Origin of the sequence: Sphingobium sp. (assembly GCF_032153725.1) — a bacterium.
GTDB lineage: Bacteria > Pseudomonadota > Alphaproteobacteria > Sphingomonadales > Sphingomonadaceae > Sphingobium.
The window spans coordinates 1-47,396 of record NZ_JALDYQ010000035.1; the positions used below are offsets into that span (position 1 = coordinate 1).

General features: G+C 62.7%; 39 protein-coding genes, 2 tRNA genes and 1 pseudogene. 24 read left to right on the plus strand and 18 right to left on the minus strand.

Annotated elements, in window-relative coordinates:
• Positions 1-56 precede the first annotated feature (56 nt).
• The 4 genes from pth to RUH75_RS12725 all read right to left on the minus strand — a co-directional run bounded on the left by pth (position 57) and on the right by RUH75_RS12725 (position 3,254).
• Complete coding sequence (gene pth, locus RUH75_RS12710; RefSeq protein WP_313806449.1) at positions 57-626, minus strand: aminoacyl-tRNA hydrolase; 570 nt, start codon at positions 624-626, stop codon at positions 57-59.
• An 89-nt stretch (positions 627-715) separates the two neighbouring features.
• A complete protein-coding gene (locus RUH75_RS12715; RefSeq protein WP_313806451.1) occupies positions 716-1,327 on the minus strand; it encodes a 50S ribosomal protein L25/general stress protein Ctc in 612 nt (203 codons plus the stop codon).
• A 126-nt stretch (positions 1,328-1,453) separates the two neighbouring features.
• The gene (locus RUH75_RS12720; RefSeq protein ID WP_313806453.1) at positions 1,454-2,338 is read right to left on the minus strand and encodes a TraB/GumN family protein; all 885 of its coding nucleotides are present in this window, start codon (positions 2,336-2,338) and stop codon (positions 1,454-1,456) included.
• A 1-nt stretch (position 2,339) separates the two neighbouring features.
• The gene (locus tag RUH75_RS12725; protein ID WP_313806455.1) at positions 2,340-3,254 is read right to left on the minus strand and encodes a TraB/GumN family protein; all 915 of its coding nucleotides are present in this window, start codon (positions 3,252-3,254) and stop codon (positions 2,340-2,342) included.
• A gap of 176 nt (positions 3,255-3,430) precedes the next feature.
• Between RUH75_RS12725 and RUH75_RS12730 the strand changes: the two genes are divergently transcribed.
• The 3 genes from RUH75_RS12730 (at position 3,431) to ppdK (ending at position 9,338) form a co-directional block, all read left to right on the plus strand.
• Positions 3,431-4,303 (plus strand): glycine--tRNA ligase subunit alpha, encoded by an 873-nt coding sequence (locus RUH75_RS12730; RefSeq protein WP_313806457.1) that lies wholly within the window; start codon positions 3,431-3,433, stop codon positions 4,301-4,303.
• 109 nt (positions 4,304-4,412) lie between these two features.
• Positions 4,413-6,491, plus strand: a complete 2,079-nt coding sequence (gene glyS / locus RUH75_RS12735) for a glycine--tRNA ligase subunit beta (RefSeq protein ID WP_313806459.1) — start codon at positions 4,413-4,415, stop codon at positions 6,489-6,491.
• A 144-nt stretch (positions 6,492-6,635) separates the two neighbouring features.
• Positions 6,636-9,338, plus strand: coding sequence for a pyruvate, phosphate dikinase (gene ppdK, locus RUH75_RS12740; RefSeq protein ID WP_313806462.1), 2,703 nt, complete (start codon positions 6,636-6,638; stop codon positions 9,336-9,338).
• A gap of 39 nt (positions 9,339-9,377) precedes the next feature.
• Here the strand turns inward: ppdK and RUH75_RS12745 are convergent, their stop codons facing one another.
• Positions 9,378-9,878 (minus strand): hypothetical protein, encoded by a 501-nt coding sequence (locus tag RUH75_RS12745; RefSeq protein WP_313806463.1) that lies wholly within the window; start codon positions 9,876-9,878, stop codon positions 9,378-9,380.
• A gap of 139 nt (positions 9,879-10,017) precedes the next feature.
• Between RUH75_RS12745 and RUH75_RS12750 the strand changes: the two genes are divergently transcribed.
• Positions 10,018-10,094, plus strand: a tRNA-Arg gene (locus RUH75_RS12750).
• A gap of 153 nt (positions 10,095-10,247) precedes the next feature.
• Positions 10,248-10,324, plus strand: a tRNA-Arg gene (locus RUH75_RS12755).
• A 15-nt stretch (positions 10,325-10,339) separates the two neighbouring features.
• Here the strand turns inward: RUH75_RS12755 and RUH75_RS12760 are convergent.
• Entirely contained in the window at positions 10,340-11,251 is a 912-nt protein-coding gene (locus RUH75_RS12760; protein ID WP_313806464.1) for an endo alpha-1,4 polygalactosaminidase, read from the minus strand.
• A gap of 569 nt (positions 11,252-11,820) precedes the next feature.
• On the opposite strand from RUH75_RS12760, the gene RUH75_RS12765 reads away from it, so the two are divergent.
• Genes RUH75_RS12765 through pelF form a run of 8 tightly spaced genes read left to right on the plus strand, consistent with a single transcriptional unit; the run spans position 11,821 to position 24,943 of the window.
• Positions 11,821-16,116, plus strand: a complete 4,296-nt coding sequence (locus tag RUH75_RS12765; RefSeq protein WP_313806466.1) for a cadherin domain-containing protein — start codon at positions 11,821-11,823, stop codon at positions 16,114-16,116.
• Positions 16,117-16,132: 16 nt separating this feature from the next.
• Positions 16,133-17,542 (plus strand): exopolysaccharide Pel transporter PelG, encoded by a 1,410-nt coding sequence (gene pelG, locus RUH75_RS12770; protein ID WP_313806468.1) that lies wholly within the window; start codon positions 16,133-16,135, stop codon positions 17,540-17,542.
• A complete protein-coding gene (locus RUH75_RS12775; RefSeq protein WP_313806470.1) occupies positions 17,539-18,402 on the plus strand; it encodes an endo alpha-1,4 polygalactosaminidase in 864 nt (287 codons plus the stop codon). Before pelG ends, RUH75_RS12775 begins: the two co-directional genes overlap by 4 nt.
• Complete coding sequence (locus RUH75_RS12780; protein WP_313806472.1) at positions 18,399-20,129, plus strand: hypothetical protein; 1,731 nt, start codon at positions 18,399-18,401, stop codon at positions 20,127-20,129. The genes RUH75_RS12775 and RUH75_RS12780 overlap by 4 nt, the downstream gene beginning before the upstream one ends.
• On the plus strand, positions 20,126-21,646 hold the full coding sequence (locus RUH75_RS12785) for a hypothetical protein (RefSeq protein WP_313806474.1): 1,521 nt from the start codon (positions 20,126-20,128) through the stop codon (positions 21,644-21,646). Before RUH75_RS12780 ends, RUH75_RS12785 begins: the two co-directional genes overlap by 4 nt.
• On the plus strand, positions 21,646-22,593 hold the full coding sequence (locus RUH75_RS12790) for a hypothetical protein (protein ID WP_313806476.1): 948 nt from the start codon (positions 21,646-21,648) through the stop codon (positions 22,591-22,593). The genes RUH75_RS12785 and RUH75_RS12790 overlap by 1 nt, the downstream gene beginning before the upstream one ends.
• Positions 22,590-23,453, plus strand: a complete 864-nt coding sequence (locus tag RUH75_RS12795; protein WP_313806478.1) for a hypothetical protein — start codon at positions 22,590-22,592, stop codon at positions 23,451-23,453. The genes RUH75_RS12790 and RUH75_RS12795 overlap by 4 nt, the downstream gene beginning before the upstream one ends.
• Positions 23,453-24,943 carry a GT4 family glycosyltransferase PelF gene (pelF, locus tag RUH75_RS12800; protein WP_313806480.1) on the plus strand — a complete coding sequence of 497 codons (1,491 nt, stop codon included), beginning with the start codon at positions 23,453-23,455 and terminating at the stop codon, positions 24,941-24,943. Before RUH75_RS12795 ends, pelF begins: the two co-directional genes overlap by 1 nt.
• 40 nt (positions 24,944-24,983) lie before the next feature.
• On the opposite strand, the gene RUH75_RS12805 is transcribed toward pelF, so the two are convergent.
• From RUH75_RS12805 to RUH75_RS12845, 9 genes are all read right to left on the minus strand, one after another.
• Complete coding sequence (locus tag RUH75_RS12805) at positions 24,984-26,366, minus strand: HlyD family type I secretion periplasmic adaptor subunit (protein WP_313806482.1); 1,383 nt, start codon at positions 26,364-26,366, stop codon at positions 24,984-24,986.
• 6 nt (positions 26,367-26,372) lie between these two features.
• Complete coding sequence (locus tag RUH75_RS12810) at positions 26,373-28,085, minus strand: type I secretion system permease/ATPase (protein WP_313806484.1); 1,713 nt, start codon at positions 28,083-28,085, stop codon at positions 26,373-26,375.
• Between the two features lie 159 nt (positions 28,086-28,244).
• Complete coding sequence (locus tag RUH75_RS12815) at positions 28,245-29,714, minus strand: cobyric acid synthase (protein ID WP_313806485.1); 1,470 nt, start codon at positions 29,712-29,714, stop codon at positions 28,245-28,247.
• A gap of 119 nt (positions 29,715-29,833) precedes the next feature.
• The gene (locus RUH75_RS12820; RefSeq protein ID WP_313806486.1) at positions 29,834-30,052 is read right to left on the minus strand and encodes a hypothetical protein; all 219 of its coding nucleotides are present in this window, start codon (positions 30,050-30,052) and stop codon (positions 29,834-29,836) included.
• A 25-nt stretch (positions 30,053-30,077) separates the two neighbouring features.
• Positions 30,078-31,337 carry an N-succinylarginine dihydrolase gene (locus RUH75_RS12825; RefSeq protein WP_313806488.1) on the minus strand — a complete coding sequence of 420 codons (1,260 nt, stop codon included), beginning with the start codon at positions 31,335-31,337 and terminating at the stop codon, positions 30,078-30,080.
• Positions 31,334-32,353: an arginine N-succinyltransferase gene (locus RUH75_RS12830; protein ID WP_313806490.1), complete on the minus strand. Its 1,020-nt coding sequence runs from the start codon at positions 32,351-32,353 to the stop codon at positions 31,334-31,336. The genes RUH75_RS12825 and RUH75_RS12830 overlap by 4 nt, the downstream gene beginning before the upstream one ends.
• Positions 32,350-33,573 (minus strand): hydrolase, encoded by a 1,224-nt coding sequence (locus RUH75_RS12835; protein WP_313806492.1) that lies wholly within the window; start codon positions 33,571-33,573, stop codon positions 32,350-32,352. Before RUH75_RS12835 ends, RUH75_RS12830 begins: the two co-directional genes overlap by 4 nt.
• 45 nt (positions 33,574-33,618) lie before the next feature.
• Complete coding sequence (locus tag RUH75_RS12840; RefSeq protein ID WP_313806494.1) at positions 33,619-34,518, minus strand: DUF481 domain-containing protein; 900 nt, start codon at positions 34,516-34,518, stop codon at positions 33,619-33,621.
• Between the two features lie 43 nt (positions 34,519-34,561).
• Complete coding sequence (locus RUH75_RS12845; protein ID WP_313806496.1) at positions 34,562-35,047, minus strand: RNA pyrophosphohydrolase; 486 nt, start codon at positions 35,045-35,047, stop codon at positions 34,562-34,564.
• Between the two features lie 214 nt (positions 35,048-35,261).
• On the opposite strand from RUH75_RS12845, the gene RUH75_RS12850 reads away from it, so the two are divergent.
• Positions 35,262-35,504, plus strand: a complete 243-nt coding sequence (locus tag RUH75_RS12850; RefSeq protein ID WP_313806498.1) for a hypothetical protein — start codon at positions 35,262-35,264, stop codon at positions 35,502-35,504.
• A gap of 35 nt (positions 35,505-35,539) precedes the next feature.
• On the plus strand, positions 35,540-36,805 hold the full coding sequence (locus RUH75_RS12855) for a cyclopropane-fatty-acyl-phospholipid synthase family protein (RefSeq protein ID WP_313806500.1): 1,266 nt from the start codon (positions 35,540-35,542) through the stop codon (positions 36,803-36,805).
• Here RUH75_RS12855 and RUH75_RS12860 read toward each other — a convergent pair.
• Together RUH75_RS12860 and purF are read right to left on the minus strand one after the other, a co-directional pair.
• On the minus strand, positions 36,802-37,512 hold the full coding sequence (locus RUH75_RS12860; protein ID WP_313806503.1) for an SDR family NAD(P)-dependent oxidoreductase: 711 nt from the start codon (positions 37,510-37,512) through the stop codon (positions 36,802-36,804). The genes RUH75_RS12855 and RUH75_RS12860 overlap by 4 nt on opposite strands.
• Positions 37,513-37,598: 86 nt before the next feature.
• Positions 37,599-39,059: an amidophosphoribosyltransferase gene (gene purF / locus RUH75_RS12865; RefSeq protein ID WP_313806506.1), complete on the minus strand. Its 1,461-nt coding sequence runs from the start codon at positions 39,057-39,059 to the stop codon at positions 37,599-37,601.
• A gap of 191 nt (positions 39,060-39,250) precedes the next feature.
• Here purF and ccmC point away from each other — a divergent pair, with 191 nt between their 5' ends.
• The 8 genes from ccmC (at position 39,251) to RUH75_RS12905 (ending at position 46,177) form a co-directional block, all read left to right on the plus strand.
• Complete coding sequence (gene ccmC, locus RUH75_RS12870) at positions 39,251-39,985, plus strand: heme ABC transporter permease CcmC (RefSeq protein WP_409592352.1); 735 nt, start codon at positions 39,251-39,253, stop codon at positions 39,983-39,985.
• Between the two features lie 19 nt (positions 39,986-40,004).
• Complete coding sequence (locus RUH75_RS12875; protein ID WP_313806510.1) at positions 40,005-40,136, plus strand: hypothetical protein; 132 nt, start codon at positions 40,005-40,007, stop codon at positions 40,134-40,136.
• 10 nt (positions 40,137-40,146) lie between these two features.
• Positions 40,147-40,593, plus strand: coding sequence for a cytochrome c maturation protein CcmE (ccmE, locus tag RUH75_RS12880; RefSeq protein ID WP_313806512.1), 447 nt, complete (start codon positions 40,147-40,149; stop codon positions 40,591-40,593).
• Positions 40,594-40,606: 13 nt separating this feature from the next.
• A complete protein-coding gene (locus RUH75_RS12885) occupies positions 40,607-42,544 on the plus strand; it encodes a heme lyase CcmF/NrfE family subunit (protein WP_313806514.1) in 1,938 nt (645 codons plus the stop codon).
• Positions 42,541-43,068 (plus strand): DsbE family thiol:disulfide interchange protein, encoded by a 528-nt coding sequence (locus tag RUH75_RS12890; RefSeq protein WP_313806516.1) that lies wholly within the window; start codon positions 42,541-42,543, stop codon positions 43,066-43,068. The genes RUH75_RS12885 and RUH75_RS12890 overlap by 4 nt, the downstream gene beginning before the upstream one ends.
• Complete coding sequence (locus RUH75_RS12895) at positions 43,065-43,472, plus strand: cytochrome c-type biogenesis protein (protein WP_313806518.1); 408 nt, start codon at positions 43,065-43,067, stop codon at positions 43,470-43,472. Before RUH75_RS12890 ends, RUH75_RS12895 begins: the two co-directional genes overlap by 4 nt.
• On the plus strand, positions 43,469-44,104 hold the full coding sequence (locus tag RUH75_RS12900) for a cytochrome C biosynthesis protein (protein ID WP_313806520.1): 636 nt from the start codon (positions 43,469-43,471) through the stop codon (positions 44,102-44,104). The genes RUH75_RS12895 and RUH75_RS12900 overlap by 4 nt, the downstream gene beginning before the upstream one ends.
• A 144-nt stretch (positions 44,105-44,248) precedes the next feature.
• Entirely contained in the window at positions 44,249-46,177 is a 1,929-nt protein-coding gene (locus RUH75_RS12905; RefSeq protein WP_313806522.1) for a potassium transporter Kup, read from the plus strand.
• A gap of 57 nt (positions 46,178-46,234) precedes the next feature.
• On the opposite strand, the gene RUH75_RS12910 is transcribed toward RUH75_RS12905, so the two are convergent.
• Positions 46,235-46,696: an Hsp20 family protein gene (locus RUH75_RS12910; protein ID WP_313806524.1), complete on the minus strand. Its 462-nt coding sequence runs from the start codon at positions 46,694-46,696 to the stop codon at positions 46,235-46,237.
• Positions 46,697-47,076: 380 nt separating this feature from the next.
• Here RUH75_RS12910 and RUH75_RS12915 point away from each other — a divergent pair.
• Positions 47,077-47,396 (plus strand): annotated as a pseudogene (locus RUH75_RS12915) (hypothetical protein); the annotation flags it as partial.

Here is a 47,396-nt window from a genome sequence, read left to right on the forward strand (position 1 = left end):
ATGACTAAAGTTGACGGTGTGCTTTATTACGCCAATGATGTGTCGCAACCAGACACCTAATCCGCCAGCCGCAGCGCCACCTCGTTCATGAAGCGCGCATCATCCCCCCTGGCGAGCCACTCCGCCTCGGCTCCGATCGCGCCCAGCATGTCGGACAGCGCGTCCATCTCGCTCTTGTGGTAATTGCCCAGCACATAGCCATGCACCCGGTCCCTGTGCCCCGGATGGCCGATGCCGATCCGCACCCGGCGAAATTCCGCCCCGATATGCGCATCGGTCGACCGCAGGCCGTTGTGCCCCGCATTGCCGCCGCCGCGCTTCACCTTCACCTTCATCGGCGTCAGGTCGAGTTCGTCGTGAAAAACGGTCACATCCTGCGGTGTCAGCTTGTAGAAACGCATCGCTTCGCCGACGGACCGCCCGCTCTCGTTCATGAAGGTGGCGGGCTTGATCAGGATGATTTTCTCCGGCCCGATCCGGCCTTCCTGCACCCAGCCTTGAAACTGTTTCTTCGGTGGAGAAAAACGATGGATGTCCGCGATCACATCGGCCGCCATGAAGCCGACATTATGCCGGTTCATCGCATATTGGGTTCCGGGATTGCCCAGGCCCACCCAGATCTGCATCGCTTGTCCACTCCAAAGAAAAATCCCGCTTGCCGACTAGGCAAGCGGGATCGGAATTTCCAGTCCCGAAGGACTTGCCCGTTAAAGGCTCAGGCGCCTTCAGCCGGGGTTTCGTTGTCGCCTTCGGCACTCTTAAGGGCCGAGGGGGCAACGATGGTCGCAACGGTGAAGTCGCTCTCGCCATGGGCCTTGGCGCCCTTGGGCAGCTTCACGGCGCCGATGTGGATCGTTTCGCCAACGTCCAGCCCGCTCAGATCGACGACGACGTCGTCGGGAATCTCGGCCGCGTCGACGATCAGTTCGACTTCATGGGCGACGATGTTAAGCACGCCACCCTTCTTCAGGCCCGGCGAAGCGTCTTCATTTTCGAAGCGCACCGGCACGTTGACGTGGACGGTGGCATGTTCCGAAACGCGCAGGAAGTCGGCGTGCAGCGGACGGTCGGTCACGGGATGGAAGGCGACATCCTTGGGCAGGGTGCGCACGGCCTTGCCGTTCACCTCGACCATGACGACCGAATTGAAGAAGTGACCGGTGCCGAGCAGCTTGCTGAGAAGCTTTTCCTCGACGTGGATCGACTGCGGTTCTTCATTGTTACCATAGATGACGGCGGGTACGCGGCCCTCACGGCGGAGAGCGCGGGAGGCTCCCTTGCCTGCCCGATCGCGTGCCTCTGCCGACAGCGTAAGCTGCTCGCTCATTGCGTGTCTCCAAAAGCAAATTGATATAAGCGCCCGCCACGCCTCCAGGGATGACCATGCCGGGACGGGTGGCCCAATAACAGAAAAGGGCGGGAAAGCAAGAGAACAGAAAATCGGGCTTTGGCGTTACTGCACCCGCGTAACCTTATAACCCCCGGCTTGCAGCAGTTCGACCAGATTGCCCTTGCCCGCCAGATGCCCCGCGCCCACGGCGATGAATGGGCGCCCTGCAAGCGCTTCGACCGACTTCACCCAGTCGCGGTTGCGGTCGATCAGCACCGCCTGCTCCACCACCGGATCGGGCTTCCCGCTCAGTTGATCCTCCCGCGAGAGGGTGGCGATGTCGCCCCTGATCCACGCCTTGAGTATGCGGTCGTAGAGCATCCGCATATTCTTCGCCTCATGCACCGTATCGGCCAGCAACCGCTGCTGCACGGCTTCGGGCAGCGTGTCGAAGGCGCGGAACTGCCGCTCCACCGTCTCCAACCCGCCGATCGGCTTCCCCGCGTCGCTGAACGCGGCGATCAGCGCCGGTTCCACGCCATTATCCTTGCTGACATGCAGCGCCTGCTGCGCCGCCGCCGAGAGCAGCATGGCCGCCGCCCAGCTCTCATATCCGGACAGGGCCCGCGCACTGGTGCCCCCATCGCTGGCGATCTCCTCCAGTGCCGTCCTGTCCTCAACCGGCAAGCGGACCTCCAGTGGTGGCAGCCCCGGACTGCGCCCCATTTTCTCGAACAGCGCCAGCGTCCGGACCTGATCCTGAATTTCCGCCGATTCCAGCACCAGTCGATCGGCCCGCGCCAGGGCGTCCTTGATCGGCGCGGTCTGCCATTGCACGTTACCCGGCAACACATGGATGGTGCCGAACAGCCAGCCATTGATCCCCTTGCCCTCGACGCGCCAGAGGGCCGGCCCGCCGCCGGGCGGCGGGGCAGGGGGCTCACTTCCGCACGCGGCGACCAGAAAGAGGACCGCCAGTCCCAGCCAGCGCGCCAGCAGACGCATCATTCTACCGCTTCACCCGCTCCGAAGAGATGCCTAGCGCCTTCAACTGATCCTGCACGCTGTCCTTGCCCGCCAGATGCCCTGCGCCCACGGCAATGAACACGATCCCCGGTCGGCCGAGCCGCTGCCTGATCCACTTCGCCCAATTGGCGTTGCGCTGGATCAGCAGGACCTGCGCCAGTTGCGGCGTCGCTTCCAGCGATTCGTTCATCTCGACCGCCAGCTTTTCAGGCTCGCCGCCCTGCCAATGCGCAACCAGGCTGGCAAATTCCCTGTCCATGTCGGGCAACCCCTCGATGGTGGCGGTCAGGAACCTGACCTGCTGCTCCATCGGCAACCCGGCAAAATAGCCAAGCTGCTGCTCCACCGTCTCCAGAGCGCCGACCTTCTTGCCCGAAGCCCTGGCCGCCGCCGTCAGTATCTTCTCGGCGCCCAGGTCGGACTTGTAGCCCAGCTTCTCCAGCGGCTGCACCGACAAAGCCATGCCGGCCATCCAGGGATTGAACATTTCGAACGCCTGCCAGGGCAGGCCGTTGGCGGTCATCGCCGTCTGATATCTGGTCCGCTCTTCCGCGCCCAGCCGGTCCGACAGTTTCACGCCGTCCCGCGCCAGAGCCGTCCCCGCCACGGTCGAGGCCAGCGCATTGGGATCGTCCGGCTCCACGATTTCAAGAACCAGTTCGTCCGACTGCCCGAAGGCCGATTTGACCCCGCCCCTGAACCAGTCCACCCCCGGTTTCATCACATGGACCGTGCCGAACAGATAGATGGTGGTATCGGCATCCTTCACCGTCCACAGCGCCGGCGTCACATAGGCCGAGCGCGCCGCCGCATCCCGAGCGGAAGCGGGCTGTTCCAGCGCGCATCCGCCGAGCAGCAACATGGCAGGCGCGAGCCAATGGAAAAAGGGCCATTTCATGCGGTTTTCATGTTCCTGTGATCGATCTTGCCCCATCCATGCGTCCCGCCATGCAACAGAGCAAGCGGATTTACCTTCCTTCCCACCCTCTTTCCCTTGACCCTGCGCCCTCGCTGCGCCAAGGGCCGCCGCAATTAAACCGTCATTTTCAGGCCGTGATTTTCTGGGGACGATCCGTGGCGACAAGTAAAGCGCTCTCCTTTCAGGATCTGATCCTGACCCTCCATGCCTATTGGGGGAAGCAGGGCTGCGTGATCCTGCAACCCTATGACATGGAGGTGGGCGCGGGCACCTTCCACCCGGCGACCACGCTGCGCAGCCTGGGTCCAAATTCCTGGAACGCCGCCTATGTCCAGCCCAGCCGCCGCCCGACCGACGGCCGCTACGGCGAAAATCCGAACCGGCTCCAACATTATTACCAATATCAGGTGATCATGAAGCCGAGCCCGGCGAACCTTCAGGAGCTGTACCTGGGGTCGCTGGTGGAGATCGGCATCGACCCGCTGGTCCATGACATCCGCTTTGTCGAAGACGATTGGGAAAGCCCGACCTTGGGCGCCTGGGGTCTTGGCTGGGAAGTCTGGTGCGACGGCATGGAAGTCACCCAGTTCACCTATTTCCAGCAGATGGGTGGCTTTGACTGCAAGCCGGTCGCGGGTGAACTGACCTACGGCCTCGAACGCCTCGCCATGTATATTCAAGGCGTCAACAGCGTTTACGACCTGAAGTTCAACGACGCCGGCGTCACCTATGGCGACGTGTTCCTCGAAAATGAGCGGCAGATGTCGAAATGGAATTTCGAGATAGCCGACACCGAAAAGCTGTTCCGCTGGTTCAAGGATGCCGAGGCCGAATGCAAGGCATCGCTGGAAGCAGGCGTTCCGCTCGCCGCCTATGATCAGGCGATCAAGGCGAGCCATGTCTTCAACCTGCTCCAGGCGCGCGGCGTCATCTCGGTGCAGGAACGCGCCAGCTATATCGGCCGCGTGCGCGATCTTGCCAAGGGCGCCTGCGAAAAGTGGATGGAAGTGAACGGGTGGGCCGCATGATGCGTAAGAACAATTCCGTCATCCCAGCGAAAGCTGGGATCTCGTGCCTCAGGCCGAACGCGATCCGGCACAAGGCCCCAGCCTTCGCTGGGGCTGCGGAGGAAATCGCATGAGCGACTTCCTCCTTGAGCTGCGCTGCGAGGAAATCCCGGCGCGCATGCAATTGAAGGCGTCGGACGACCTCGTCCGCCTTTTCACCGAGGAACTGGCCAGGGCTGGCCTGAAGCCGGAGGGCGTCGACAGCTTCGTTACGCCCCGCCGTCTGGCGTTGATCGCGCGCAACCTGCCGCTGGAAACCGCTGCCGTCAGCGAGGAGTTCAAGGGGCCGCGCACCTCCGCGCCCGCGCAGGCGCTGGAGGGCTTCCTGCGCAAGACCGGCCTCCGTCAAGACCAGCTCGAAGACCGCGACGGAATCTGGTTCGCCGTTGTCAACAAGCCTGGCCGCGCCACCGTCGAAGTGCTCGCGCAAGCCGTCCCCACGGTCATCCGCGCCTTCCCCTGGCCCAAGTCCATGCGCTGGGGCGCTTCCTCGCACACCACCGAAAGCCTCCGCTGGGTCCGCCCGCTGCAAGGCATCGTCGCGATCCTTGGCGATGATCTGGTCGAGATCGAGATCGAAGGCGTCAAGTCGGGCTACGCCACGTTAGGCCACCGCTTCCACCATCCCGGCGAGATCACCATCGGCAGCGCCCACGATTATGTCGAAAAGCTGCGCGCCTGCCATGTGATCGTCAGCCATCAGGAGCGCCAGTCGATCATCGAGGCGAAGGCGAACGACGCCGCTGCCGCACAGGGTTATACTGTGATCGAGGACAAGGGCCTCATCGCGGAAAATGCGGGCCTCACCGAATGGCCGGTGCCACTGCTGGGCGATTTCGACCCGGCCTTTCTTGAGGTTCCGCCTGAAGTCATTCAGCTAACCCTGCGCATCAACCAGAAATATTTCGTTCTGCGCGATGCGAGCGGCAAGCTGGCACCGGCCTTCATCTGCACCGCCAATATCGAGGCGAAGGATGGCGGCGCGGCGATCATCGCCGGCAATCGCAAGGTCCTCGCCGCCCGCCTGTCGGACGCCCGCTTCTTTTGGGAGCAGGACCGCAAGACGAAGCTTGAGGACCACGCGAAGAAGCTGGAGCGCATCACCTTCCACGAAAAGCTTGGGACCGTGAAACGGAAGGTCGAGCGGGTAGCGACAATTGCGGCTGACCGTATTCCCGAATTGATCGGATGGTCGGAAGAAAAGGCGCGAAAATTTCAGCCTCTTTTGAGACAGGCCGCTGAATTGGCCAAAGCTGATCTTGTTACGGAAATGGTTGGCGAGTTCCCTGAATTGCAGGGGACTATGGGGGGCTATTACGCTGATGCGGAAGGGCTTCCCGTCTCGGCAGCCATTCGCGATCATTACAAACCGATTGGGCAGAGCGATGATCTCCCGTCTGATGAATTGGGAACGGTTGTTTCGTTGGCCGATAAGGTCGACACCCTTTATTCGTTCTTCCTGATCGACCAGAAACCAACCGGTTCAAAAGACCCTTTTGCGTTGCGTCGCGCGGCGCTCGGGTTGATCAGGCTCATCATCGACAACAACCTGCGGGTGTCGCTGAGTTCTCTCTACAGCGCTTGCGATGGGGAACGTTTATATCATTCGGATGGCGTGAATTACGCTGATCCTACAGATGATCTCGTCTCGTTCACTATTGACCGTCTCAAGGTCCAGCAAAAGGAAGCGGGCGTCCGCCACGACCTGATCGACGCTGTGTTCGCGCTCGGTGGCGAGGACGTCCTTGTCCGCCTGCTCGCCCGCGTGAAGGCGCTCCAGTCCTTCGTGGCGACGGACGACGGCGCTAACCTGCTGGCCGGTTACAAACGCGCCGCCAACATCCTGAAGAAGGAAGGCGTCGAAACCGCCGAAGCCGTCGCGCTGAGTTACACGCCCGAACAGGCCGAAGCTGATCTCATAGCAGCGCTCGACTCCGCCGAACCCCGCGCAGCCGTAGCGGTCACTGCGGAGGATTTCGAAGGCGCCATGGCCGCACTTGCAACATTGCGCGCCCCGATCGACGCCTTTTTCGAAAGCGTCACCGTCAACGACGCCCATCCGGCCAAGCGCTCTGCTCGCCTCGCGCTGCTTGCCCGTGTGCGGGAAGCTGTCCATGCAGTGGCGGATTTCTCGAAAATTACAGGCTGATAGAGAAAGATACCCGGACAACCGGGAAAATCAGTGAAGTGAGAGGACAAATATCGTAAAAGCAGGTGCGTTTATCGCACTCCTGTTCTAAAGAATTGTTGCATCGCACAAAGACACGGCAATCAGTGCAGGAGAGCCGCGATTATGTTGACAATGGAAGAGGCCAGCATGAGCACGACCGCAACCCGTTATGTTTATCGTTTCGGCGGTGGCGTCGATGACGGTGGCAAGGGTGACAAGAACCTTCTGGGCGGCAAGGGCGCCAATCTGGACGGCATGGCCGCCATTGGCCTGCCGGTGCCTCCGGGCTTCACCATCACGACCGAGATGTGCACGCGCTATTACACCGATGGCGGCGTTTATCCCGAGAGCCTGAAGGCGGAAGTCGCGAACGGCATCGCCCATATCGAAGGTGTCACGGGCAAGAAGTTCGGTGACAAGGCCGACCCGCTGCTGGTTTCCGTCCGCTCCGGCGCGCGCATTTCGATGCCCGGCATGATGGACACGGTGCTGAACCTCGGCCTCAACGACGAAACCGTCATTGGCCTCGCCAGTGCGTCGGGTGATGAGCGTTTCGCCTGGGACAGCTATCGCCGCTTCATCCAGATGTATTCCGACGTGGTGCTGGAACTCGACCATGGCGCCTTCGAGGAAGCCCTTGAAATCGCCAAGGAAGATCAGGGTTACACGCTCGACACGGAAATGACCGCCGACGACTGGAAGGCGCTTGTCACCGAATATAAGGCCCTTGTTTCAAAGTTGTGGAACAAGCCCTTCCCGCAGGATGTGAACGACCAGCTGTGGGGCGCGATCAGCGCCGTCTTTGGCTCGTGGCAGGCTGACCGCGCCAAGGTCTATCGCCGCCTGAACTCGATCCCGCATGATTGGGGTACCGCCGTCAATGTGCAGGCGATGGTGTTCGGCAATATGGGCGATACCTCGGCAACGGGTGTTGCCTTCACCCGTGATCCCGCGACCGGCGAGAATGCTTATTACGGCGAATATCTCATCAACGCCCAGGGCGAGGACGTGGTGGCGGGCATCCGCACGCCGCAATATCTCACCAAGCAGGCGCGCGAGCGGGCAGGGGCCAAGCCGCTGTCGATGGAAGAGGCGATGCCGGAAACCTATGCCGAATTGGCGCGGGTCTTCCAGATCCTCGAAACCCATTACCGCGACATGCAGGACATCGAGTTCACGGTGCAGCAGGGCAAGCTCTGGATGCTTCAGACCAGGTCAGGAAAGCGCACCGCCAAGGCCGCGCTCAAGATCGCGGTCGACATGGCCAATGAGGGCCTCATCACCGAGGAAGAAGCCGTCGCCCGCGTCGATCCCGCCGCGCTCGACCAGCTTCTTCACCCGACGCTCGATCCCAAGGCGCCGCGCGATGTGTTGACCAAGGGGCTGCCTGCCTCGCCCGGCGCGGCTTCGGGCGCGATCGTGTTCGACGCCGACACCGCCGAGCGTCGCAACGAGTTGGGCGATTCTGTCATTCTCGTCCGCGTCGAAACCTCGCCCGAGGACATTCACGGCATGCACGCGGCGAAGGGCATCCTGACCGCGCGTGGCGGCATGACCAGCCACGCCGCCGTGGTGGCGCGTGGCATGGGCCGTCCCTGCGTCTCCGGCGCGGGTAGCTTGTCGATCGACAACAATGCCAAGACGCTGCGTATCGGCGACCGCACCCTCAAGGAAGGCGACATCCTCACCATCGACGGCGCCACCGGCGAGGTGATGGCGGGCGAAGTTCCGACCGTGCAGCCGGAATTGGCGGGCGACTTCGGCGTGCTGATGGGCTGGGCCGACAAGGTTCGCCGCCTCAAGGTCCGCGCTAATGCCGAAACGCCGCTGGACTGCCAGACCGCCCGCGATTTCGGCGCGGAAGGCGTGGGCCTGTGCCGCACCGAGCATATGTTCTTCGACGCCGCCCGCATCACCGCCGTCCGCGAGATGATCCTCGCCGACAGTGAAAAGGGCCGCCGCGTGGCGCTCGACAAGCTGCTGCCTGAACAGCGGGACGATTTCGCGCAGATATTCATGGTGATGGCGGGCCTGCCCGTGACCATCCGCCTGCTCGACCCGCCGCTGCATGAATTCCTGCCCCATGGCGAAGCGGAGTTCGAGGAAGTGGCGAAGGCCGCGGGCGTGGGCGTCGAAGCGCTCAAGCGCCGCGCGGCCGAACTGCACGAGTTCAACCCGATGCTCGGCCATCGCGGTTGCCGCCTCGGCGTCACCTATCCCGAAATATACGAGATGCAGGCCCGCGCCATCTTCGAAGCCGCGCTGATCATCAAGCAGCGCAGCGGCGAAGCGCCGATTCCCGAAATCATGATCCCTCTCGTTGCGACGAAGAAGGAACTGGAACTGATGAAGGCGATCGTCGACAGCGTCGCCGCGCAGGTTTTCGAGGAGCAGGGCGCTTCGGTCGAATATCTGGTCGGCACCATGATCGAACTGCCGCGCGCCGCGTTGAAGGCTGGCGAGATTGCTGAAGTGGGCGAATTCTTCTCCTTCGGCACCAACGACCTGACACAGACCACCATCGGCATCAGCCGTGACGATGCCGGCCGCTTCCTGACGCAATATGTCGACAAGGGCATCTTCGCTCGCGATCCGTTCGTCAGCATCGATGTGGAGGGCGTGGGTCAGCTCATCGAACTGGCGGCCGAACGTGGCCGCGCGACCCGCAACGGCATCAAGCTCGGCATTTGCGGCGAACATGGCGGCGATCCGGCGTCGATCGCCTTCTGCGAGAAGACCGGCCTCGATTATGTATCGGCCTCGCCTTATCGCGTGCCGATCGCCCGTCTCGCCGCCGCTCAGGCCGCGCTGGCGAACGGGAAGTAGGATGGAAAGGGGCGGGGACGAAATCCCGCCCCTGTCTCTTCAGACCCGTGTGGCGCGATGCTTATAGAGTCGCGCATGTTCGTCATCCTTATGCGCGTCGAGCAGCCGGGCCTGTTCCCGCCATTCTTCGCGCGCAATGACGCCCTGCCTCAACCCCAGTCGCGTTTCCAACTCCGCCTCCTGCTCGCTGCTGATGGCGGCGACCTGCGGATAGCGGTGATAGCCGGCCTCATTGAGCGCAATTTCATCCTGCGGCGTGATGCCGTGGATGCGGCTGAGATCGTCGCGTCCATGTACCGCGCCGGCAACCGCTTCCGCTGTGCCGGGGCCGATCGGTCCTGTCTGCCGCTCAAGCTCTCCAATTCGTTCCTGCGCAGCGGTCAAGCGAGTGTCCCGGTCCTCAATCGCCCGACGATGGGCCAACTGCTCGTCACGCCAATAGCGCTTATATTTGCCCCGTCCGCTGATGACGAGGCCCAGAACCAGCCCCACCAGCAGCGCGATAAGCAACAGCGCGATTTCGTTGAGGGTGAAGGTCATGTCAGCATCCTTTCCTTTCCCGTCGAACGAGTGGACGGGAGCAAAGGTTGCGGTTCGCCTTGCATTGGTTCGGCCCGTTAAAAAAGTGCAAAAAGGGCTTGCTCAAATGTTCGAGCGCTTCTATCTGCGCCACTCCAACGCACCCGTAGCTCAGCTGGATAGAGCATCAGACTACGAATCTGAGGGTCGGACGTTCGAATCGTTCCGGGTGCGCCATTTTTCCCATTCACATCGGCAGCGCAAATCGATCCGCTTTTCGGTGCCGGAACATGTTTTGCCGTTCAAAAATCGTCTCGCATTTTAATTTCCACTTGGCGAACTTAGGGGGTTGCCAGAGCGCTCCACCCCTTCTATCTGCGCCTCCACAACGCACCCGTAGCTCAGCTGGATAGAGCATCAGACTACGAATCTGAGGGTCGGACGTTCGAATCGTTCCGGGTGCACCATTCCCCAAATCGCAATTATTCGCACCGGTCCGGGGCGGGCCGGTCGAGATCGACGACGGTGATGATCGTCGAGATTCTGGCATTGTCCGACACGCTGCACGTCTTTGCCCGATCGAAGGTTCCGGCGGGCCACTCCTCGGGATATTCGGCGTTGAAGGCAGGTTTCCCCGCCGCAATATAGGGCGCATCGTCGGAACAGAAATTGCCCAGCACGCATCCTTCGAACAGGATGGCGTCGAACAGGGAAATGATCTTTGCCGATGAGCCGCTCGCGTTTTTCTGCACCGGCTTCAACCCATAGCCGCGCGCCCGGCTGGACAGGGCGGTTACATAATCGATCATATTCTGTTCGGTAAGGTTGAACCCGGTTGTGGCTGCGCCATCCTCAAAGGCGTCCATGACATCGAATTCGACATAATCGAATCCCTTGTCCCGGCACATGCGCAATCGATCGTCCATCACCTGGATGAACTCCGGATAGCGGCGAATGTCGATATAGCGCTCCCCTGCAAAGCCGGGATAGCTGTTGCCCAGCAGGCCGGAAATGGCCGACAGGCGGGAATAATCCGGCCGATTGCTCTCCGCAGATCCGATGTCGAGATAGCAGATCGTCTTTATGCCTCGGCTCTTGGCCAGCGTCACATAGGCTGCGCTGCTATCGAATCCGTCGATGTCCAGATAGGCAACCGCTGGAGGCGTCGCTGGCAGGCCCTGGCTTTGCAATATCCAGTCCCAACTGGGAAGCGTGGCCGGCCCGGGCGTAGGTGTCGGTGTAGGGCTGGGAGAAGGGGATGGAGAGGGAGATGGCGACGGGGAAGGAGCGGGAGAGGAATTGCCTGAACCACCACCGCCACCGCAGGCAGCGAGGATCAGCATCGCCATGGTGAGCGAACTGATCTGCGAAAGCCTTTTTGGTTTCCGGATCATAGTCACGGCCCGTCCTTTCGGAGCGGCGATCCTGAATAAATGTGCCCACCTCCTTCTAGCATAAGGAGTGGCCATCCGTCTGCTGATAAAAGAAAGAAGATTGATCAGGATATAACAACAGATATATTTCTACTGCTATAGTTCGAAAGATTATTCACCTTTGGCATAAGCAATTTGATAGTTTTCCACGAATTTTTTGGAAACATGGATTCATTAAAGTTGACATGATATCATGCTTATCATCACATTAACCATGGGAAAAAACTTCTGAAAACCGAGTCGCCCCATTAATTGCGCGGTGTGACTATAGCGCCATATGCTGTTGCCGATTTCGGAACAGCAAGGGCATTTGAGCGAGAAAACGCTGATATCCTGATGGAGCCCCACCGGCGCGGGTAACTTGCTGGGAGTGACAGACGACGCGGCATTTTTGCCTGCATGTCGACAGGAAATCCATGCCGCTATTTCAACGATAGTGGCACGGGATGATTTTTACTGAGAAACAAAAAATATTCCGGTCGCAAACTTATGATGTGATTTTTTCAAATCCATAAGTTTGGGGGTTTGCCATGACCTTTGGCCACAGCGTCACGATTGACGGTTCACTTAATGACTGGCTCGCGACCGATCGGATCGACGACAGCAGCGCCCCCGGTTATCAGGTCTATGCGACCCTTGACAGCGACGCCTTCGTTTTCGCCCTGAAGGCGCCTGTCGCCATAGGCGCGAACACCACCGTCTGGCTGAACACGGATGGCCAGACCTCCACGGGCTATCAGATATTCGGCTTCGCGGGTGGCGCGGAATATAATGTCAATTTCGCGGCCGACGGTTCGGTGAACCTCTATTCCGGTGCGGCGGGCGGCACTCTTGTACTCGGTGGATTGCAGGCGGCCTGGTCGGCGGATCGTACGGTCGTCGAATTCCGGCTGCCGACCACTGCGGTGGGCAATCCGGCGGCGATGTACACCTATTATGACGTCAATGACCTGTCGAACAGCTTCATGCCGTCCAATTACCAGTCCGCACCGTTCACGGTCTTCAACCAGCCGACCGCGACGCAGGCGCCCGACATGCGGATCGGCATCGTCTTCTCTCAGACGACGGCCGACGCCTATTTCAGCCCGACCGCCTATTCGCAGCTTTTCATGTCCGTTCAGTCGCAGGCGATCCAGGCCGGCATCCCCTTCGACATATTGACGGAGGCTGACCTTACCGACCTGAACAAGCTCTCCCACTATGACGCGCTCGTCTTTCCGTCCTTCCGGAACGTGGCTGCGGACAAGGTGGAGGCGATCACCCACACGCTGGAAATGGCGAGCAAGCAATTGGGCATCGGCCTGATCACGGCCGGCGAATTCATGACGAACCAGCCCCATGTGGCGGGCGGCGCGATTGGCGGCGATCCGCTGCCGGGCGATCCCTATGCCCAGATGAAGCTGCTGTTCGACGCCACGCGCGTCACCGGCGGCACCGGCAATGTGGTGATAAACGCGACGGACCCGACCGGTCTTGTCCTCGACCATTATGCCAATGGCCAGCAGGTGAACAGCTACTCCAATGTCGGCTGGAACGCCTTTACCAGCGTCAGCGGCACAGGCCATCAAATCGCCACCGAAACCATCAACGGCGGACAGGTCTATTCGGCGGCCCTTGCCACGCAGACCGGTCCGGCGCGCAACGTCCTGTTCTCCAGCGAAGGCGTCATGGCCGACGCCAATATGCTGCAACAGGCGATTTCCTATGCGGCCAACGGCACCGGCCTGTCGGTCGGCCTGCACCTGTCGCGCGATTCGGGCATCGTCGCCGCCCGCGTCGACATGGACCAGAGCCAGGAGCTGGAGGACGTCAATCCCGCAGGCACCACCCCCGGCATCTATGACAGACTGCTGCCGATCCTGACGCAGTGGAAGGCGGACTATAATTTCGTCGGCAGCTTCTATCTGAATGTAGGCAACGGCACCAACGGCACCGGCACCGACTGGGCCGTGTCCCTGCCTTATTACAAGGCGCTGCTCGACCTTGGCAACGAAATCGGCACGCACAGCCTGACGCACCCGGATAACACCAATCTGCTCAGCGCCTCGCAGATTCAGACGGAGTTCCAGAGCAGCACCACGATCCTCAACGACCAGCTCTCCAACTATCTGCAACGACCATTTCAGATCGTCGGCGCTGCCGTACCGGGAGCGCCGGAGCTTCTGCCCGCGTCCCAGGAGATCATGAAATATGTGACGGATTATCTGACCGGCGGCTATGCGGCGCAGGGGGCGGGTTATCCCAATGCCTTCGGCTATCTGACGCCCGCCAATCAGAACCAGATCTATTTCGCGCCCAACACATCCTTCGACTTCACCCTGGTCGAATTTCAGAAGAAGTCGGTGGCTGACGCGACGGCGGCCTGGATCAGCGAGTTCGACAAGCTGGTTGCCAATGCGCAGACGCCGGTGATCGTATGGCCCTGGCATGATTATGGCGCGGCGGATTTCGTTTCGGGCAGTCCCGCGCTGGATAGCCCCTATGATATTTCGCTGTTCACCAGCTGGATTCAGCATGCGGTGGCGGCAAACATGGAATTCGTCACGCTGGATGATCTGGCCGCGCGCATGACGGCGGTCCAAAATGCCACGATCAACACGACCGTTCTGGGCAACAGCATCACCGCCAGCGTCATCGGCAGCGATGTCGGCAACCTCTCGCTGGATGTCGACCGCCAGGGTTCGCTGGTCATCCAGAATGTGACGGGCTGGTATGCCTATGACAGCGACAGCGTCTTCCTTCCCCAGAACGGGGGAACCTTCCAGATCAATCTGGGCGCGGCGGCCGACGATGTGACCCACATCACCGATCTGCCGATGCGGTCGGTGCTGATGAGCCTGACGGGCGACGGCCGTAACCTCGCCTTCTCGCTTCAGGGCGAGGGCAAGGTCGTCATCGACATCGCCAATCCCGGCGGCAAGAATGTCGTGGTCCACGGCGCCACGGTGGTCAGCCAGATCGGCGAGATCGTGACGCTGGACGTCGGCGCCTATGGTTTGCACAATGTCGTGCTGGAAACCGGCTACCCGCCCGTGATCACCTCCAATGGTGGCGGTGTGAACGCCGCGCTTTCCATCGCCGAGAACGGCACCACGATCACGACGGTGACCGCGACCGATGCGGACGCCGGAACGGTGATCGCCTATTCCATCTCCGGTGGGGCCGATGCGGCGAAGTTCACGATCAACGGCGCGACTGGCGCACTCGCCTTCCTTGCCGCGGCGAATTTCGAGGCGCCGACGGACAGCGGCCAGAACAACGTCTATGACGTGATCGTCCGCGCCTCCGACGGCTATCTGTTCGACGAGCAGGCCATTGCCGTCACCGTCACCAATGTGAATGAGGCGCCCGTCATCACCTCTAACGGTGGCGGGGCGACGGCGGCGATTTCCATGCCTGAAAACAACGTGGCTGTTACGACCGTCACCGCGACGGACCCGGATGCGGGGACGACGCTGGCCTATTCGATCGTGGGCGGGCCGGATCGGGCGATGTTCTCGATCAATCCCACCAACGGCGCACTCGCCTTCCTGACGGCACCGAATTATGATGTGCCGACCGATGCGAATGGAAATAATGTCTATAGCCTGACGGTTCGGGTATCGGACGGCGCGCTGTTCGATGAGCAGGCCATCAATGTCACCGTCACCAATATCAATGAATCGGCGCCGGTGATCACATCGGGCGGCGGCGGCGACACGGCGGCTATCTCCGTCTCCAGCGGTACGCGGCCGGTCATGAAGGTGACGGCGGTCGATCCGGATATGAACACGACGCTGGTTTATTCCATTTCCGGCGGGGTGGACGCCACCAAATTCACGATCAACTCGTCGACCGGGCAGCTCAATTTTGCGAACACGCCCAATTTCCTGCTGCCGACCGATGTGGGCGGGAACAATGTCTATGACGTCGTCGTGCGCGCGTCGGACGGCGCGCTCTATGACGAGCAGGCGATCGCCGTCACCGTGACCATCCTCAATGCGCCGCCGATCATCACCTCCAATGGAGGAGGGGCGTCGGCCACTATCAGGATGGCGGAAAATGGGTCAGCGGTGACGACCGTCCGCGCGACGGATGCCAATATCGGCCAGACCGTCACCTATTCGCTGGGTTCGGCCGTCGATGGGGCGCTTTTCTCCATAGATTCCAATACCGGCGTTCTGACTTTCAAAACAGCCCCGGACTTCGAAAATCCCACCGACTCCAATCTGGACAATCGCTATCAGGTGCAGGTGCTGGCGACGGACAACCTGGGTGCGCAGGACTTCCAGAACCTGACTATCGTCATCACCAATGTCACGGGCTCGTCGCAGACCGCGCTAAGCACCGGATCGACGCTGACCGGTGGGGGTGAAGAAGATACGCTGAGGGGCGCGGGCGGCAACGACACCCTGATCGGCAATGGCGGCGCCGACACGTTGAACGGCAATGGGGGCATCGACACCATTGACGGTGGAGCGGGTGCCGATCGTATCACGGGTGGCGCGGGCGCCGACATATTGACCGGCGGCGCTGATGCCGATCTGTTCATCTACAATGCGACGGGCAACAGCACGGCGCTGGTCATGGACAGGATCATGGATTTCCAGGAGGGAATCGACAGAATCGACCTGTCCGCCATCGATCCCAATCCATCGCAGTCCGGCAACCAGGCCTTCTCCTTCATCGGCAATGCAGCCTTTTCCGCGGCCGGACAGCTCCATTTCTACTCCAACGGCACGGACACCTTTGTCGAAGGGAATGTGGACAATAATCCGGCCACGGTTGAATTCGCCATCAGGCTGATCGGGGTGCACAACCTCACGGCCGCGGACTTCATGCTCTGACGATGAGGTCGGGGGAATGGCTGGCATTGGCTTCAGACTGGACCGTATAGCCCGAGAGGAGGGGCTTGGCGGGATCGCCAATGCCGCTTTTCACGGTGCCGTCATCAGTTCCGGTCCCTGGCTGATGACGGCATGCGCGGTGTTCCTGCTGCAAGGCTGGACCCGGTCGGCCATGGTTCCGGCGGATCATGTGATCATCCAGACCAGCCTGGTCTATGCCTTTGGCGTTTCCACGGTCATCACCGCGCCTTTGGCGATGATCGCGACGCGCGTCGCATCCGACCGCTTCTATCTGGGGGAACGCGACGCCATCCCCTCGATATTGATGGCTGCACTGGTCTGGGCCACGGTGGCGTCGCTGATCATGGGCGATCTGCTGTTCGGCTTTGCGGCTGGGATGCAGCCAGACCTGTTCCTGCTGGCAACCGCGATCCTGACGCTGTTCGCGCAGATCTGGATCGCCAGCCCCTTCCTGCATGCGACCTGGCGGCATCGACCCATCTTCCTCGCCTATCTGTCCGGGATCGCCATGGCGGCTTTCTTCCTGATCCTCATTCGTCCTACGCAGCCCATTGCAGTGCTGGCCTTCATAGCGGTCGGACTGCTCGTGACGCTGACCCTGCTGATCTCCGCCATCAGGGAGGATTTCCCGGCCCCCCCCGATTGGCGGAGAGGCTGGATCAGCACGACGCCCGGCGTCCTCACGCTGGGAGCAGCAGGCCTGACCAATGCACTGGCCATCTGGATCGACAAATGGCTGCTCTGGTGGGCGCCGGGCAGCGTGCAGGCCATCGGGGCGCTCCGGGTCAATCCGGTCAACGATCAGGCCAGCTTCCTTGGCCTGCTAACCATGATCCCGGGGCTGACGCTGATACTGGTCACGACGGAAACCCGCTTCGACCGGGTTTTCACTGACCTGATGAGCCATTGCATGGGAACCGCCAACCGGCGCCGGATCGAAAAGGCCCGGCAGAAGGTCGCCCGGGTCATCAGGCTCGATTTGAGGCTGCTCATGGTCGAGCAGGCGATTTTGGCGGGCTTCTGCTGGGTGCTCGCACCGGAAATCATCCGGCTGCTGGACATGAATGCGCGCGGCATGTTCGGTTTCCGGCTGACGGCGGTGGGCGTGATCTTCCACCTCGTCGCGATCCAGATGAGCATCATCCTGTCCTATTATGACCTTTCCGGACGGATCGTGGCGGTCTGGGGCAGCTTCCTGCTCGCCAGCGCCACCGGAACCTTCCTGTTGAGCGGCAATGGTTTTGCAGGCTTCGGCTTCGGCTATCTGGTCGGTGCGGTCACGGCGGCGTCGCTGGCCGTGGCACTGGTCGCGCAGGCGACCGGCAAGCTCACCTATCTGCTCTTCGTCGGCAATAACCCGGCCGTCGTTGGCAATAAGGGGTTGTGGGCGAGGTTCTGGCCATGAGCTTCGCCGCCTTCCGTCGCCGCGACCTGCTGGCCCTTTCCTTCATGGTCTTCGGGCTGTCCGCCCGCGCGCTTCCCGAAATCAGCCATCCCGACGCCTGGGGCGTGGATTATGGCGAGACGACCGATCCTGCGGTCGCCCGCAGCTTCGACCTTCTGGTGCTGGAACCCGATTTTGAGCGGCCGCTCGCGCCGCTGCGCGGCCCCGGCAGCCGGTTGCTGGGCTATATCAGCCTTGGCGAAGTCAATGCCGCGCGGCCATTTGCCGCCGAACTCGAAAAGGCGGGCGCGCTGCGCCATGCCAATCCGAACTGGCCCGAGGCGCGTCTTGTCGATCTGCGCGATCCGGCATGGACGCGGCTTGTGCTCGATCGGCTGATCCCGGCCATATTGCGCAAGGGCTATGACGGCATTTTCATGGACACGCTCGACAATGCCGAGGCGCTGGAGCGGCAGGACGCCGACCGGAACAAGGGCATGGTCGCAGGCGCTGCCCGATTGGTGCAGGCCATCCGGAAACGCTTCCCGGACATGGTGATCATGATGAACCGGGGTTATGCGCTGCTGCCTCAGGTCGCCACGCAGATCGACCTGGTGCTGGCCGAAGCCATGGCGTCGCGCTGGAATTTCGCGGATGCCCGCTATGAAATGACCACGGCCGAGGATTGGGCGTGGCAAGCGGGCCATCTGCTTGCCGCGAAGCAGATCAATCCCCGTCTTGGCCTTGCCACGCTCGATTATTGGGACCCGCGCGACAAGGCGACCGTAGCGGGCCTTTATGCCAAGGAACGCGCGGCGGGTTTCCAGCCCTATGTTTCCGCCCTGGCCCTCGACCGGCTCATTCCGGAGCCCCTATCATGAAGATCGAAGCGCTGCGCAGCCAGAACATGGCTTTCATCGGACCGATAGTGGGGGGAGGGTTGCTGCTCGCCGCCACGGCCCTGCTGATGCCCAGCCATTGGCAGATTGCCGATGCGATCCGGCGAGGAACATTCGCGCCGCCACCGGTTGCAGCCCCGTCGCCGTCCCCCGGCACCGCGGTGCTGATGCAGCGCTTTTCGGAGGGGAGAAGGCTCAACCTTCCGGAGATTCAGCGCCTGTTGAATGCATCTGTGGCAACGGCCTCCGCGCCGCTTCTGTCCCGATTGGCCGACGCGCTTGCGAAAGGCGGCGATGCGGTTGCCAGCGACCGGATCACCTACGATATTCTGGCGGGCGGGCGGCCGGATGTCGCGCTTGCCTTTCTGGAGAGCCGGCCCGATCACGCGGCGCCCGCCGCCTGGCGCCTGCGCTTCGATCTGCGCCGCAAGACAGGGGACGATCAGGGCGCTGCCGATCTGCTCCGCTCTGCCGCCATGAACGAGGGAAGCGCGCCGGAAAAGGATCTGATCGAAGCCAGCTATGCCTTGGCGCGGCCCGACATGCTGATCGTCGCGGCCGAACATGGCGCCATCGCGCCGCTCAGCCCGACGCAGTCGCTCGATCTCGCGTCATGGGCCAGCGGGACGGGGCGTTATGATCTCATTTCCCGCATCGACCGGGCAGGGACGCCGAACTGGCGCAGTCATAATCCCTGGCTGGCCATGACATTGGCGCAGCGTTCGGGCGATACCGGATCGGCGCTTCGCTATGCCGCGATGCTGCCGGATGGCCGCGATGCCGCGCGGGAGAGCATCATCATGGCGTCCGGGAACAGGGAGGCCATCCGCCGATGGCTGCTGGATGCCGCTGTTCAGCGTGGCGCCGATCGGCAGGCCGTGGCGCAGCGCCTTCTGGAGAAGGGCTTCCGCTCCGACGCCATCGCGCTGCTGCGGAGGGCATCGGACGACAAGGCCTCGACCGCCCGCATGCTTTACCTGATGGGACCCCGTCCGGTCGCGCAGGACCTTGCCTGGCTCAAGGCGCGTGCGTCCGCTGATCCGCGCTGGATGCCGGCCTATATCGAGCGGGCGCAGCCCGCGGAGGCGCTAGCTTTTCTGGAAGCCCAGCCTTCGGCCGACAATGACGACGTGCTGGTCCAGCGCATCGCGCTCGCCAATTCCGCGCGGGATCGGGCGGCCGCAGCACGCGCGCTCGACCGCCTGCTGGACGGCCGCGCCTTGTCCGCTGCGCAATTGGAGACGGCGGCCAGCGCAATGGTTCCGTCCGAAAAGGCAGCTTATTACGACCTCGCGCTTGCCAATGCCCGGATCGCGGCGGGGCGGGCGAAGCCCTCCGATCGCCTGCGCCTGGCCTGGAATGGCTGGGACAAGGGCGATGCGCGGGGCGCCATCAATCAACTGCAAATCTATCTGCGGGACCGGCCCGATGACCCTGCGGCGCTGCGCCTGATGAGCGACGCGCAGGCGAAGCTGAAAGGGGAAGCGGCGGCCGGACCCTGGCTGGAGCGGTTGTTGGCCCTCGCTCCTTCTCCGTCGGTCGAGCAGGCCGAACTGCTGACGCGGCTTGGCCGAACGTCCCAGGCGATGGCCATGGTCGAAGCGCTGCGCAAGGCAACGCCCCATGATCGCAAGCTCGACATCATGCTTGCGCGGCTTCTTATCAACGCCGGCAATCCGGGACGGGCGCGGAAGGTGCTGCGACCATGACGCCATTCGCCGCCGCCCTGCTGCTCGCCGGACCGCCGCCTCTGATGATCGCGGCGCTGCCGCCCGACGCCGGGGTGATGGCGGCCGACATAGGGACGGTCGACCTGCAATGGGGCGGGACCGTTCATCTGCAACTGGACAATAGTGGTTATGAGCTGGTCGTGCGGTTCGATCGGCCGATCGCGGATGAGGCGCTCAAGGATTTCGCCAAGGCGGCCGGACCTGATCTTGCCGATCTGCGCTGGAATGACGACAGCCTGGTCCTGCGCGCCGCGGCGGGGCGCAGGCTGGAGGTGACCGCGGACGCGCGAAGCCTGCATGTTCGCTTCGTGCCTGACCCGGAGCCATCGTCCGCGCCTGCAATGGCGGCCCCGCCGCCAACGACGGACATGGACGCCGAACTCACCATCGCCAGGGCGCAGGCCGATGCAGCGGCGGGTTATCCGGACCTAGCGCGGCGACGGCTCGTTCCTCTGGCGGCGGCCCATCCGGAGGACAGGCGCATCCAACGCCTGCTGGGCGACATGGAAATTGCGGAAGGCGCGCTGGCCCTGGGCGCGTCGCGCTATCGCGATCTTGCCGCCGATGATCCCTTCGCGCGTCAGGCCATCGCGGAATCCGGCGGCAGCGTCGCGGCAGCAGTGACGGCGCGGGGCGGCAAGGTCTTCTGGCAGGCGGAGGCGGGACTCAACGCCATGGTCCCGTTCAACCCGCGTTTCTCGGCAGGCGCCGGCGTCCGCTGGTTCCGGTCGGAGGCGGACACGGTCTATGGACCGGGCGGCATCATCAGCAACCGCACGTCGCGTTCGGCCATTGGCGACCTGTTTGCGACGGTCAATCTGGGTCCGGTTTCGCGGATCGAGTTGCAGGGCAGCGCGCAGCTGGACGAGAAGGTCGTGGGCGCGGGCCTTCGCCTGTTCGCCGGTCCTCCCGAAAGGCAGGGGCGACTGGTCCTTGCCTATCGCCTGCCGGATCTGGCTACGCCCGAGCAATCGACCTTTGGTGGCCATATCAGCCGGGCGGGGATCGGCGGGACGATCCGGCTGACGCCCGAACTGTCGGTGCAGGCCGACGGCGCGTGGAACGGCTATGGGCTGAGCGGCACCGGTGCCGTCACGCGCAGTTTCACCGCGGCCGGCGGCGCCGATTATCTGCTTCGTCGCGGTTCGCCCTCGCTGGCGATCAGCTATCGGCTGGACGCCGAATATGTCGATCGCACCCGGATTCGGCCCAACGGGCTGGCCTATATTCCGCTCAGCGACCGAGAAAATCACAGTTTTCAGCTGGTGTCGGGCATGTCCTGGACGCGATGGCAATTGACCGGCGCTGCCGGCTGGACCTTCGATCGCAAGGGCAAGACAAACGGACCCACCGCCAATGTCAGCGCCACGGGGCGGCTGAGCGACGGCTGGCGGCTTCAGGCGAGCGGCGGCGTCAGCTCGATCAGCCGGCCGGGCATTTCGGGCCGCCAGCTCTATCTGCGCGTGGCGCTGACGCGTTATCTGGGGAGGCATTGATGCTGAAAAAGCGGCCGATCCTGCTGCAAGGCACGGAGATGCTGATCCTCTTCGCCATTCTGATGGCGATCGATCTGGGCCTTTCCAAAGGCGATGCCTTTTCGGACCTCAATCCCAATCCCTATTGGTTGCCGGTGCTGATCATGGCCACGGCCTATGGCACGGGCGCCGGGCTGGTCGCCGGAGCCATCGCTTCGGCCATCTGGTTCCACTGGTCGGACCTGTGGCCGGGATCGGCGGATCATATCGAACAACAACTGCGCCTTTCCATCCAGCCGATGTTGTGGATGGTGACGGCGCTGGTGATGGGCGAAGTCACGGCCAATCGGGTGAACCGGATCGCCGATCAGCAACGGCAGCATCAGGCCATGGATCGCAACTGGAAAAGGCTGGCGGAAATCATCGCGCGGCTCACCGATATCAACCGCAGGCTTCAGGTGAGGATCGCGACGGAACAGCGGACGGTCGTGCAGGCCATTGCCGCCGGGCTGGGGCTTTCGCAACCCGATCCGGAAAGCCAGGTCGACGCCGTGGCGCGCATGATCGCGCTGGCAGCGCAGACGGAAGACTTCACCTTCTACGATGTGCACGGCAGTCAGGTCATCGCACGATTCGGAGGCAAGGCCGCGCCCGGCCAGCCTGCGGACTTGACGCGGTCGGTCATGGCCCAGGCGATGCTTGCCGCCCCGCGGCCGCTGCGGAGCGATCGTGGACCCGATCAACTGCTGCTTGCGAAACTGGGCATCCTGGCAGTGCCAGTGGCGGGGGCAGGGGAGCAGCTGCTGGCCATCATCCTTGTCCATGATGTTGCGGGCGTCCGGATCACCGAAGCCTATGTGGCGCAACTCCTCCATGTCGCGGACCTGCTCGGCAAATGCCCGGCATTGTTCGGGCGCGACCAGGCCTTCGCATCGAAATGGCTGGTGCCGGAAGGGAAAGTGGCTTGATCGGCTGGCTCGCACTTTGCTCGATTGTCGATCTGTTCCTGCTTTTACAGAGCCTGATTGCGGGAAAGGGAGCGATTTTGTGGTTCGCGCCCGCGCATCTGGCGCTCAGCTCGGGCGCCTTGCTGGCTGCGATGCCCCGGCTCAAAAGGCTTAACGCGCTGCAAGGCTTCGCCTTGCCGATTGGCGCCGCCATTGGTCCCGCCGGAATGCTGGCCTGCCTGTTGTTGGCGCCTTTGGTCGTGCAGCCGCGAAGGAAGCGGCAGATTGCCTATCAGCGTTCCCCTGTTCGCCAGCGGCGTTTCATGAACGGGATTTCGCCGGTCGAACGGCTTGGCCGGATACTCGATGACCGTGTGCGCTATCCGGACAGCGATGAGATCGGATCGCTGGCCACGATGCTGCGCTACGGCAATCTGCAAGCCCGCTATCGGGCGTTGGAAACCGCAGTGACCTCATTTGAGCCCCGGCTGTCTCCCCTGATCGTCATGGCCCTGTCGGACGAAGACCAGACCATCCGCGCACTGGCCGCCGCCGCCGCCGTGCAGGTGAGCTACAATCTGGCGCAGCAACGCAGCGAATTGCAGGCCCGGATCGCGCCGGCCCAGAATCTGGACGACCGCTATGCCCTTGCCATGCTGCTGGCCGATCATGGCTGTTTCAACCAGCTGCTGCCCCAGGGCCAGCGGCTGCGCCTGTGTCAGGAGGCGAAACGCAAGCTGGATGACATTGCGGGACTGCTGAAGGGGGGCGATATCCGGCGCCGGGCGCTGCAAGCCGCGCGCGCCCAGCTGAGGCGTGCCATGGCGCGGGCGGGCAAGGCCTCGCCCGTCCGCATGGCGGGCGTCGAGCGGGCTTCCTGATGTCCGGCGCGCAGGACAGCGATGTATGCCTGATCGTCGAAGGCGCCTATCCTTTCGTCGTCGGCGGTGTTTCAAGCTGGTTGCAGGATTTGATCCAGAGCATGCCCGATCTGCGATTTTCACTGGTCGCGATCAAGGCAGGCGCGAATGTGCAGCCCTGGCGCATGGTGCCGCCGCCCAATGTCGTGCAGGTCGTGGAAATCCCCCTGCTGGTCGAACCCTGCCTGCCGCGCCGCTATCCCGCGCCGCAGATGAAGCGCATCGGCCGCCTGCTGCTTGCCTTCCTGTCGACCGGGGGGAGGAATGAACTGATCGATCTGCGTCAGGCGCTGGAGGTGCTGAAGCCGGCACCCGCCGCGGGCGATCTTTTGTCCAATCCCGAAATATTCGATCTGTTCACCCATTATTACGATACGGCTTTTCGGTCGGCTTCCTTTCATCATTTCTTCTGGGCCATGCGGGTTCTGCTGGGCGGATTGCTCAAGATGTTGCTCGCGCCCCTGCCGCGGGCGCGTGTCTACCATACCATTTCAACCGGCTTTGCGGGGCTGCTGGCGGCGCGGGCGGCTTATGAAACGGGGCACCCCGCCTTCATCACCGAACACGGCATCTACATGCTGGAACGGCAGATCGAAATCATGATGGCCGACTGGATCGGCGACCAGATCGAAACCGGCCTGACGCTTGACCGGGATGGGCATGACCTGCGCGATTTGTGGCTGGCCGTTTTCCAGACCTATACGCGGGCCTGCTATGATGCGTGCGACCCGATCATCGCGCTTTACGGCGCCAACAATCAGACCCAGCAGCGGCTGGGCGCCAGGCAGGAACGATTGCGGGTCATTCCCAACGGCATCGAGGCGGATCGTTTCGCGCATATGGAACGGACCTGCGATCCTGCCCGTCCCCTGGTGGCGCTGATCGGCCGGGTCGTGCCGATCAAGGATATCAAGACGTTCATAAGGGCGGCGGCCGTCATCCTGGCGGAGATGCCGGAAGTGCGCTTCGCCATATTGGGACCGCTGGACGAGGACCCCGACTATGCCGCCGATTGTGAGTCGCTGGTCAAGGAACTGGGGATCGGCAATGCCGTGCAATTTGCAGGGCGCGTCAATGTCGCGGAATGGTTGCCGCGAATTGACCTGATCGTCCTGACCAGCCTGTCGGAAGCGCAGCCGCTGGTCATATTGGAAGGGGGGGCCTGCGGGGTTCCCGTGGTGGCGCCCGATGTGGGCAGTTGCAGGGAGTTGATCGAAGGTCGGTCGCCCGCCGTCGACCGGCCCGGCGGCATCGTCACCGAACTGGTCAATCCCGAGGGGACGGCAGCAGCCATTATGAGCCTGTTGCGGGCGCCGTCGCTGCGCCGCACCATGGGCGAAGCCCTGCGCGAACGCGTTGTCAGGGATTATGATCGCAACGCCATCATTGCCGAATATCGGCACATCTACAATGCGCTCGGCGCCCAGGCCCGCTTTTCGGAACTGCAATGAACGCCGTTTCCCAATTCCTTTGCCGGCTTACATAAATTCCCTAATGCTCCCGGAAGGACAGCCATAGCGACTGGGTCAGCGGCTCGAACGCATATTGCAATGCCGTCCGCCGCCGCAAGGGTATCAGCACCTGCACCGGCATCCCGGCTTTCAGGCTGAAGTCCTGGCCACGCACCGTCCTGATCGCATCCAGTTCCCTGGACGGCACGATCACCTCTGCGGTGTAGAAGGACACGCCCGCCTTTTCGTCCTGAAAACTGTCGGCCGACAGCCGGGTGATCTGGCCATCCATGATCGGCAGGTCCCGTTCATGCAGGCTGCTGAACCGGATCTGTGCCCGCTGCCCCATTTTCAGATCATCGATATCGTCCGGCGAGACACGCGCCTCTATGACCAGGCCCGCGCGGTCGGGAACGATATCCATCAGCTTCTGGCCAGGGGAGATCACGCCGCCGACCGTGAAGACAGTGAGGCCTACGATCGTGCCCGTCGCGGGTGCCCGGATCGCGAGCCGGGCAAGCTGATCCCCGGCCGCGCGATATTTGGGCAATATCTCGTTCAATGAAAATTCGACATCTCGCAATTCCGATGCGGCGCGTTCCTTATAGGCCTTTTCCGCTTCCAGCGCCTTCAGCCGATTTTCTCCCGATTCTGCGCCGGACCGGGCTATGCTCGCCGAAAATTGTCCTTCCTGCCCTTGAAGATCGGCGCGCGCGCGTTCCAGCGCCCTGATCCGCGATTTGGAGACGAAGCCTTTTTCCGCCACGTCCCGCAGGCTGTCCAGCTCTTCCCCGATCAGCCGGGCCTGTTCGGACGACGCAGCCAGTTGCGAACGATAGCCGCGCGCCGTCTGCTGCACCTGATTGGCCTGTTCGTGCAGCACCCCGGTCTGGGCGGCCAGTACCGAGGAACGGGCATTGAACTGCGTCTGCTGGAGCCGGATCGCCTCCTGCGCGTCCTCCTGCTCCTGTCCCTTGAGAGTGGCGAATTCAGCGGGCCATTCCACCCGGCTCGCCCCCAATTGCTCGGCGATCAGCCTTGCCCGTTGCGCCTTGAGTTCGATGAGTTGCGCGCCATACATGCGGGCCTGCGCGCGAACTTCGGCCGAGGCGAGTTCCATCAGCGGCTGCCCCTGCCGGACATGCTGCCCTTCCTTCACGAAGATCGCGCCGACCACGCCGCCGTCGCGATGCTGCACCGATTGGCGCTGCCCGGACACAGTCAGCCGGCCGGGCGCATAAGCCGCCGCATCGAGCCGCGCGAAGGCAGCCCAGCCCAGGAACAGGATGAAGAAGAGAATGGCGATGATCGTGCCCGTCCGCATGTCGCGATCCGGTCTGTCATCAATCGTTTCGGCATCCTTCGCCGCGGGATAATAGAGTTGGACGGCCCCGCTGGCATCCCTCAGTTGAATGTCCCCCATGGCGCCTCATCCCTCCGCGGTTTGTGACGTGGGATGCTCCTCCGACCGGATCGCCTTCAGCCGCCCCAGCACGTCGTCGCGCGATCCGAAGGTTTCCATTCGCCCGTCGCGCATGACCATGATCTTGTCGACCACGCCCAATATTCCCATCCGATGCGCCACGATGATGACGGAGGCATTCTTCTTCTTGAGGTCGGCCAGTGTCGCCACCAGCCGCACTTCGCCCTCGGCATCGAGATGCGCATTGGGCTCGTCCAGAAAGACCAGCGGCGGCGCGCCATAAAGCGCCCGCGCCAGCCCCACGCGCTGTGCCTGCCCGGCGGACAGCCCACGCCCGCCCCAACCGAGCGTCAGATTATAGCCGCCGGGCAAATGCAGGATCATTTCATGCGCGCCGCTCAGCCGGGCCGCTTCGATCACGGCGTTGTCGATGATTTCATCATCGTCCGACAGGAAATTGCCGAAGCGGGCGATATTCTCCTTGATCGTTCCGGCGAACAGCGATGTATCCTGCGGTAAATAGCCGACAAAGCCCGCCAGCCGCTCCGAATCCCAATCCTGGATATTGGCGCCGTCGTAGCGGATCGCTCCCCGCAGCGGTCGGGCCGCGCCGGACAGCATGCGCAGCAGGGTGGATTTGCCCGCGCCGCTCGGCCCGACAATGGCGATGACTTCTCCCGGTTCGACGGTGAAGCTGATGTCCGCCAATATCGGCCGGTCCAGACCGGGGGTGAAATAGGTCAGATGTTCGACCGCTATATGACCGATCGGCGCAGGCAGGCGGGTGAGGGTGACGTCAGCTTCTTTCGCGGCGAGCAGATCGTTGAGCGTGGCATAGCTCGCGCGGGCATGGACGACATTGCGCCATGCGCCCAGCAACTGGTCGATCGGCGCCAGCGCCCGCCCGATCAGGAAGGAGGAGGCGAAGATCGCGCCCGCCGAAATCTGGTTGTTGATGGCCAGCCAGGCGCCCAGGCCCAGTGCCAGCGATTGCAGCAACAGCCGGATGAACTTGCTGATCGCCACATAATGGCCACCGGCAAAGCTCGCGCTCGCCTGAAGATTGAGCATCGCATGGCGTTCGAGCAGATGACGCCGCACCAGCGCGCTCCGCATGCCGAGCGCGCGGATCACCTCCGCGCCGGCGAGCGTCTGCTCCTGACTGACATAGGCCTTGTTCGCGGCCTCATTGGCCTGTTTCAGCGGCGCATTGGTCTGTTTTTCGTTGCGCAGGGCGATGAAGAGAAGCGCTCCGCCGCCGACGACCGCCATGGCGGCGATGGTCGGATGGATAAGGAAGCATACGATGACGTAGACGGGACTCCAGGGGAAATCGAAGATCGACAGGATCGTGGGACCCGTCAGCGCCTGCCGCAACGTATCGAATTCCCGCAGGACCTGCTTGTTCATCGTCTCGCTGGTGGAACCGCGCCCGCTCAGGGTCGTGTCGAGCAGAAGGCCGGCAAGTTGCCGGTCCAGCCGCATGCTCGCCCGCACCAGCAGGCGGGAGCGCACTTGCTCGAGCAGCGCCAGCGTGCCGATCACGAAAATGATGATCACGGTCAGGAAGAACAGCGTCAGCCTGCCCTGGCCCGCGACGACGCGATCATAGACCTGCAACATGTAGAGAACCGGCCCGATGTACAGGACGTTCATCAGGGCGCTGAAGACCAATGAAGACAGGAAATGCCGCCTGCACGATGACAGGGCGGCCTTCATCGGGGCAGCTGGTTTATGAAGGTCACGCAACATAAGTTGCCCCCCATGTCGGCTATATTATTAGCGTTATGTCCAATGGTTTAGTATAGGATGTTGCCGATTTTCCGTAAATATAACCAATAGCATAGATGCGCATCTGTGCCGCGATGGCGCAATTTTTTACGCGCCTGCGGCCTTTCGGGTGATGGCGATCCGGATCAGCGCTTCCATGTCGACATGCTCTTCCAGTTGGATCGCGATCTGATCCAGCGCTTCATTCACCGACGCCTGATAGTCGCCAAGCGCCGACCGGTGGCCAAGCCGCGCCAGAAAGGCGGCGCGCAGGGCGGTGCTGGCAAACAGGCCATGGACATAAGTACCCATCACCAAGCCGTCCTGGCTTGATCCACCATCCGGCCGATCGCGCTCCATCATGGCGAAGGGGCGCGCGCAGTCGGTTCCCTCGGTCATGCCGACATGCATTTCATAACCTGAAAATGCCTGCCCCAGCGCGGTTCCGGTCGTTCTTTCCAATGTCTTGATGGGTGTAAGCCGGGTTTCCACGTCCAGCAGGCCCAGCCCGTTGACGCAGCCGGGCGCGCCTTCGATCCCATCGGGATCGCTTATGCTTCGGCCCAACATCTGATAGCCGCCGCAAATGCCCAAAATCGGCCGTCCGCGCCGGTGATGCGCGCGAATGTCGATGTCCCATCCCTGATCGCGAACCGCCTGCAAATCGGCTATCGTGGCCTTCGATCCCGGCAGGATGATGAGCGCGGCTTCGGCTGGAATGGGCTGGCCCGGCGGCACCATGACGACATCGACGCCCGGCTCCAGCTTCAATGGATCGAGATCGTCGAAATTGGCGATGCGCGGCAGGATCGGGCAGGCGATCACCAGCCGTTCACCCATGCCGCCCCGCCTGCGCTCCAATATCACCGCATCCTCGCTTGGCAGACGGCTGGCCTGATCGAGCCAGGGAATGACGCCAAAGCCCTTCCAGCCGGTCAAACGTTCGATATGGCGATATCCGTCTTCGAACAGCGCGGGATCGCCCCGGAATTTGTTGATCAGGAACCCCCTGATCATCGCGGCGTCGGCCGGGTCGGTGACGGCCCGGGTCCCGGCGATGGCCGCGATCACGCCGCCCCGGTCGATGTCGCCTACCAGTATCACCGGTACATTGGCGGCCCGCGCAAAGCCCATATTGGCGATGTCGCCCGCGCGCAGATTGACTTCGGCCGGCGATCCGGCGCCCTCCACCACGACGATATCGCATTGCGATCGCAACCGGTGGTAGCTGGTCATGACAGCGTCCAGCAATCCGCCGCGCGCCGACCGGAAATTGCCGCTGCCCAGATTGCCGCGTACCCGGCCATGCACGACGAGTTGCGACGTGCGATCGGCCTGCGGCTTCAGCAGGACAGGGTTCATGTCGGTGTGGGGTTCGACTCCGGCGGCAATCGCCTGAAGCGCTTGCGCCCGTCCGATCTCTCCGCCGTCGACCGTCACTGCGGCATTGTTCGACATATTCTGCGGCTTGAACGGCCGGACGCCATGGCCGCGACGGACCAGCGCGCGGCAAAGCCCGGCGACCAGCAAGGATTTGCCGACGTCCGAACCCGTTCCCTGAAGCATGATGGCAGCCATGGCGCCGCTCCTGCATGGCGCGGGCGTGCGTTACAAGAGTGATTTCAAGCCAGATGGCACATCGGGCGGCTCGGAGCCGCAGGCCAGCGCAGCTAAATTACGGAAAGCAAAGAATGCCTCTAAAGGGAGCTACGCCGCATCTCGACGGCATCCAGGATCATGCCGCCCGCCAGGAAAACGCTGCCTGTGCAGACCAGCGCCAACAGATGCCCGCCAGTGCCCGGATATTGCTGCATATAAACAACACCCCGTTCAGTCGCGCCAAGGGCCAGAGCGTAGATCATCAGAAACGCCTCGAACTTGGTCTTGATGGTGAAAAGGCGCTTGATCCGTTCCATCTGATTCCACTCGGCTTCTCTGCCGCTAGGGAATTAAATCGCCCGAAAGCTGCAAATGGTCAACAAGCGTTAACCATGATTGTTCGATCCGGGCGATCAGGCGGGTGTCAGCCAGATCGCCGGGCGCGATGGCTTCGGGCCAATAAGCTGCAACAATAGCGGCAATGCCGTCCAGCTTTGCCTCATCCACCAGAAAGCGCGGGTCGATATAAGCAGGATCGGCTACCACGCGCAGGCGCAGACAGGCAGGCCCGCCGCCATTGGCCATGGATTGCCGAACATCGACGGACACAAGTTGCCGGATCGGGCCATTGCCTGCGACCATCGCTTCCAGCCAGGACCATATGGCAGGCGTCTCCCGCGCCTCGGTCGGCAGGATCAGCGCCATCCCTCCATCCGGCAAGGTGACCAGCTGCGCGTTGAAAATATAGCTTCGGATGGCATCGGAAAGGCTGATGGCGCTGGCCGGAACCTCGATGATCTCAACCGACGGCAGTTTCGCGCGCAGATCGGCGTAGAACCCCTCCTTGTCGGCAAAGGCCTGCTCATGCGTGAAAAGGACGCGTTCATTGGCGACGGCGACGACGTCGTTGTGGAAGGCTCCCGCTGCTATCGCTTCTTCCGACTGCATGACGAACAGCGTGCGCCCCGGATCAAGCCGATGCAGCCGCGCGACCGCCTTGCTCGCCTCCAGATGCTGGCGGGCAGGAAAGGGGCCGCCCGACTGGCCGTAGACGAACACCTCCACGCCCGTGGTCCCGTGATGGTCGCACAGGCGCATATGATTGGCCGCGCCTTCATCACCGAAGGGGGCGGGGACAGGGCCATGCACGGCAAAGGCGCTCTGGTCGGAGAAGGCGAGCCGCAATTGCGCCAGCGTTTGCGGCCATTCATGGCTGCGGTGCGGCATGGTCACGAGATTGGCGACGGTCATATGGGTTCGTCCGTCTGCCGTATCGGCCGCCGGCGATACCGTGGCGGCATTAGCCGCCCACATGGATGAAGCCGACATGGCGGCGGCGCGGATATGCGCATCGGCATTGCCGACATCGGTTCCCAGAGCCGTCAGCCAAGCTCCGTCGGGTCGCCACTGGGGCAGGAATAGTCCCTGGGTCAGCCCCAGACGGATATTGCAGCGCATCTTTTCGATCCCCTGCAAAGCAGCCCCTCTGGGATGGGATATCGCGCCCGCATTGCGTGACGAGGCCAGATTGCCGAGGCTGAGGCCCGCGTAATTGTGGCTGGGGCCGACCAGGCCGTCGAAATTGATTTCCCTTGCCGTCATGCGCGTTCCGCCATGGTGAAACCCTGTCCCGGCTCCAGTCCGAGCAAGTCCGCCGACGCCCTGTCGAGCGCCATTGTCCCATCGTCCCGTTCCGTGACGAAGCCGTAAGTGCACCGATAGTCCGCAAGCCGTCCGGTGGCGACCAGCACCTTGTCCCCGCCTTTTTCTTCAATCGCGCCCAGCGTCACGTCGGCGGCATGGGCGATGGTCCGCAGCGAATTGATCTGCCCCACCATGGTCGGGCCGCCATCGAAAATGTCGACATAGCCCGGATTGGAAAATCCTTCCGTCTCCAGCATCCGCATGGCCGCGCGGCCATTGGGATGGGGCATGGCGATGACGCTGCGGGCGCTGTCGGTCAGCATGGCGGTGTAGATCGGCGTCTTGGGCATCAGGTCCGCGATGAACTGGTTGCCGTTCACTGCGTTGAACTCGTCCGCCTCCTGAAAGCTCATGCCGAAGAAGCGCCCGGCAAGGCCATCCCAGAAGGGAGAGCCGCCCGCTTCGTCGATCACCCCGCGCAGTTCCGCAATGATGCGTTCGCCAAAGCGTTCGCGATGGTTGCGGATGTAAAGATAGCGGCTGCGCGCCAGCAGCAGGCCCAGTCCTTCCGCCCGCTCGCGCGGATGCAGGAACAGCCCTCCCACCTCCGTCGATCCTTCCAGATCGGTGGTCAGCGACAGCATCTCGGCCCGGAACGTGCGGGAAAGCTCCCGGCTATGCTGGGTCAGCACGCCTAGGCGATAGGAGTAGAAGGGCCAATTCTGCCCCACCTTGCCGAATATCTGGCATGTGCCCCGGACCTGACCGGTCTGGCTGTTCTCCAGCACCATGACGATCAGTTCATCCTCGACGCCTTCACTTTCCCGCATCAGCGCCTGTTCCGTCCGCTCCAGCTTGGCGGCGAGCGACTGTCGGTCGGGCGGGAGATTGGTGAAGCCGCCTCCCGTCAGCTTGGCCATTTCATAAAGGGTCTGGAGATCGCCCGCGCGCGCGGTACGCATGAAAAAACTCACGCCTTCGCCCCTTTCGTGAAACGCCCCTCTGCGATGCGCAACAATGCCAGCGCCGACAGTTGCGCCCGTTCGGCCAGGCTGTCGACGATTAGATATTCCGAATCGCTGTGAATATTTCCGCCGCGCACGCCCATTGTATCGACCACAGGCACGCCGCAGGCCGCGATATTATTACCGTCGCACACGCCGCCAGTGTCTCGCCAGCCGATGGAAAGACCCAGATCCGCCCCGCACTGCCGGACAAGGCCAAACAAAGCCTGAGCCTTGGCATCCATCGGCTTGGGTGGCCGGCCGAAACCGCCATGCCGGTGAAGCGTCACGTCATGTTCCCGCGCAATCTGGGCCATGACATCGTTCAGCAATTGATCCGCCGCCTGTTCATCAACTGGCGTCCGGGGACGGAAATTGACGTGCAGGACTGCATGGTCGGGCACGACATTATTGGGACCGCCGCCTTCTATCCGCGCCGGATTGCAGGAAAATCCCGTCCCGCTGCCCCGCTTCAGCCGCAACGCCAGATCGGCGGCCGCCAGCAAAGCGTTGCGGCCATCCTGCGGATTGCGCCCGGCATGGGCGCTTTTTCCCGTGACGACGATCGCGAAATTGCCGCTGCCCGCGCGCGCTCCAGCCAGCGTTCCGTCGGGCAGGGCAGGCTCATAGGTGAAGGCTGCGAGCTTTCCGGTCGCAACCTGCCGCAACAGGGCCGCGGAGGACGGGCTGCCGACTTCCTCATCGCTGTTGACGATCACATCATAGCCAATCCGTTCCGCGCCGGGCGCCGCCTCCACGGCCATCAACGCGGCCAGCATGACAGCAAGCCCGCCCTTCATGTCGGCCACGCCCGGACCGTTCAGGGTCGTCGGATCGACCCATTGTAGCGTCTGAAAGGCATGATCGGCCGGGAATACCGTGTCCATATGCCCGGTAAGCAGAATCTGCACGGGCGCCTGCGGCCGCACGGAGAGGCAGAGATGCCGCCCGTGATCGAGCGCGTTCATCCTGCCGTCCGGTCCCGGCATCCGGACCGGGGCAGGATCGATCAGGGAAATTTCGCCCGGCAGGGCTGCAAAGGCATGGGAAAGCATGTGGGCCATGGTCGCAAGGCCGGGCAGATTGCGCGATCCGCTGTTGACCCTTGCCCATTCTTCAGTCCGGGCGAGCATGGGCGCATCTGCGGCGCTTTCCATGACTCCCCGTTCGAACGACGAAATGCCTCTCATCCCGGTGACCCTATCAGAGCGGAGACGAGGCCTCCACCCCCGGCCTTAAAAGTCGTAGGTCAGGGTCAGCCGGCTGAGGGTATCGAAGTCCCGTGCCGACAGCAGCGTCTCCGATTCATATTGCACATTATAGGAAAAGGCTGCCGACCAGCGCGTGCCCACCTTGGTCACGAGCGAGGTCAGCGAGTTGAGCGTGTACACATCGCTCTCCACATAACCCGATGCGGCCTGTTTGAACACCAGCGTCGGCGCCAGCCGCCAGGCAAGGTCCATGGAGGCACGAGCGCCCAACTTGGTTTCGCGCGCCCCGATCACATATTTCGCGTGACGAATCGATGGGCCCGCATCCAGGGAAAGTTCCATCGGCTTGCTGACGATGATCTTGTAACCGATCCCCGCCGATGCGGTGTAGCGTTCGTCATAGCCGATCGAAGTGTCCCGCTCGAACTGGGTGAGGCCATAGGCAAAGCCCCTGGGGTCGAACTCATAACGCGGCTCATAACTGGCGGTGTAACGTTCGCGAGACGTCACCCCGTTGGCGCGCCGGTAATCGATGCTGGCGGCCAGCTTGTGTGACCACTGGATGCCGGTGCGCTTGATCGCGGCACTCGCGCTGATGCCGATTTCACTGGTGGAGCCGGTGGAGCGAAAACCCCCGCCCTCGACCTTGCCGGTCCATAATTCGGTGAAGCGGGCTTCGCGTATGACGGTTTCCTGCGTCGCCCTCGTCCGCTCCTTCCAGCTTTTGACCATGCGCTGAATCTCGTCGGCGGAACCGGGATTGGTCTGCCGCGCGATCTTGGCGACCGTCGCGATTTCCGCCTCATTGCCATTGGCGATCGCCGCTTCCAGCATCTCCCGCACGGAAGGAGGCAGGAGCACCGGATAATCGGCCCGGGCCGGTGTCGCGACGAGAAGGGGCAGGAGTGCCAGGCAATAGCGCATGCGCCTCCTCATACCGGCATGATGGCGGATTTTAACCCTCTTTTCAGATCAAAGCCCTGAATTCCTGAAGGATATCCCGATAGAGCTTCCGTTTGAACGGCACGATCAGGTCAGGCAGGCTTTCCGGTTCCGCCCATTTCCAGTCGCGGAATTCAGGGTGCGCGGTCTGAATGTTGATGTCGCTGTCAGTGCCCAGGAAACGCGCGAGAAACCAATATTGCCGCTGCCCGCGATATTTGCCGCCCCACAGCTTTCCGATCAGTTCCGGCGGCAGATCGTAGAAATGCTCGTCCTGGGCCTTGGCAATGAATTCGACATGATCGCGGATGATGCCGGTTTCCTCACCCAGTTCCCGAAGCGCGGCCGTCTTGACATCCTCTCCATCATCGACGCCACCCTGCGGCATCTGCCACGCCTCGACCACGTTATCGAGCCGCTGGCCCACGAAGACCTTGCCGTCCATGTTGACGAGCATGATACCGACGCACGGCCGGTAGGCGAGTTCTGAATCATTCGGCATCGACGCCATCATAGTCCCTGATCGTTATGTCCGGCACGCCGTCCGCGCCTGACGCGGACATGTGCTTTGTGCAGTGCGAGAATAAGCGGCAGTGAGCCCCCCGTCCATGGGCGAAAATTATCGGCGCGGCAATTTGTGCCGCCCGCGTGTCAAATGGGATCAAAGGCGATCGTGTCGAGGAGCTTGCAAGGATTGCCCGCGAAACGGGGGGCCCGGCGCATTCATGCACTGCACCATTTTGAGCCCTGGTGGCGCAAAGCGGAAAAGGCGATCGCCCAGCGGCGGGACCTTTGCCTGCGCGGTGATGGAAAAGATGCCGCCTGCCGCAGCGGCGCGCTGGCCGCATGGCGATTCGCTCGATGATGGCCGCCTTCTGCCGGCGAAGCCGGACTGGGCAGTGGCCTTTGCCAACGACTGGACTCCCGGAGAGGGGGCCTTGCCCGCTTGTCGCCGTAGCAAGCCATGATTGCGATGCCGTAAACCATCGGGCAGAATGAAAGAATGAACGCAATCGATCCCCGTCGCGGCAGGGCGGCCATGCCGGCAAGGCGACCGCTGGACCGCCGCAGCCATGGCTGGTTGGGCCAGCTGGCGGGCCTGCAATTCCACAGGCTGCTCGACCGCATCGATCTGGGGCTGGAGAAGGGCTCGCTGCACGCTATATTGCCTGACGGCACTCGACGCTTGCTGGGTTGCCGCGCGCCGGGCCCGGAATGCGAGGTGCATCTGCTGCGCTGGCGTGCGCTGCTTCGCCTGATTGTGGGCGGATCGGCGGGTTGGTACAGGGCCTGGGCTCGCGGCGAATGGACCAGTCCCGACCCCGTTTCGCTGTTCGCGCTGTTCATGGCCAATGCCGTGTCGCTCGGCAATGTCGCCCGATCCCGCGGACCTGTGCGCTGGATGGGCCGGCTGGCGCATTGGGCGCGTCGCAACAGCCGCAAGGGATCACGTCGCAACATCGCCTACCATTATGACCTTGGGAATGATTTCTATGGGTTGTGGCTGGACAAGGGCATGCATTATTCCAGCGGCCTGTTCCGTGATCCTGACGATCGGATCGAAAGCCTGGAGCGGGCGCAGCAAAGGAAGGCCGATGCCATTCTCGACCGACTCGATCTGCGCGAAGGCAATGCGCTGCTGGAGATCGGCTGTGGCTGGGGCGGCCTTGCCGAACAGGCCATGGCGCGGTGTCCGATCCGCTATGACGGCCTCACATTGTCCGTCGAACAGGCGAAATATGCCCGTGACCGGCTAGGCTCGGGAGCGAACATCGTTCTGCGGGATTATCGTGATGCCCAGGGGCAATATGACGCCATCGCCAGCGTGGAAATGGTGGAGGCGGTTGGTGAACGCTATTGGCCCGCCTATGTCGGGGCGATTGCGCGCCTGCTGAAGCCCGGCGGCAGGGCGGCGATCCAGTATATATTGATCGATGACGCCATATTCGAAGGCTATGTGCGGAACGCCGATTTCATCCAGACCTATATCTTCCCCGGCGGCATGCTGATTTCGGAAAGCCGCTTTCGTGCCCTGGCGGAGGGGCAGGGCCTGGAATGGCGCAATGTGCGCCGCTTCGGCCAGCATTATGCCGAAACGCTGCGGCGCTGGCGCGAACGGTTTGACCGAACCATCGACAAGGGATGGCTGCCCGCCAGTTTCGACCAGCATTTTGTCGATCTCTGGCGCTATTATCTGATGTATTGCGAAGGGGGCTTCCGTGGCGGCACGATCGACGTCGCGCAGGTCACGCTGGTGAAGCCGGCTTAATCCACGCGCGTCCGATAACCGCTCGGCGTGTCCGCGACGACCAGATCGACAATGGCCTGCCCTACCGTTGCGGGTTCCTTCAGCGTTGCCGGATCTTCACCGGGGAAAGCCCGCGCGCGCATCGCCGTCCGCGTGGCGCCCGGGTCGACGATATGGGTACGGATGGCGGAAATATTCTTCACTTCCTCGCCATAGGCGCCCACCAGAGTCTCCAGCGCCGCCTTCGAGGCGCCATAGGCTCCCCAATAGGCGCGCGGCTGTGCGCCGACGGAAGAGGTGAGCGCCACCACCCGCGCATCGGAACTCGCCCGAAGCATGCCGTCAAACGCCGCGATGAGAGCCTGTGGCGCGGCGATATTCAGCGTCAGCAACCGCGCGAATTCCTTGGCATCGATGGCCGGAACAGAAGCCAGGCTGCCCAGCGTGGCCGCATTGAGCATCAATATATCCAGCGCCTGCCAGCGCCCCGAAATGGCCTGCGCCAACCGCCCGATGCTTTCGCCATCGATCAGGTCCAACGGCGCGATGGTTGCGTGACCGCCAGCCTGGTGGATGCGATCCTCCACTTCTTCGAGTCCGCCGCCGGTCCGCGCGGTCAGGATGACATGGGCGCCGGCGCAGGCCAGCGCTTCCGCTGTAGCGGCGCCGATGCCGCGGCTCGCGCCGGTGACTAAGGCAAGCTTGCCCGAAAGAGGCTGGGTCGACATGGAATATCCCTCATGGGGTCAGGCAAGCGACAAGCCCGAAGCCGCAGGGCAACGGGCTTGTCCGTTCAACGGAAGAAAAAGGGGGGTCAGACCACCCGCTCGGCCAGCAACTCCAGCTGCTTCTGCACCACGACTTCGTCCTGATCGGTCAGGGTGGTCGGATAGTCGCCGGTGAAGCAGGCATCGCAATATTGCGGCCGGATGTCCGCTCGCTTGGCCTCGCCCAGCGCCTTGTAAAGACCATCGATCGAGATGAAGGACAGGCTATCGGCGTGGATGAACTCCTGCATGCCGCCGATATCCAGGCGGTGCGCCAGTAGTTTGGCCCGTTCCGGCGTGTCGACGCCGTAGAAGCAGCTATGCTTCGTCGGCGGGCTGGCGATGCGCATATGCACTTCCTTGGCCCCCGCTTCGCGCATCATCTGCACGATCTTCAGGCTGGTGGTGCCGCGCACGATCGAATCGTCGATCAGCACGATCCGCTTGCCTTCTATCAGGGCGCGATTGGCATTATGCTTCAGCTTCACGCCCAGATGGCGGACCTTGTCGCCCGGCTGGATGAAGGTGCGGCCGATATAGTGCGAGCGGATGATGCCCAGCTCGAACGGAATGCCCGATTGCTGGGCATAGCCGATCGCTGCCGGCACGCCGCTGTCGGGCACGGGGATCACATAATCCGCCTCGACCGGATTTTCGATGGCCAGCTGCGCGCCGATCGCCTTGCGAACCGAATAGACGCTGGCGCCGTCGACCACCGAATCGGGGCGGCTGAAATAGACATGCTCGAAAATGCAGGGGCGTGCGTGCGTCTCGCCAAAGGGGCGGTGGCTGCGCACTTCGCCGTCATGGGTGACGATGACCAGCTCGCCCGGCTCGATCGAGCGCACATGCTCGGCGCCCACCACGTCGAACGCCACGGTTTCCGAAGCGAAGATGATCGAATCGCCCAGCTTGCCCATCACCAGCGGCCGGATGCCCAGGGGATCGCGGCAGGCGATCATGCCCTCCGGCGTCATGACGATCAGCGAATAGGCGCCTTCGACCTGCTTCAGCGCATCGATGAACTTGTCGAGCAGGGTCCGGTAGGTGGATGTCGCCACCAGGTGAATGATGACCTCCGTGTCGGAGGTCGACTGGAAGATGGAGCCGCGACGGATAAGCTCGCGACGCAGTTTCATGGCATTGGAAATATTGCCGTTATGCGCAACCGCGAAACCGCCCGAACTCAACTCCGCATAAAGCGGCTGGACGTTGCGCAGCGAGGTTTCGCCTGTCGTGGAATAGCGGACATGGCCACAGGCCGCGCCGCCGGGCAGGCCCCGAATCACTTCATCGCGATCGAAATTTCCGGCCACATGTCCCATTGCCCGATGGGTATGGAAATCATGGCCGTCCCAGCTGGTGATGCCGGCTGCTTCCTGCCCGCGGTGCTGAAGCGCATGAAGGCCAAGCGCAACCATGGCGGAGGCGGTTTCAGCGTTGAAAACGCCGAAGATGCCGCATTCCTCACGCAGTTTGTCGTCGTCGAACGGGTTCGTCGTAAACATGGGCTTTTGGTGGTCCACTGCCAATCCTGTCCGCCCCATCGGGGTGGCATACGCGCGCATATAGTGTGTCGGGGACGATTTGTCGCCTGTCTGTCATAAAAAAGGGCGGGAAGCCGTCGCCGCAGGCGCGCGAAATTGGGAAAAAGGCCTACTGGCTTTGGCGCTTGCGGACGGCTAAGAGCCTCATCCTGATGCATCGTTTCGCCAATCCCGCTCGCTTCCTGAAGATAGCGCGTCCCTTGACGAGCTGGCTGTTCTGGCCGGGCCTCGCCCTTTTGCTGACCGGTGCGGCATGCGGCCTGTTCGTGACGCCGGCGGATTATCTTCAGGGCGATACCGTGCGCATCCTCTATATTCATGTGCCGTCTGCCTGGCTGGGCATGGGCGGATGGACCGGGATCGCGATCGCCGCGCTGATGCAACTGGTCTGGCGTCATCCGCTCGCGGCCGTGGCAGGGCGCGCCATCGCGACGCCCGGCGCCTTCTTCACGGCGATCTGCCTGATCACCGGTTCCATCTGGGGGCGACCGACCTGGGGCACATGGTGGGAATGGGACGGGCGCATGACCTCCATGCTCGTGCTGTTCTTCCTCTATCTTGGCTATATCGCGCTCGCCAATGCCAGCGCTCGGCACGGTCAAGGGCAGGGCGCGGGCGGGGTCAGCCCCGTGACCGCCATTTTCGGACTGGTCGGCGCCATCAACATTCCGATCATCAACCGGTCGGTGGTGTGGTGGAACAGCCTGCATCAGGGGCCCAGCATCACCCTGCGGGGCTCCAGCATCGACGCCTCGCTGCTTTGGCCGCTCGGCTTCACGTTGATCGGATTCACCTTGCTTTTCGCCGCGATAGTGCTGATGCGCATGCGCGCCATATTGGCGCGGAACAAGATCGAGGCGCGGATGCAGCGGCTTGCTCGAGGATGACGGGCGCGAGGGTGAGAGGATGAACCAGTGGGCTTTCGTGATCGGCGCCTATGCGCTGACCTTGTCGGGCACGGGCCTCATCAGCCTGCTCAGCTGGCGTGCCATGCGCGGCGCTGAAGCAAGGGCGCAGCAACTGGCGGACCGGTCATGAAGGCCCCATCATGAAGGCGAAGCATCAACGATTGATCCTGGCTTTGGCGGCGCTGGTCGCGCTGGTCGGCGCGGCCTTGCTGGCGATGTCCGCGCTCAAGGACGAAGCTGCCTATTTTTACGCGCCCAATGACGTCAGGACCAAGGGCGTGGAACCGGGCAAGGCGATCCGGCTTGGCGGCATGGTGGTGAAGGGCAGCCTCAAGCGCGCCGGCGACGGCGTCACCATCCATTTCGACGTGACCGACGGCAAGGCGACTGTCCCGGCGAGCTTCAGGGGAATCGCCCCCGATCTGTTTCGCGAAGGGTCCGGCGTCGTGGCCGAAGGCGCCTTCGATGCCGGAGGCACTTTCCAGGCCACCAATCTGCTCGCCAAGCATGACGAGCGCTACATGCCGCGCGAACTCAAGGGCATGAGCTATGACGAGAAGACCCACAAGATGAAGGTGGATCGGTGAAGCGAGGGCGCGCATGATCGCTGAGGCTGGCCTGGCCGCCTTATGGCTCGCCGCGTCGCTGGCGCTGCTTCAACTGTTGTTGGCGGCGTTTGGCTTGGCGGGCGGCAAGAGCGAACTGCTGGGCGCGGTGCGGCCCGTGGCGGTGGCACAGGGATTGCTGACGGCGATCGCCTTCGCCCTGTTGATCACATTGTTCCTGCAATCGGACATGTCGGTCCTGCTGGTCGTCACCAACAGCCATTCGATGAAACCCTGGCTCTACAAATTTGCCGGAACCTGGGGCAATCATGAAGGGTCGATGCTGCTCTGGGTCACGGTGATGGGTGTCGCGGGATCGGCCGTTGCGCTGTTCGAACGGGCTCTGCGACGTGAAACCCATATGGCGACGCTGGGCGGGCAGGCGGCGATCAGCCTGGGTTTCTACGCCTTCCTGCTCTTCGCCTCCAATCCCTTTGCCCGCATCGATCCGCCGCCGGCGGACGGGCAGGGGTTGAACCCGCTATTGCAGGACCCGGGCCTGGCCTTCCATCCGCCGACGCTTTATCTGGGCTATGTCGGGCTGTCCGTCGCCTTTTCCTTCGCGGTCGGCGCGCTGCTGACCCGGCAGGTCGACGCCGCCTTCGCCCGCGCCATGCGACCCTGGGTATTGGGCGCGTGGATCCTGCTGACGCTGGGGATCACGGCGGGCAGCTATTGGGCTTATTATGAGCTGGGCTGGGGCGGCTGGTGGTTCTGGGACCCGGTGGAAAACGCCTCGCTCATGCCGTGGCTGGCGGCGACAGCGCTGCTGCACAGCGTGACCGTGCTGGCGACGCGCGACGCCCTGCGAGCCTGGACGGTGATGCTGGCGGTGGTCGCCTTTTCCATGTCGATGGTTGGCACCTTCCTGGTCCGATCGGGCATTTTGACCAGCGTTCATGCCTTCGCCGTCGATCCGGAGCGTGGCACCTTCATCCTGGCCCTGCTCGGCATCTATATCGGCGGTGCGCTGGCGCTGTTCGGCTGGCGCGTAGGAGCGGTCCGCGAAGGCGCGCCGTTTGAACTGGTCAGCCGGGAAACCATGCTGGTAGTCAACAACCTGTTGCTCTCGGTGATATTGGGACTGGTGCTGATCGGCACGCTCTATCCGCTGATGACAGAGGCGTTCGGTCATAAGGTGTCGGTGGGCGCACCCTATTTCGATCGCATTGCAGGCCCGATCGCGCTGACGCTCATGGTGGCCATGATCCTGGGGCCGCTGACCCGCTGGCGCCGTGACCGGATGCGCGAAGTGACCCGGCGCATGGCGATCCCGCTCGCCATGGGCGGGCTTGTGTTTGTTCTTCTTGCCGTGCTGGCCTGGGGACGGATCGGCGTTCTGCCCTTCCTTGGACTGGTGATCGCGCTGGCAGTCGCGGTTGGCAGCGTGGCGCCGCTCTGGAAGCGCAATCTGCGCCGGACGCCGCTGTTCACCTGGGGGATGGTGATCGCGCATCTGGGCTGCGCGGTCAGCCTGGCGGGCATGGCCTGCGATTCGGCCTTCACGGTGGAGAAGCTGGTGGCGGCGCGTCCCGGCGACACGGTGGAGACGGCCGGCTGGACGATTCGCTTCAAACAGATATTGCCGATTGCAGGCGACAATTGGACCGCGCTCCAGGCCGATATGGAAGCGAGCCGGGGCGGCGAGCCGGTGCTGCTCCACCCGCAGTCGCGCTTCTTCGCCTCTCCGCCGACGACAACGACCGAAGCGGCCCTGCTGACGCGCTGGAACGGCCAGCTCTATGTCGTGCTGGGGCAGGAAGCCGATGCGGGCCGCTGGCAGCTCCGCATCTGGTGGAAACCCTTTGTAACGCTGATCTGGTTCGGCGGCTTCCTGATCGCGCTGGGCGGCGCTATGGCGCTGGTCGGACGGGAGCGGCGCGGCTGGCTGCTTAAATGGCGAGCCAGAATGGCCATGGAGGCGGTGGCATGAGGAAGCTGCTGATCTGGCTGCCGCTGCTGTTGTTCCTCGTCTTTTTCGGGCTGTTTGCGAGCGGACTGCTGTATCCTGACGACCGGATCATCAGTTCCAAGCTGGTGGGCAAGCCGCTTCCTGCCTTCGCCTTGCCTCCGGCCGCGAGCGATCGGCCGCCGCTTTCCAATCCGCAGCTGACCAGCGGCAAGCCGCGCCTGCTCAATATCTTCGCCAGCTGGTGCGTGCCCTGCGCCGCTGAAGCGCCGCAATTGATGGCGCTCAAGCAGGCGGGGGTGGAGATCGACGCTATTGCCATCCGCGACGCCCGCCCCGATGTCGACGCTTTTCTCAGGCGCTACGGCAATCCCTATTCCCGAATCGGCCTGGATGCGCGGAGCGAGGTGCAGATCGCGCTCGGTTCTTCCGGCGTTCCTGAAAGCTTCGTCATCGACGGCCAGGGCCGGATCGCCTACCAGCATGTCGGCGATATTCGCGAAGATGACGTGCCGATGATCCTCGATCGGCTGAGGAGCGCGCAATGAGGGTGCTGATCGCCCTGCTGGCATTGGTGCTGAGCGCCCCTGTTTTTGCGCAATCCGCGCTGCCGCCAGCTCCCTATGCCGACCGCCAGATAGAGGACCCCGGGCTGGAGAAGAAGGCGCGGGCGCTCATGGAAACGATCCGCTGCCTCACCTGCCAGAGCCAGTCCATCGCCGACAGCAATGCCAGCATGGCAGGCGACCTGCGTTCGCAAATCCGTGAACGCATCATGGCAGGCGAGCAGCCGGAACATATCCGCGCCTGGCTGATCGAACGCTATGGCGATTGGGTCAGCTATGAGCCGACGGTCGAACCGATCCTCTGGCCGCTCTGGGCAGCGCCGCTGCTGTTCCTGGGGTTGGGGCTGCTGATCCTGCGCGGTCGAATCAAGCGGAGGCGACCATGACGGGGTGGATCATCGCTGCGGCTCTCGCCATGGGGACGCTGGCTGCGATCATGGCCGTGGGGCGGATACCGCGTTCGGCCTGGGAGATCACGGCGGCTGCCCTGTTGCTCGGGCTGGCGGGCTATGCCTGGCAGGGGCGACCCGGCCTGGCCGGCTCGCCCCGGCAATCGGCGGAAAAAGGTGGGGCGGCCTTTGACGAGAAACTGGCCGAGCAACGCCGGGGCATGGCGGAACGCTATGGCAAGGCGGGGCAGTGGCTGCTGCTCTCCGATGGTCTTGGTCGGCAGGGCAAGACCAAGGAGGCGGCCAATGTGCTGCTTTCAGGCCTGCGGGAAACACCCGACGACCCCAATTTGTGGCTGGGCTTCGGCAATGCGCTGGTCGCCCATGCGAGCGGCGTGCTCTCTCCGGCGGCGGACTTCGCCTATCGCCGGGCGATGGCGATCGATCCCGACGGCCCGGCACCGCGCTATTTCTATGGCCTGGCTCTGGCCCGCGCGGGGCAGCTCAAGGAAGCGCGCGCGCTGTGGGCGCCGCTTGCCGCCAGCGCGCCCCAGGGCAGCGAGGTCAGGAAGGAACTCGAAAGCAATATCGCGCGTATCGATGCCGTGCTGAGCGGCGAAAGCCGATAAGCGATCGAAGCGGCAGCGGCATCATTGCCACCATCCTGGAGCCATGATAGGGCGCGGCGGTTTGCGGGGGCTTACGGAATGACAGGACGGGCCACATTTCCCCGCTCGGGTGTCCAAAGATCATGACAATTCGGCATTTTTTCCATGGCTGACGGGAATAGCAACGGCGACGCGCGCGCCGACGACGAAAGCACCCATGATCACGGCCATGCGGGACAGAAGGCCACGTTCAAGCTGGTCGTGGGCGCCATAGGCATCGTGTTCGGCGATATCGGCACCAGTCCGCTCTACGCATTTCGTGAAACCTTTGCCGGCCATCATCATCTGGACCTTGATCCAGATCACATATTGGGCGTCATCAGCCTGATGTTCTGGTCGATGATGCTGGTGGTGACGCTCAAATATGTCACCATCATCATGCGCGCGGACAATAAGGGGGAGGGCGGCAGCCTCGCCCTGCTCGCGCTGATCAACGGCCAGACCAAGACGCAGCGATGGTCGCGGGGGATCATCCTGCTGGGTGTGTTCGCGACCTCGCTTTTCTATGGCGACTCGATGATCACTCCGGCGGTTTCGGTGCTGTCGGCGGTGGAAGGGCTGGCGGTCTACAATTCCAGCCTTGCCCCGCTCATCCTGCCTGCGGCCATCATCATCCTGCTGGGCCTGTTCTGGATACAGGGGCTGGGGACGAATCGCGTCGCCTCGCTCTTCGGCCCGATCATGCTGTTCTATTTCCTGACGATCGCGGTTCTGGGCATCATCAGCATCATCAAGACGCCTGGCATTCTCTACGCGTTCAATCCCTATTGGGCCGTCATGTTCTTCGTGACCGACCCGCTGCCTGCTTTTCTGGCGCTTGGCGCGGTCGTGCTGGCGGTGACGGGCGCCGAAGCCCTATACGCGGACATGGGCCATTTCGGGCGCAGTCCGATCCGGGTGTCGTGGCTGACCTTCGTTCTGCCGGCGTTGATGATGAATTATATGGGGCAGGGCGCGCTTCTGTTCCGGGAAGGCGCTGCGGCGCTGCACAGTCCATTTTATTATCTGGCGCCGCAATGGGGCCAGTTGCCACTGGTGGGTCTTGCCACGCTGGCGGCGATCATCGCCAGCCAGGCCGTGATTTCGGGCGCCTTCTCCGTGACGCAGCAGGCGATCCAGCTGGGCTTCATGCCCCGCCTGCGGATCGCCCATACCAGCGCATCGACCGCCGGACAGATTTACATCCCCCTCATCAACTGGGGGCTGATGGTCATGGTGATCCTGCTGGTGCTGGTATTCCAGACGTCGTCCAATCTGACGGCGGCCTATGGCATTGCCGTCACCGGCGCGATGTTCATCGACAATCTGTTGCTGACCGTCCTGCTGTATCGCCTGTGGAAATGGCGCTGGTATTATTCGGCGCCCCTGCTGACGGTGCTGTTCCTGGTGGACGGCGCCTATCTGGCCGCCAATCTCACCAAAGTGCCGGCGGGCGGATGGTTCCCGTTGCTGATCGGCTTCGTCATCTTCACTTTGCTGACCACCTGGTCGCGGGGACGCCGGCTGGTGCAGGATCGCCTGCGCGAAGCGGCGATGCCTATCCCCGTCTTCGTGGCGTCGGCGGCAAACAGCGCCGTCCGAGTGCCGGGCACGGCGGTTTTCATGACTTCCACTCCCGACGGCGTTCCCCATGCGCTGCTGCACAATCTGAAGCACAACAAGGTGCTGCACGAACGCGTCATCCTGTTGACCGTCAAGATCAAGGATGTGCCCGTGGTCGAAGATGACGGCCGCTGCAAGCTGGAGGATCTGGGCCGGGGCTTCTTCCGCCTCGTGCTGCAATATGGCTTCATGCAGGAGCCTGACGTGCCCGCCGCGCTGAAAAATGTGACTGGCTGCGGACAGGCATTCAGGATGATGGATACCAGCTTCTTCCTTGCGCGGCAGACCCTGCTGCCGTCTGCCAAGCCGGGCATGCCGCTCTGGCGAGAGAAGATATTCGCCTGGATGCTGCGCAACGCAGAAAGCGCGATGGAATTTTTCCGGCTTCCGACCAATCGCGTGGTCGAGCTGGGAAGCCAGGTCGAAATCTGATCCACGAAAACAGGGGCGACGAAATCGCCGCCCCTGTTTTCCCATCAACGCCGCCGATCAGGCAGCGTCGCGATCACCGTTGATTTCGACGAGTTGACCGCCATTAATGGCGATTTTCTTCGGTTTCATCGCTTCCGGGATTTCACGCACCAGTTCGATGATCAACAGTCCGTCGGCCAGGTCCGCCTTTTCCACGCGGACGAAATCGGCAAGCTCGAAACGGCGCTCGAAGCTGCGGTTGGCGATGCCGACATGCAGGAAACGCGAACGATCGCCATTGGCTTCTTCCTTCCGTCCGGTCACCTGGAGGAGGTTCTGCTGGGCCGTGATGTCGATCTCATCGGAACGAAAACCCGCCACCGCCAGAGTGACGCGATAGCGATCCTCGGAAAGCCGCTCGATGTTGAAAGGGGGGTAATTGTCGCCTTGCTGCAACCGGGCATTGTTTTCGATCAGGTCGAACAGGCGATCGAAGCCAACGGTCGAGCGGCGATAGGGGGTCAGGTCAAAACCACGCATTGTCATGATCTCCTAAGAGCAAAATGCCAAAGAACCAAATAAACATGCCGGACCCGTAACAGGCATCCGGCGACAATGTCCGACCCCATGTGGCGGCCGGACGCATTCGATATGGTTCGACGGAAGAGTGTTTCAAGAGGAGGTCGACACGCGAACTGCGACGCCCGGCGAAGACGCAAAGGAAAAGCACCCGGGCCGTGTTTTCACGACCCGGGTGCTAATGGACGATTACTCGTCTCCCCCTTGGTCTGCCTCAACCGTTCCTTAGCCCCCTAAGCTCGAAACGGGATGCAGTATCCCTGAACCACGGCCTTTACCTGTGCTTCGAAGCCTGTGCTATGAGTAGAGCGGTCTGCTGTCACGGGCTATTTCCGGCCCTTGTGATTTTTCCGATCACGCTGTGGCGCGCGTGCAACAATCTGGCAATGCTTGCCGTTGGTCAGGACCGTGCTAGACGGGCTGCCCATATCCCTGTCCAAGAGGCCATCCGCGCCGTCATGATTCTATCGCGATACGAACGCATGATTGCCAAACGCTACCTGCTGCCCGGCAAGGGGGAGGGCTTTATCTTCCTCGTCGCCGGAATCAGCCTGGTCGCGGTGATGCTGGGCGTGGCGGCGCTCATCATCGTGATGAGCGTGATGAACGGTTTCCGGGCCGAATTGTTCGACAAGATCGTCGGCCTTAATGGCCATGCGGT

Excerpts from the sequence above, each read along its gene's own strand:
- pth (WP_313806449.1), bottom strand. The coding sequence starts at position 626 with ATGCAGATCTGGGTGGGCCTGGGCAATCCCGGAACCCAATATGCGATG.
- RUH75_RS12760 (WP_313806464.1), bottom strand. The coding sequence starts at position 11,251 with ATGATCCGGAAACCAAAAAGGCTTTCGCAGATCAGTTCGCTCACCATG.
- RUH75_RS12820 (WP_313806486.1), bottom strand. The coding sequence starts at position 30,052 with ATGGAACGGATCAAGCGCCTTTTCACCATCAAGACCAAGTTCGAGGCG.
- ccmE (WP_313806512.1), top strand. The coding sequence starts at position 40,147 with ATGAAGGCGAAGCATCAACGATTGATCCTGGCTTTGGCGGCGCTGGTC.
- ppdK (WP_313806462.1), top strand. The coding sequence starts at position 6,636 with ATGTTGACAATGGAAGAGGCCAGCATGAGCACGACCGCAACCCGTTAT.
- RUH75_RS12840 (WP_313806494.1), bottom strand. The coding sequence starts at position 34,518 with ATGCGCTATTGCCTGGCACTCCTGCCCCTTCTCGTCGCGACACCGGCC.
- RUH75_RS12875 (WP_313806510.1), top strand. The coding sequence starts at position 40,005 with ATGAACCAGTGGGCTTTCGTGATCGGCGCCTATGCGCTGACCTTGTCG.
- RUH75_RS12895 (WP_313806518.1), top strand. The coding sequence starts at position 43,065 with ATGAGGGTGCTGATCGCCCTGCTGGCATTGGTGCTGAGCGCCCCTGTT.
- RUH75_RS12725 (WP_313806455.1), bottom strand. The coding sequence starts at position 3,254 with ATGAAATGGCCCTTTTTCCATTGGCTCGCGCCTGCCATGTTGCTGCTC.
- RUH75_RS12715 (WP_313806451.1), bottom strand. The coding sequence starts at position 1,327 with ATGAGCGAGCAGCTTACGCTGTCGGCAGAGGCACGCGATCGGGCAGGC.
- pelG (WP_313806468.1), top strand. The coding sequence starts at position 16,133 with ATGGCTGGCATTGGCTTCAGACTGGACCGTATAGCCCGAGAGGAGGGG.
- RUH75_RS12860 (WP_313806503.1), bottom strand. The coding sequence starts at position 37,512 with ATGTCGACCCAGCCTCTTTCGGGCAAGCTTGCCTTAGTCACCGGCGCG.
- RUH75_RS12835 (WP_313806492.1), bottom strand. The coding sequence starts at position 33,573 with ATGAGAGGCATTTCGTCGTTCGAACGGGGAGTCATGGAAAGCGCCGCA.
- purF (WP_313806506.1), bottom strand. The coding sequence starts at position 39,059 with ATGTTTACGACGAACCCGTTCGACGACGACAAACTGCGTGAGGAATGC.
- RUH75_RS12810 (WP_313806484.1), bottom strand. The coding sequence starts at position 28,085 with ATGAAGGCCGCCCTGTCATCGTGCAGGCGGCATTTCCTGTCTTCATTG.
- RUH75_RS12780 (WP_313806472.1), top strand. The coding sequence starts at position 18,399 with ATGAAGATCGAAGCGCTGCGCAGCCAGAACATGGCTTTCATCGGACCG.
- RUH75_RS12825 (WP_313806488.1), bottom strand. The coding sequence starts at position 31,337 with ATGACGGCAAGGGAAATCAATTTCGACGGCCTGGTCGGCCCCAGCCAC.
- RUH75_RS12910 (WP_313806524.1), bottom strand. The coding sequence starts at position 46,696 with ATGCGTGGTTTTGACCTGACCCCCTATCGCCGCTCGACCGTTGGCTTC.
- RUH75_RS12790 (WP_313806476.1), top strand. The coding sequence starts at position 21,646 with ATGCTGAAAAAGCGGCCGATCCTGCTGCAAGGCACGGAGATGCTGATC.
- RUH75_RS12765 (WP_313806466.1), top strand. The coding sequence starts at position 11,821 with ATGACCTTTGGCCACAGCGTCACGATTGACGGTTCACTTAATGACTGG.
- pelF (WP_313806480.1), top strand. The coding sequence starts at position 23,453 with ATGTCCGGCGCGCAGGACAGCGATGTATGCCTGATCGTCGAAGGCGCC.
- glyS (WP_313806459.1), top strand. The coding sequence starts at position 4,413 with ATGAGCGACTTCCTCCTTGAGCTGCGCTGCGAGGAAATCCCGGCGCGC.
- RUH75_RS12785 (WP_313806474.1), top strand. The coding sequence starts at position 20,126 with ATGACGCCATTCGCCGCCGCCCTGCTGCTCGCCGGACCGCCGCCTCTG.
- RUH75_RS12855 (WP_313806500.1), top strand. The coding sequence starts at position 35,540 with ATGAACGCAATCGATCCCCGTCGCGGCAGGGCGGCCATGCCGGCAAGG.
- ccmC (WP_409592352.1), top strand. The coding sequence starts at position 39,251 with ATGCATCGTTTCGCCAATCCCGCTCGCTTCCTGAAGATAGCGCGTCCC.
- RUH75_RS12775 (WP_313806470.1), top strand. The coding sequence starts at position 17,539 with ATGAGCTTCGCCGCCTTCCGTCGCCGCGACCTGCTGGCCCTTTCCTTC.
- RUH75_RS12900 (WP_313806520.1), top strand. The coding sequence starts at position 43,469 with ATGACGGGGTGGATCATCGCTGCGGCTCTCGCCATGGGGACGCTGGCT.
- RUH75_RS12905 (WP_313806522.1), top strand. The coding sequence starts at position 44,249 with ATGGCTGACGGGAATAGCAACGGCGACGCGCGCGCCGACGACGAAAGC.
- RUH75_RS12850 (WP_313806498.1), top strand. The coding sequence starts at position 35,262 with ATGCACTGCACCATTTTGAGCCCTGGTGGCGCAAAGCGGAAAAGGCGA.
- RUH75_RS12885 (WP_313806514.1), top strand. The coding sequence starts at position 40,607 with ATGATCGCTGAGGCTGGCCTGGCCGCCTTATGGCTCGCCGCGTCGCTG.
- RUH75_RS12745 (WP_313806463.1), bottom strand. The coding sequence starts at position 9,878 with ATGACCTTCACCCTCAACGAAATCGCGCTGTTGCTTATCGCGCTGCTG.
- RUH75_RS12720 (WP_313806453.1), bottom strand. The coding sequence starts at position 2,338 with ATGATGCGTCTGCTGGCGCGCTGGCTGGGACTGGCGGTCCTCTTTCTG.
- RUH75_RS12890 (WP_313806516.1), top strand. The coding sequence starts at position 42,541 with ATGAGGAAGCTGCTGATCTGGCTGCCGCTGCTGTTGTTCCTCGTCTTT.
- RUH75_RS12805 (WP_313806482.1), bottom strand. The coding sequence starts at position 26,366 with ATGGGGGACATTCAACTGAGGGATGCCAGCGGGGCCGTCCAACTCTAT.
- RUH75_RS12845 (WP_313806496.1), bottom strand. The coding sequence starts at position 35,047 with ATGGCGTCGATGCCGAATGATTCAGAACTCGCCTACCGGCCGTGCGTC.
- RUH75_RS12815 (WP_313806485.1), bottom strand. The coding sequence starts at position 29,714 with ATGGCTGCCATCATGCTTCAGGGAACGGGTTCGGACGTCGGCAAATCC.